55 protein-coding genes (2 of these 55 only partly in view) are annotated in these 56,222 nt (G+C 55.6%); 26 read left to right on the top strand and 29 right to left on the bottom strand.

The genetic code is table 11. The annotated features are described in order from the left end of the window. Both Q371_RS03115 and Q371_RS03110 read left to right on the top strand, forming a co-directional pair. On the top strand, positions 1–1,630 hold the 3' portion of the coding sequence (locus tag Q371_RS03115; protein ID WP_034335805.1) for a PAS domain-containing sensor histidine kinase. Its footprint begins 329 nt before the window's first position; only the last 1,630 of its 1,959 coding nucleotides appear in the window; its start codon lies beyond the left edge, outside the window; the stop codon is at positions 1,628–1,630. Further along, positions 1,620–2,318, top strand: coding sequence for a Crp/Fnr family transcriptional regulator (locus Q371_RS03110; protein WP_211253793.1), 699 nt, complete (start codon positions 1,620–1,622; stop codon positions 2,316–2,318). The genes Q371_RS03115 and Q371_RS03110 overlap by 11 nt, the downstream gene beginning before the upstream one ends. Positions 2,319–2,320: 2 nt before the next feature. Here the strand turns inward: Q371_RS03110 and Q371_RS25200 are convergent, their stop codons facing one another. Genes Q371_RS25200 through Q371_RS03095 form a run of 3 tightly spaced genes read right to left on the bottom strand, consistent with a single transcriptional unit; the run spans position 2,321 to position 4,167 of the window. After that, positions 2,321–2,710 (bottom strand): truncated hemoglobin, encoded by a 390-nt coding sequence (locus tag Q371_RS25200; protein ID WP_051963131.1) that lies wholly within the window; start codon positions 2,708–2,710, stop codon positions 2,321–2,323. Between the two features lies 1 nt (position 2,711). Further along, complete coding sequence (locus tag Q371_RS03100) at positions 2,712–3,017, bottom strand: metal-sulfur cluster assembly factor (RefSeq protein ID WP_034335803.1); 306 nt, start codon at positions 3,015–3,017, stop codon at positions 2,712–2,714. Next, the gene (locus Q371_RS03095) at positions 3,001–4,167 is read right to left on the bottom strand and encodes a hypothetical protein (protein ID WP_051963130.1); all 1,167 of its coding nucleotides are present in this window, start codon (positions 4,165–4,167) and stop codon (positions 3,001–3,003) included. The genes Q371_RS03100 and Q371_RS03095 overlap by 17 nt, the downstream gene beginning before the upstream one ends. A gap of 110 nt (positions 4,168–4,277) precedes the next feature. Between Q371_RS03095 and Q371_RS03090 the strand changes: the two genes are divergently transcribed. The 7 genes from Q371_RS03090 (at position 4,278) to Q371_RS27505 (ending at position 12,241) form a co-directional block, all read left to right on the top strand. Next, positions 4,278–4,499, top strand: a complete 222-nt coding sequence (locus Q371_RS03090) for a DUF2249 domain-containing protein (RefSeq protein ID WP_034335800.1) — start codon at positions 4,278–4,280, stop codon at positions 4,497–4,499. 62 nt (positions 4,500–4,561) lie between these two features. Continuing rightward, positions 4,562–5,356, top strand: a complete 795-nt coding sequence (locus Q371_RS03085) for a DUF2249 domain-containing protein (protein ID WP_034335797.1) — start codon at positions 4,562–4,564, stop codon at positions 5,354–5,356. A gap of 314 nt (positions 5,357–5,670) precedes the next feature. Next, positions 5,671–6,135: a hypothetical protein gene (locus tag Q371_RS03075; protein WP_034335791.1), complete on the top strand. Its 465-nt coding sequence runs from the start codon at positions 5,671–5,673 to the stop codon at positions 6,133–6,135. A gap of 161 nt (positions 6,136–6,296) precedes the next feature. Beyond that, a complete protein-coding gene (locus Q371_RS03070) occupies positions 6,297–6,923 on the top strand; it encodes a DedA family protein (protein WP_034336024.1) in 627 nt (208 codons plus the stop codon). 181 nt (positions 6,924–7,104) lie between these two features. Beyond that, on the top strand, positions 7,105–8,541 hold the full coding sequence (locus tag Q371_RS03065) for a S8 family peptidase (RefSeq protein WP_245618201.1): 1,437 nt from the start codon (positions 7,105–7,107) through the stop codon (positions 8,539–8,541). 171 nt (positions 8,542–8,712) lie between these two features. Beyond that, positions 8,713–11,796: a PAS domain S-box protein gene (locus Q371_RS25195; RefSeq protein WP_051963129.1), complete on the top strand. Its 3,084-nt coding sequence runs from the start codon at positions 8,713–8,715 to the stop codon at positions 11,794–11,796. Beyond that, the gene (locus tag Q371_RS27505; protein WP_169743778.1) at positions 11,702–12,241 is read left to right on the top strand and encodes a GGDEF domain-containing protein; all 540 of its coding nucleotides are present in this window, start codon (positions 11,702–11,704) and stop codon (positions 12,239–12,241) included. The genes Q371_RS25195 and Q371_RS27505 overlap by 95 nt, the downstream gene beginning before the upstream one ends. 51 nt (positions 12,242–12,292) lie before the next feature. On the opposite strand, the gene Q371_RS03055 is transcribed toward Q371_RS27505, so the two are convergent. The 6 genes from Q371_RS03055 to Q371_RS03030 all read right to left on the bottom strand — a co-directional run bounded on the left by Q371_RS03055 (position 12,293) and on the right by Q371_RS03030 (position 18,103). Continuing rightward, positions 12,293–12,670, bottom strand: coding sequence for a hypothetical protein (locus Q371_RS03055; RefSeq protein WP_034335785.1), 378 nt, complete (start codon positions 12,668–12,670; stop codon positions 12,293–12,295). 18 nt (positions 12,671–12,688) lie between these two features. Next, the gene (locus Q371_RS03050) at positions 12,689–13,423 is read right to left on the bottom strand and encodes a WecB/TagA/CpsF family glycosyltransferase (protein ID WP_034335782.1); all 735 of its coding nucleotides are present in this window, start codon (positions 13,421–13,423) and stop codon (positions 12,689–12,691) included. Positions 13,424–13,522: 99 nt separating this feature from the next. Continuing rightward, complete coding sequence (glyS, locus tag Q371_RS03045; protein WP_034335779.1) at positions 13,523–15,586, bottom strand: glycine--tRNA ligase subunit beta; 2,064 nt, start codon at positions 15,584–15,586, stop codon at positions 13,523–13,525. After that, positions 15,583–16,479, bottom strand: coding sequence for a glycine--tRNA ligase subunit alpha (locus Q371_RS03040; protein ID WP_034335777.1), 897 nt, complete (start codon positions 16,477–16,479; stop codon positions 15,583–15,585). The genes glyS and Q371_RS03040 overlap by 4 nt, the downstream gene beginning before the upstream one ends. Before the next feature lie 293 nt (positions 16,480–16,772). Continuing rightward, positions 16,773–17,618, bottom strand: coding sequence for a hypothetical protein (locus Q371_RS03035; RefSeq protein WP_034335774.1), 846 nt, complete (start codon positions 17,616–17,618; stop codon positions 16,773–16,775). A 44-nt stretch (positions 17,619–17,662) separates the two neighbouring features. Further along, positions 17,663–18,103, bottom strand: a complete 441-nt coding sequence (locus Q371_RS03030; RefSeq protein ID WP_034335771.1) for a hypothetical protein — start codon at positions 18,101–18,103, stop codon at positions 17,663–17,665. 451 nt (positions 18,104–18,554) lie between these two features. On the opposite strand from Q371_RS03030, the gene Q371_RS03025 reads away from it, so the two are divergent. Together Q371_RS03025 and Q371_RS25185 are read left to right on the top strand one after the other, a co-directional pair. After that, positions 18,555–20,048, top strand: coding sequence for a glycoside hydrolase family 5 protein (locus Q371_RS03025; RefSeq protein ID WP_051963127.1), 1,494 nt, complete (start codon positions 18,555–18,557; stop codon positions 20,046–20,048). A 361-nt stretch (positions 20,049–20,409) separates the two neighbouring features. Further along, positions 20,410–21,939, top strand: a complete 1,530-nt coding sequence (locus Q371_RS25185; protein WP_051963126.1) for a cellulase family glycosylhydrolase — start codon at positions 20,410–20,412, stop codon at positions 21,937–21,939. Between the two features lie 81 nt (positions 21,940–22,020). On the opposite strand, the gene Q371_RS26780 is transcribed toward Q371_RS25185, so the two are convergent. Then, positions 22,021–22,197, bottom strand: coding sequence for a hypothetical protein (locus Q371_RS26780; RefSeq protein WP_157442480.1), 177 nt, complete (start codon positions 22,195–22,197; stop codon positions 22,021–22,023). Positions 22,198–22,549: 352 nt separating this feature from the next. Here Q371_RS26780 and Q371_RS03015 point away from each other — a divergent pair, with 352 nt between their 5' ends. Then, positions 22,550–22,792: a hypothetical protein gene (locus tag Q371_RS03015; RefSeq protein ID WP_157442479.1), complete on the top strand. Its 243-nt coding sequence runs from the start codon at positions 22,550–22,552 to the stop codon at positions 22,790–22,792. A gap of 34 nt (positions 22,793–22,826) precedes the next feature. On the opposite strand, the gene Q371_RS03010 is transcribed toward Q371_RS03015, so the two are convergent. Continuing rightward, entirely contained in the window at positions 22,827–23,834 is a 1,008-nt protein-coding gene (locus Q371_RS03010) for an SLAC1 family transporter (RefSeq protein WP_169743777.1), read from the bottom strand. 82 nt (positions 23,835–23,916) lie between these two features. Here Q371_RS03010 and Q371_RS03005 point away from each other — a divergent pair, with 82 nt between their 5' ends. Beyond that, the gene (locus Q371_RS03005; protein WP_034335762.1) at positions 23,917–24,810 is read left to right on the top strand and encodes a LysR substrate-binding domain-containing protein; all 894 of its coding nucleotides are present in this window, start codon (positions 23,917–23,919) and stop codon (positions 24,808–24,810) included. A 297-nt stretch (positions 24,811–25,107) separates the two neighbouring features. Here the strand turns inward: Q371_RS03005 and Q371_RS03000 are convergent, their stop codons facing one another. Further along, on the bottom strand, positions 25,108–26,520 hold the full coding sequence (locus Q371_RS03000) for a hypothetical protein (protein ID WP_034335760.1): 1,413 nt from the start codon (positions 26,518–26,520) through the stop codon (positions 25,108–25,110). Next, positions 26,510–27,109 carry an RNA polymerase sigma factor gene (locus Q371_RS02995; RefSeq protein WP_034335757.1) on the bottom strand — a complete coding sequence of 200 codons (600 nt, stop codon included), beginning with the start codon at positions 27,107–27,109 and terminating at the stop codon, positions 26,510–26,512. The genes Q371_RS03000 and Q371_RS02995 overlap by 11 nt, the downstream gene beginning before the upstream one ends. Before the next feature lie 102 nt (positions 27,110–27,211). Here Q371_RS02995 and Q371_RS25180 point away from each other — a divergent pair, with 102 nt between their 5' ends. From Q371_RS25180 to Q371_RS02980, 3 genes are all read left to right on the top strand, one after another. Next, complete coding sequence (locus Q371_RS25180) at positions 27,212–27,706, top strand: thioredoxin family protein (protein ID WP_051963125.1); 495 nt, start codon at positions 27,212–27,214, stop codon at positions 27,704–27,706. A gap of 104 nt (positions 27,707–27,810) precedes the next feature. Continuing rightward, positions 27,811–28,560, top strand: a complete 750-nt coding sequence (locus Q371_RS02985; RefSeq protein WP_051963124.1) for a cytochrome c biogenesis CcdA family protein — start codon at positions 27,811–27,813, stop codon at positions 28,558–28,560. Between the two features lie 22 nt (positions 28,561–28,582). Continuing rightward, positions 28,583–29,389 carry a hypothetical protein gene (locus Q371_RS02980; protein ID WP_034335754.1) on the top strand — a complete coding sequence of 269 codons (807 nt, stop codon included), beginning with the start codon at positions 28,583–28,585 and terminating at the stop codon, positions 29,387–29,389. A 72-nt stretch (positions 29,390–29,461) separates the two neighbouring features. Here Q371_RS02980 and Q371_RS02975 read toward each other — a convergent pair whose 3' ends face one another. Next, positions 29,462–30,493, bottom strand: a complete 1,032-nt coding sequence (locus Q371_RS02975; protein WP_211253792.1) for a threonine ammonia-lyase — start codon at positions 30,491–30,493, stop codon at positions 29,462–29,464. Positions 30,494–30,508: 15 nt separating this feature from the next. Here Q371_RS02975 and Q371_RS02970 point away from each other — a divergent pair, with 15 nt between their 5' ends. Continuing rightward, positions 30,509–31,918: an aminotransferase-like domain-containing protein gene (locus Q371_RS02970; protein ID WP_051963123.1), complete on the top strand. Its 1,410-nt coding sequence runs from the start codon at positions 30,509–30,511 to the stop codon at positions 31,916–31,918. Here the strand turns inward: Q371_RS02970 and Q371_RS02965 are convergent. Further along, entirely contained in the window at positions 31,897–32,118 is a 222-nt protein-coding gene (locus Q371_RS02965) for a hypothetical protein (protein ID WP_034335747.1), read from the bottom strand. The genes Q371_RS02970 and Q371_RS02965 overlap by 22 nt on opposite strands. 117 nt (positions 32,119–32,235) lie before the next feature. On the opposite strand from Q371_RS02965, the gene Q371_RS27855 reads away from it, so the two are divergent. The 5 genes from Q371_RS27855 to Q371_RS02940 all read left to right on the top strand — a co-directional run bounded on the left by Q371_RS27855 (position 32,236) and on the right by Q371_RS02940 (position 39,793). Then, complete coding sequence (locus Q371_RS27855; RefSeq protein WP_051963122.1) at positions 32,236–35,745, top strand: DEAD/DEAH box helicase; 3,510 nt, start codon at positions 32,236–32,238, stop codon at positions 35,743–35,745. Between the two features lie 69 nt (positions 35,746–35,814). Continuing rightward, entirely contained in the window at positions 35,815–36,273 is a 459-nt protein-coding gene (locus Q371_RS02955) for a helix-turn-helix domain-containing protein (protein WP_034335744.1), read from the top strand. Between the two features lie 235 nt (positions 36,274–36,508). Then, positions 36,509–36,934 (top strand): transposase, encoded by a 426-nt coding sequence (locus tag Q371_RS28195; RefSeq protein WP_157442478.1) that lies wholly within the window; start codon positions 36,509–36,511, stop codon positions 36,932–36,934. 112 nt (positions 36,935–37,046) lie between these two features. Further along, positions 37,047–38,357 carry a DNA (cytosine-5-)-methyltransferase gene (gene dcm / locus Q371_RS02945; RefSeq protein ID WP_084571194.1) on the top strand — a complete coding sequence of 437 codons (1,311 nt, stop codon included), beginning with the start codon at positions 37,047–37,049 and terminating at the stop codon, positions 38,355–38,357. Between the two features lie 116 nt (positions 38,358–38,473). After that, complete coding sequence (locus tag Q371_RS02940) at positions 38,474–39,793, top strand: MvaI/BcnI family restriction endonuclease (protein ID WP_051963121.1); 1,320 nt, start codon at positions 38,474–38,476, stop codon at positions 39,791–39,793. 68 nt (positions 39,794–39,861) lie between these two features. Here Q371_RS02940 and Q371_RS02935 read toward each other — a convergent pair whose 3' ends face one another. From Q371_RS02935 to Q371_RS02880, 11 genes are all read right to left on the bottom strand, one after another. After that, positions 39,862–41,595, bottom strand: a complete 1,734-nt coding sequence (locus Q371_RS02935) for an FG-GAP repeat domain-containing protein (protein ID WP_034335741.1) — start codon at positions 41,593–41,595, stop codon at positions 39,862–39,864. 434 nt (positions 41,596–42,029) lie between these two features. Then, positions 42,030–42,710, bottom strand: a complete 681-nt coding sequence (locus Q371_RS02925; protein WP_034335736.1) for a response regulator — start codon at positions 42,708–42,710, stop codon at positions 42,030–42,032. Beyond that, positions 42,707–43,897, bottom strand: coding sequence for a GAF domain-containing sensor histidine kinase (locus Q371_RS02920; protein WP_034335734.1), 1,191 nt, complete (start codon positions 43,895–43,897; stop codon positions 42,707–42,709). The genes Q371_RS02925 and Q371_RS02920 overlap by 4 nt, the downstream gene beginning before the upstream one ends. A 329-nt stretch (positions 43,898–44,226) precedes the next feature. Further along, positions 44,227–44,859 (bottom strand): RBBP9/YdeN family alpha/beta hydrolase, encoded by a 633-nt coding sequence (locus Q371_RS02915; RefSeq protein WP_084571192.1) that lies wholly within the window; start codon positions 44,857–44,859, stop codon positions 44,227–44,229. Between the two features lie 3 nt (positions 44,860–44,862). After that, the gene (locus tag Q371_RS02910) at positions 44,863–45,849 is read right to left on the bottom strand and encodes a sulfate/molybdate ABC transporter ATP-binding protein (RefSeq protein WP_034335731.1); all 987 of its coding nucleotides are present in this window, start codon (positions 45,847–45,849) and stop codon (positions 44,863–44,865) included. Continuing rightward, the gene (cysW, locus tag Q371_RS02905; protein ID WP_034335729.1) at positions 45,846–46,670 is read right to left on the bottom strand and encodes a sulfate ABC transporter permease subunit CysW; all 825 of its coding nucleotides are present in this window, start codon (positions 46,668–46,670) and stop codon (positions 45,846–45,848) included. Before cysW ends, Q371_RS02910 begins: the two co-directional genes overlap by 4 nt. Beyond that, a complete protein-coding gene (gene cysT, locus Q371_RS02900; RefSeq protein WP_084571198.1) occupies positions 46,667–47,509 on the bottom strand; it encodes a sulfate ABC transporter permease subunit CysT in 843 nt (280 codons plus the stop codon). The genes cysW and cysT overlap by 4 nt, the downstream gene beginning before the upstream one ends. A gap of 5 nt (positions 47,510–47,514) precedes the next feature. Next, a complete protein-coding gene (locus Q371_RS02895; protein WP_034335726.1) occupies positions 47,515–48,498 on the bottom strand; it encodes a sulfate ABC transporter substrate-binding protein in 984 nt (327 codons plus the stop codon). 311 nt (positions 48,499–48,809) lie between these two features. Continuing rightward, positions 48,810–49,148, bottom strand: coding sequence for a PhnD/SsuA/transferrin family substrate-binding protein (locus Q371_RS28045; protein WP_169743770.1), 339 nt, complete (start codon positions 49,146–49,148; stop codon positions 48,810–48,812). After that, a complete protein-coding gene (locus Q371_RS28040) occupies positions 49,106–49,597 on the bottom strand; it encodes a PhnD/SsuA/transferrin family substrate-binding protein (protein WP_034335722.1) in 492 nt (163 codons plus the stop codon). The genes Q371_RS28045 and Q371_RS28040 overlap by 43 nt, the downstream gene beginning before the upstream one ends. A gap of 121 nt (positions 49,598–49,718) precedes the next feature. Then, the gene (locus Q371_RS02880; protein WP_157442477.1) at positions 49,719–50,234 is read right to left on the bottom strand and encodes a hypothetical protein; all 516 of its coding nucleotides are present in this window, start codon (positions 50,232–50,234) and stop codon (positions 49,719–49,721) included. A gap of 142 nt (positions 50,235–50,376) precedes the next feature. Here Q371_RS02880 and Q371_RS02875 point away from each other — a divergent pair, with 142 nt between their 5' ends. Both Q371_RS02875 and Q371_RS02870 read left to right on the top strand, forming a co-directional pair. After that, positions 50,377–50,721, top strand: coding sequence for a rhodanese-like domain-containing protein (locus tag Q371_RS02875; protein ID WP_051963120.1), 345 nt, complete (start codon positions 50,377–50,379; stop codon positions 50,719–50,721). Continuing rightward, positions 50,718–51,470 (top strand): sulfite exporter TauE/SafE family protein, encoded by a 753-nt coding sequence (locus Q371_RS02870; protein ID WP_034335715.1) that lies wholly within the window; start codon positions 50,718–50,720, stop codon positions 51,468–51,470. Before Q371_RS02875 ends, Q371_RS02870 begins: the two co-directional genes overlap by 4 nt. Positions 51,471–51,620: 150 nt before the next feature. Here Q371_RS02870 and Q371_RS02865 read toward each other — a convergent pair whose 3' ends face one another. The 3 genes from Q371_RS02865 to Q371_RS02855 are packed head-to-tail and all read right to left on the bottom strand — an operon-like array spanning position 51,621 to position 54,509. Continuing rightward, positions 51,621–52,970, bottom strand: coding sequence for an LLM class flavin-dependent oxidoreductase (locus tag Q371_RS02865; protein WP_034335712.1), 1,350 nt, complete (start codon positions 52,968–52,970; stop codon positions 51,621–51,623). Between the two features lie 14 nt (positions 52,971–52,984). Further along, entirely contained in the window at positions 52,985–53,848 is an 864-nt protein-coding gene (locus tag Q371_RS02860; RefSeq protein WP_034335710.1) for an aldo/keto reductase, read from the bottom strand. Positions 53,849–53,885: 37 nt separating this feature from the next. Then, positions 53,886–54,509 carry a nitroreductase family protein gene (locus Q371_RS02855; RefSeq protein WP_034335707.1) on the bottom strand — a complete coding sequence of 208 codons (624 nt, stop codon included), beginning with the start codon at positions 54,507–54,509 and terminating at the stop codon, positions 53,886–53,888. Positions 54,510–54,819: 310 nt separating this feature from the next. On the opposite strand from Q371_RS02855, the gene ssuD reads away from it, so the two are divergent. Both ssuD and Q371_RS02845 read left to right on the top strand, forming a co-directional pair. Then, positions 54,820–55,953, top strand: a complete 1,134-nt coding sequence (gene ssuD, locus Q371_RS02850; RefSeq protein ID WP_051963119.1) for an FMNH2-dependent alkanesulfonate monooxygenase — start codon at positions 54,820–54,822, stop codon at positions 55,951–55,953. Positions 55,954–56,140: 187 nt separating this feature from the next. Beyond that, a protein-coding gene (locus tag Q371_RS02845) for an aliphatic sulfonate ABC transporter substrate-binding protein (RefSeq protein ID WP_051963118.1) crosses the window boundary here: on the top strand, positions 56,141–56,222 show its 5' portion. The gene runs 887 nt beyond the window's last position; 82 of the gene's 969 nt are visible here — the first part of the coding sequence; it begins with the start codon at positions 56,141–56,143; its stop codon lies beyond the right edge, outside the window.

Here is a 56,222-nt window from a genome sequence, read left to right as displayed (position 1 = left end):
CGACACCCTGTACTGCTGCGCTTTGCGCTTGCCAGACGACACTTTGGGTTTGATTTACTCGGCCAGTGAGGAACCTCAAGAACCAGACATGGGGCGCATCATTCAGGCGGCACAGGTGGCCCAGTCGCTCACCATTGGTTTGCATCGGCAGTTGTTGCAGGAAAAAGCCGTGCAGGTGGAAAAACGGCTGGCCCAGATTCTGGACCGCACCCCAGACATGATCATCACCCGCACGGGTTTCACCATCAACACCGTGAATCGGGCCTGTCAGGACATCCTCGGGTACACCCCAGAGGAGATGATCGGGCGTCCCCTCACCGACTTCCTGCACCCTGAGGATTTGCCCAGAACCAGCAAAATGAACGACATCATCCTGCAGGGTCAAATGGTGCGCGATTACCGCAACCGTTACCTGCACAAAAACGGATCGGTGGTCCACCTGTCCTGGAACACCTCAGATGAGGGGGGCGGCAACATCATCTCGATTGCCAGAGACATCACCCATCAGGTCCGGCAGGAAAAGCTCCTTCGTGAGAGCGAGGAGCGCTTCAAAACCATGGCAGACAGTGCTCCGGTTCTGGTCTGGATGAGCGACCTCAGCAAAGGCTATTATTTCTTCAATCAGGTGTGGCTGGATTTCACAGGCCGCACCCATGAACAGGAGTATGGCAACGGTTGGGCCGAGGGGGTGCATCCAGAGGACCTACAACGCTGTCTGGAAATCTACCTCGGGCATTTTGACCAGCAGAAAGAATTCGAGATGGAGTACCGTTTGCGTCGCCACGATGGGGTGTACCGTTGGCTTTTGGACCGTGGGGTTCCGCGTTACGGCATTGATGGTGAATTTGTGGGTTTCACAGGGGCTTGCATTGACATCCATGACCGCAAACTGGCGGAATCTGCCCTTTCGGAAAGCGAACACCGCTTGCGTGAACTGATGCAGGTCCAGAAGCGCTTCATGGCCGATGCTGCCCACGAACTGCGCACCCCCCTGACCGCCATTCAGGGCAACCTCGACATCCTGATGCGCTACGACAACATCCCCGAGCCAGACCGCAAAGAAATCCTTTCTGATGTGCAGCGCGAAGCCATCCGCCTCGGGCGTCTGGTCCACGACATGCTCACCCTTGCCAGAGGGGATGCAGGCATCGAATTTCAGGAGGAGCAGGTGGACCTCACCGAAGTCATCGAAGAGGTGTGCCGAGAGACCGACCGGGTGCAGCAAACCCATCAACTTGTGTTGCACCACCTGCCAGAGGTGCAGTTGCTCGGGGACCGGGACCGCCTGAAGCAACTGCTCCTGATCCTGCTGGAAAACGCCCTGAAGTACACCCCGACCGGAGGTCAAATCGAGGTGTCCCTGAAGCAGCCCGCAGATTATCTGGAGGTGCGTGTGCAGGACAACGGACCGGGCATCGCCAGACAGGATCTGGAACGGGTGTTTGAGCGGTTTTACCGTGCGGACCAGAGCCGTCACCGTGGCGTGGACCCCGGAGGAACCGGCCTCGGGCTTCCGATTGCCCGCTGGATTGTGGAAGGCCATGGGGGGCACATCTGGCTGGAAAGCGAACTCGGGAAAGGCACCACCGCAGTGGTTCAACTCCCCATCCGGGAACCCCATGATGTCTGAGCCTCCGGTGTCCAGCATCCCAGAGGTCATCCACATGCTGTCCCTCACCCCGATTTTTCAGGGACTCGGGCAGGAAGACCTGACAGAGCTTGCCGTCCAGTTCAAAGAACGCCACTTTCTGAAAGGAGAGCAGGTGTTCTTGCAGGGCGATCCGGTGGAACGGGTGCACATCCTGATCCGGGGATGCCTGCGTGTGTACAAAGAGGGGGTCAAAGCCAACAAGCAGATCACCCTGCACCTTGAGAAACCCTACCGGGCGGTGGCTCTGGTGGCGGTGTTTCTGGACCGCCCAGAGTTCCCCGCTTCCTGTGAGGCTCTGGAAAACAGCACCGTGCTGGTGATGGACCGGGCACGTTTCATGCAGATCGTGACCCACAACGCCACCCTCGCACAATCGGTGATCCGCTATCAGGCCCGCAAGCAGGGCGAACTGATGCACCTGCTGGACCGCTTGTTTTTCCGTGAGGTGGGGGCAAGGGTCGCAGAGACCTTGCTTCAACTGCAAGACGAGCACGGCAATGGCTTCATGCTTCCCACCAATGCCGTGATGGCTGCCCAACTGGGCACCGTGCCAGAGCTGATCAGCCGCAAACTCGGGGAGTTTTTCCGGCAAGGGTTGATTCAACTGGAAGGCCGCAAAGTGTGGGTGCTCCGGACCGATGTGCTGCAAGACCTCTCGATTGAATGACCCTAGGACAGCCCGAGGTGGTTTTGCAGCCCCAGACGCATGCGCCCTGCGGCCTGCATCAGGAAAACCGCGGCTTCTTCAGGCAACTCCTGTTCACAGGTGTGTTCCCACACGGACAGCCATTTGTTGAAGTGGTCGGTGTTCAGGCCCAACCCGAGGTGCGCGACAGGCGGAGACCCCCGGAAGTTTTTGGGTCCGCCCAGCACACCCGTCCAGAAGTCGGTGAGTTTCTGGATGTGGCGTTCCCACCACTGCTCTGCCGGGGTTTCCACCACCTGATCGAACACCCTTTTCATCTCGGGGATCTGGTTCAGGTTCTGGTAGAAGGTGCGGACCAGTTTCTCAATGGTGGGACGGCCACCGATGTTTTCATACAGGTTCAGGGGAAGCATTTTACCTCCAGCCCAGCAGGCGTTTGCCTTCAGGGGTGATGCGCTCGGGGTTCCACGCGGGTTCCCACACCAGATCCACCTCTACATGCTCGATGCCCGGCAGTCGGGACAGGGCGTGTTTCACAGAACCGGTCAGGGTATCGTGCAAAGGGCAACCCGGTGTGGTCAGGGTCATGGTGACGTGCAAGGTGTCCCCTCGGGTTTCCAGACGGTACACCAACCCGAGGTCAATGATGCTGATGCTGAGCTCGGGATCCATCACATTTTGCAACAACAGGTGGGCGAGGTGTTCAGTGTTGGCGGACATGCATGACCTCCAGAAGCACCCTCAGGTAAGGCAGCAACCCGAGGGCCACCACCCACAGGCCCGCCGGGTGCAGGGCCGTGAGCAGGATTCCCAGAAGGAAGGTCCACATGGCCAGATCGGCGGTTTTTTCGTGGAACATTTCTTTCAGGGTGGGAACGTGGGACTTTCCGGCCTGATCGGCGTAGCGGTGCAGCCACACCAGAAAAGGCAGGATCTTGTACAGCATGCCGGTGATGACCAGCAGCAGAAAACCACCAAACCAAACCAGACTGAGGGTCCAGAACCCCAGCATTGCCGTGACCCCACTGGTCACCAGTAACCCAAGGCCAGCCACATAATGCCTGACCCCCACATCCAGCGCTCGCTTGACCCGTTTTCGGATCAGGTTGTGGGCGTCCAGCACCATCAGCAGGCTTCCCAGCAGCAGCAAGGGAACGGTCAGCACAGGGAAGATCAGATCCGACAGGATCGCCAGATTCAGCACCCAGAGGTTCAGGCCCATCACTCTGGGTTTCACCCCGTGCGACAGGGTGAACATCCCGACCAGTTTGTGCCCGACCCCTGCAATGGACACCATGAACACCCCCACCAACCCGAGGATGGCGTGGTGCTGAAGCCTTGAGGGATCGTAACCTCCGATGTGCATGCTGACGGCTTGCAGCATTCCGACCATGGGTGTGGTGAGCAGGTGGAAGGTCACCCACACCAGACTGGTGGCCACCACATTCCACTTGCGGGTTTGCCGGAACACCAGAGCCATGTGCACCGCGAACCACACGAGGGCCACGCTGACCAGACCTCCTCCCAGAGCAATCCAGAGGGGTTTGAAGTGCAAGAAGCCCAGCACCTGAATGGGAACGCCCAGAGCCCAGAAACCCAGCACGGCGTATCCCCACCAACTTTTGACCAGTCTGGTTTCCAGAATCACCGGGCAAAGCTGGTGCATGCTGCCCACCAGAATGCCAGTGCCAAACCCCAGAAGCATCAGGTGGGTGAACGCAAGGGTGACGGGATGTCGGCCACTTTCAAACCCTTGCGGGTTCAGGGCGAACAGCAGAATCCCCCACACCAGAAACACGCTGGAGAGCACAACGAATCCAGCAGGCACCTGATAGGGAGCAGTGGTGTTTTTTTGGGCAAGTGCAATCATGGGTGCCTCCGACCCTGATTTTAGAAAGGCGTCCTCGGGCAGGCCATGACTTAAGTCATGGATGGAAGGGGTGCAGGGCAGGCACACTCAATGCAGAAGGAGAAACACCCATGCAACAAGTCGATGTTCGCACCATCATCCCCAGAGAACGCCACCCGAAGATCTTCAATGTGTTCGACAACCTCGCTCAGGGCTCTGCTTTTGAACTGGTCAACGACCATGACCCCAAGCCCCTGTACTACCAGTTCATGATCGAGCGTCCCGGTCTGTTTGAGTGGGAGTATCTGGAGTCCGGCCCTTGGGTGTGGCGCGTCAAAATTTCCAGAGCGTGAAAAGCTGGTCCGGGCCTACACAGCCCGGACCCTGTTTGGTACAGGTTTTTGCAGGAGCCGACATGTCCACCATTCTGCCCACCACCCGCATCAGCGAAGTGCTGGAAAGCCATCCTGCGTGTTTGCAGGTGCTGCTGGATGCCAGTCCAGCGTTTCACAAACTCAAAAACCCCGTCTTGAGAAAAGTGATGCCCCGTCTGGTGACGGTCCAGCAAGCTGCGGGCATGGCCGGATTGGATGCACAGGTTTTGCTGGATGCTTTGCGTCAGGCTGCCGGATTTTCCCTGAGCCCTGAACACACCGAAAAAGGAGAAACCATGTCCGTTTCGATGCTGGACACCCCACCTCCAGAGTGGATCACTGCACCTCTGGCTTCAGAACTGGATGTGCGGGCTTTGCTGGAGCAGGGTGAGGAGCCGTTCAAGCACATTCAAAAAGCCAGTGCAAAAGTGCCAGAAGGGTCCCGTTTCTTGTTGATCGCTCCCTTTGAGCCCATTCCGCTGTATCAGGCCCTCGGAAAGCAAGGATTTGAACCGTGGTGCAGCACCCATCAGGGTACCTACGAGGTGCACTTTTACCGCTCGGATGTGCTCTGGACCCCTCCTGCTCAGGTGGGGCAGACAGCCCCCATCTCAAGGTCTTTTGACCATGAAATCCACATTCCAGAGACTCTGGAACCCCCAGAGCCCATGATGCGGATTCTCGCTGCTCTGGACCGTTTGCCTGCTGGAAAAACCCTGCTGGTCCATCACGTCAGAAGGCCGGTTTACCTGCTGCAGCGTCTGGAAGACCTGGGTTTTCGAACAGAAGTGCAGGAACAGGGGAGTGAAGTGAAACTCTGGATTCAGAAAGGTTGATGGAGCAGGCGAAACGCAAAGTCGCTGCTCGGGCGATGCAGGCAGAGAGAGCCGTCAGCCCTCAGCGTTCAGCCGTCAGGCAGAAGGAAAGTCTTCCTCAAATCCCTTGAGATTGCCAAATCTGAGTGGTCTTTGCCGTTTGGTCTGCCTGTTTTCGAAAGCAAAAGCTTCTGGGTGAGCTTTTTTGCTGAAAGCTGAGGGCTGACGGCTGAACGCTTTCTCAAGTGACCTGCCAAACTTCAGACTTTGTGTTTGTCTTGGCCGAACGAGACTTTGCACCCCATCTGAAAAGCCGTTTTCCCTTAAAATGAGGCATGCCAGAGGAGGCCCTTCCCGAAGAGGTGCAGGCCCATGTGCTCAAGGCCCAGCGTTTGAGCCAAGAGCAAGCGGCCTTGCTGGAACAGCAGCATGGCCGGGTGTTTCGTTTTGTGCGGCGTTACATGCAGGAGCAGGGCGTGAACATGCAGCACCAGCAGGAAAGCGTGTTCACCGCGACCCGTTGTGTGCAGTGCAAACGGGCGGTGGTGTTTTTTGACACCTCCCGTTTCATTCCACAGGCCTCCAGATACAACATGATTTTGCGTCCCAATCCACAGGCCAGTGCAGGTTCCAGACGCCACCAGTTTGTGAACGTGTGCCCGTACTGCGGACGCTGGCATGGCAAGCGCATGATCGAGCACATCCACCAGAGAAACCGCGATTCCGAAGAGCAGACCTGCCTGATTTTCTCAGGGCAGCAATATTTATTGTGGCTTGAGATACAATTCAAGATCGGTTGATTTCATCTTCAGTTTATTTTGATGTGCCTTGTGTTTTTTGCTTCTCAACACCAAAAAAGCCTGTTTTGATGGTGGCAGCACGGTTTTGATGCACAGGCCGGGTCACAAAGCTGGAACATCTGGCACATCCGTCTCAAATGCATTCTGTTACCATCGGCAACATGCTGGAGTGGATTGAGAAGCTGATGAACGACATGGGATACCTGGGGATTGTGCTCTTGATGTTTCTGGAGAACATTTTCCCTCCGATCCCTTCTGAATTGATCATGCCACTGGCCGGATTTACTGCTGCCAGAGGCGATCTGACTTTTGTGGGTGTGGTGCTGGCCGGAACGGTGGGTTCTGTGCTGGGTGCCCTGCCCCTGTACTGGCTGGGTCGCTGGGTCGGCGAGGAGCGCCTGATCAAGTGGGCCGACAAACACGGCAAATGGTTGACCCTCTCGGGTGACGACATCCGCAAAGCCGACGACTGGTTCGACAAGCATGGCAGAAAGACCGTGTTCTTTCTGCGTCTGGTTCCGGGGGTGCGTTCCCTGATTTCCCTGCCTGCCGGCATGAGTGAAATGTCGGTGCGCTTGTTCTTGCTGTTCACAGCCTTGGGAACGGCCCTGTGGTCTGCGCTTTTGACCTACCTCGGGTATTTGCTGGGAGACAATTACAAAGAAGTGGAGCATTACATGAAGCCGGTCAGTTATACCGTGCTGGGTGTGTTGGCCATTGTGGTGGTTCGCTGGTTTCTCATCCGGCGTAACGAACAGGCCCGCAAAGAGCAGAAACAGACCGGTTAAAACCCTCAGCCCTGACTCAGTAAAATCCCCTATAAAACGGTTAAAATGCCAGATTCCTGCTCTGGCATTTGCTTTTTTTGTACCTCGTTCAAATCTTCGCATTTTTCTCATGATCCAGTCAGCTTCGGTTGTTAAATTTGAGCATCTTCAACAAAAGGCTTCCCTCGGGAAGCAGGCCACCATGTCACCAGTGACCCACTGGGGCTTCCGTTCATTGTTTCAGGTTCAGGAGTTGTTCATGCGCAAAACCCAGCTTTCCATTGCAGCCCTCACCCTCACCGCCCTGCTTGCTGCATGCAGCCAGAGTCCCACCACCACCGCCCAGACCGAAGTGGCCCCACTGGGACAGAACCAGAACTTCGTTGCCGATGAAGTGCTGGTCCAATACAACAGCACCGAAGACCAGCAGCAAGTGGTGGAACGCAACCACGGCCTCTCCAAAAAAGAAACCGTGGCCAGCAAACAGGGCAAGACCCTCAAACTCCTGAAAATCAACAACGGCAAGACTGTGCAACAGGTCATCAACGAACTGAAGTCCCAGCCCGGCGTGGAATATGTCGAGCCCAACTGGATTTACACCCATGCTGCCACCTCCAACGATCCCTACTTCACCGGAAACAACCTCTGGGGCATGTACGGAGACCTCTCCAGCCCCAGCAACATTTACGGCAGTCAGGCTGCAGAAGCATGGAGTGCTGGCAAAACCGGCAGCAAGAGCGTGTACATCGGCATCATCGATGAGGGCATCCAGTTCAGCCACCCTGACCTTGCTGCCAACATGTGGACCAACCCTTACGACCCTGTGGATGGCGTGGACAACGACGGAAACGGTTACATCGACGACACCCGGGGTTGGGACTTTGCCAACGGCAACAACACGGTTTTTGATGGCAACAAACGCGAAGGTCCTGACTCGCACGGCACCCACGTGGCTGGAACCATCGGTGGAGTGGGAGGCAACGGGGTGGGCGTGGCCGGGGTGAACTGGAACGTCACCATGATCTCGGGCAAATTCCTCGGGGCCAGAGGGGGCACCACCGCCAACGCCATCAAGGCCGTGGATTACTTCACCGACCTGAAAACCCGCCATGGGCTGAACATTGTGGCCACCAGCAACTCATGGGGCGGAGGCGGTTTCTCCCAAGCCCTGCTGGACGCCATCAACCGTGCTGGAAACGCAGGCATCCTGTTCATTGCTGCGGCTGGAAACGGGGGCAATGACGGGGTTGGCGACAACAACGACTCTGTGGCCAACTACCCATCCAACTACGAGTGCACCAACAATGGCACACGGGGCTGGGACTGCGTGATTGCGGTGGCAGCCATCAACAGCACCGGAGGCATTGCAGGCTTCTCCAACTTCGGAGCACGAACCGTGGACATCGGGGCTCCCGGTGTGGCCATCAACTCCAGTGTGCCCACCAACAGTTACGCCTCCTACAACGGAACCAGCATGGCCACCCCGCACGTCTCGGGTGCAGCGGCATTGTACGTCAGCATCAACCCCACCGCCACGGCACGCCAGATCAAAGACGCCATTCTGGCCGCAGCCCTGCCCACCCCCTCCCTCTCGGGCAAAACCGTGACCGGTGGACGCCTCAACGTGGGCGGATTCTGAACTTCATTCACCTGCAAAAAGCTCCGGTTTTCCGGAGCTTTTTCTTTGGAATGGGTTTGGAAAGAGGTTTGAACTTGGTGCGGATTTTGACGGAATTGCCTTTGCAAGTCCTCCACAATCAAAACATGCCCACACGAGGCATATTCATTGAGGTCTGTCTGGAGGCATGACATGGAATTCCCCCCTTTTTCCCTCTGGTCCATTTTGCTGGACACCGAACACCACCTGATGGGATGGAGCCCTGATTGTGCCCGGACATTGGGCTGGAACCCTGCAGAAACCATCGGAAAGCCTGTGAATGTGCTGCTGGCTTCCCCTCTCCCAGAGGGCCCCCTCCACGGATCTTTTCCGCTGGTCCTGCAAGACCGCGAAGGGCACACCCATCCTTGCGTGGCACAGATGCAGCCTTTGCAGCCTCATGGTTTCCTGTTGACCCTCACCCCCCAGAGGGATCTGGAAAACCTGCAATTGCTGTCTCTGGCATTTGAACAGGCCGAATCGGGCATTCTGGTGATCCGTCCCACCACCGCTGAAGTGGTGATGGTCAATCCAGCCATGGCCCGGATGCTGAAAACCCCTCTGGAAGACCTGATGGGACAGGAAGCCACCCGTTTCATTGCTCCGGCTTCCCTGCAGCATCTGCATGCCCATGGGATTGAGGCCCGCAAAAAAGGAGAACACCAGTTCCTGACCAGCTTCATGCGCACCGATGGCACGGTGTTCACGGCACGGGTGCAACTGCTGGCCATTCCCGGTCCTGAGGGAAACCTGCAAAGCTGGATGGTCCACGTGCACGATGTGACCGAAGAAGAAATTCAGGTGGACCGCAGCACCCGCCTTGCCCGTCTTGCCCTTGCCCTCATTCACACCCGCACCACCGAACAGGTCACCACCGTGCTGCTGCAAGAAGCCGTGCAGGCCTCGGGGGCTTACTCGGGTGGCCTGTTTCTGGTGGGTGATACCGGAGACCGCCTGCATCTGGTGGACAGCCTGGGATACCCGGCCAACACCACCCAGCAATTTCAGGATTTCCCGGTGACTGCGGACTTCCCGGTGGGTGAAGCGGTGCTGCAAAAACAGGCTTTTTTCATGGGCACCCATGAACTCATCGAGCGTTATCCCAAAGCGGCTGCCGCCCGTTCCCAGCAGACCCTCAGCGTCGCTGTCATTCCCCTGATGATCGAGGATCAGGTGCGGGGGGTGCTGGCCCTGAGTTTCAACATCCAGAGGGCTTTTGACACAGATGAGCAGGCTTTCCTCTTGCAGCTCACCCGGCAATGTGCGCAGGCCTTTGAGCGGGTCCGGTTGGGCCTGTCCGAACAGCGCAACCGTGAAGCCCTTGAAGCCCAGAGGGCCAGACAGGACATCCTCTCTGAAGCCAGCCAGCACCTTTCTGCATCTCTGGATTTGCAGGTCACCCTGCAGACCATTGCAGAACTGGCAAGGCTGGTGTTTCAGGCCGATGTGCTGGTCCACCGCCTGACCCCTGCAGGTGACATCCGGTGCCTGACCGAAACCCGCCTGAAAGAGGCAGAAGGATGGAAGCCTCTGGTCAAAGAGGTGCTGGAGCAGGACCAGCCTTTCTTGCCTGACGGCCCAGAGGACTTGCTGGACCACCAGAGCATGGTGATGGTGCCGATGGTTTTGCATGGCCAGAAATCTGCAACCCTGACCCTCCTGAAAAAAGAAGGGCAGTTCACCGATGAGGACCTGCCTTTTGTGGGCAGTTTTGTTTCGAGGGTGGCCCTCTCCCTTGAACACGCGGAATTGTACGCCGAACGGTTGCAAGCGGAAGAAGCTGCCCGGGCCAGAGAACAGGATTTCCGTTCTCTGGTGCAGAACATTCCCGGTGTGGTGTACCGCTGCCTCTACGATGCCCACTGGACCATGCTCTACCTGCTGGGAGACCTGCATGAAATTGTGGGGCATCCGGCCAGTGCCCTGCTTGGCTCGGGTGGAATGACCTTTCCTGAACTGGTTCACCCCGAGGATGTGGGCTGGGTGGAAAACGAAGTGCACCGGGCCGTGCAAAACCACCGCTCTTTCGACATGCAATACCGCATGGTCCATCAGGACGGCAGCACCCGCTGGGTCCACGAACGGGGCAAAGCCAGTTACAGTCCAGAGGGAGAAGTTCAGTGGCTCGATGGGGTGATTTTCGACATCACCGAGAGGCGCAAAGCCGAGCAGGACCGCATGGAACTCCTGCAAGTGGTGGAGCAGGAACGCACCCGCCTGATTGATGTGCTGGAACAAATGCCCGTGGCGGTGTGGCTTGCACAAGCACCGGACGGCAAAGTGCTGTTTGGCAACCGTCAGGTGGAAAAACTGTTCGGGCAGGCTTTTGATCTTGAAAGTGTGGACCAGCAGATTCAGGATTACCGTGGTCTGGTCCGCTCAGGCAAAGTGCTGGAACCTGCAGAGTGGCCCCTCACCCGTGCTCTGGAAAAAGGTGAAGTGGTCCTCAACGAAGAACTTGAAGTGCTGCGCCCCGATGGCAGCCAGGTCCCCGCATGGTTCAGTGCTGCCCCGATCCTCAATCAGGCTGGAGAGCGGGTGGCTGGGGTGGTCACCGCTCAGGACATCTCCAACCTCAAAAAAGTGGAACAGGACTTGCGCACCGCCAGAGATGAACTCGAAGAACGGGTGCGTTCACGCACCATCGAACTTCACTCCCTGAGTGTGCTGTTGCAGCAACAGGTGGAAGAACTCGAAGCCCGCACCTTGGAAACCCGCATCCTCAGCGAAATGAGCGAGATGCTGCAGGCCTGTTACACCATCGAAGAAGCCCAGCAGGTGGTGGCCCAGCACCTCCAGAGGCTCTTTGAACAGGCCAGTGGCAGCCTGTATGCCTTTGGCCCCTCCAGAAACATCCTTGAGGAAATGGTCAGTTGGCGTGGCCCAACGGTCAGCTCGCCGGTCTTCAACCCAGAAGAATGCTGGGGCCTCAGGCGGGGCCGGCTGTATGCCAGAGCAGGCCACAGCGCAGCCATTGCTTGCAAGCACATCTCCGAAGCTGAACGCTCCACTTTGTGTGTGCTCCCTGCTCGCTCAAGGGGAAACCGTGGGCATGTTGCACCTTTCTGCCCCCAAAGAGGCGTTCACCCCTGCTCAGGAAAGGTTGGCACAGACGGTGTCAGAAACGGTGGCTCTGGCCCTCGTGAACATCCGATTGCGGGACCGCCTGAAAGAACAGTCCATCCGAGATGTCCTGACCGGACTGTTCAACCGCCGTTATCTGGAAGAAACCTTTGAACGCGAAGTGCGACGCGCCCAGAGGCACCACACCGAAGTCGGGCTGATCATGCTGGACCTCGACCACTTCAAAGACTTCAATGACACCTACGGCCACGAAGCAGGAGACGCCGTCCTGAAAGAATTTGGACGCCTGCTGCGCCAGAGTGTGCGCAACGAAGACGTGCCCTGCCGTTATGGAGGAGAAGAATTCATCCTGTTGATGCCCGGGGCTTCCTTGCACCAGACCCTTGAGCGTGCAGAACAGGTGCGTCAGAACACAGCCCGCATGCAGGTGCAAAGCCAGAACCTGATGGTGGGCACCGTGACCTGCTCTCTGGGGGTGGCCTCTTTTCCGGTGCATGGCCGGGACCTCAACGAGCTTCTCAGGGCTGCAGATTTTGCCCTGTATCAGGCCAAACGTCAGGGGAGAAATCAGGTGGTGGCAGCCACAACGGACCTGTGAATCGGCTTTTAAAGGTGTGGGCAAAACCAGAAGAAGCGGATGTTGTGCCTGTCACATGCAGTCGTGAGCGCTTTTGAAGCCTTCTTCATCGGCACCCCAGAGCCAAACCGCCTTGGTGACCGGATGAACATATTTTTGTAAGCCTGAATCCTCTGATGCAGTGCTTGGGTCCAGCATGTAGTTGTGCTGTTTGGGTGACATGTTGGTGATGATGACAGGCACCGAACCATCTGGATTTTTCTTGCTGCTGAGCAGCACATACACATACTGTTTGCCCCGGACTCCAGCAAAAATGGGAGGGGTGCTTGCGAATTGCAGGCTGAATGTATCAAACACTTTGGGGACCCTGCATCCTTCATGCACATTGAAACTGCTGGAAGGCACGCATCCTGTCAAAAAAAGCAAACAAAACCAGAGTGTTTTTTTCATGCCCTGATTTTAAGGAATTCAGGGAACAGGTGAAACCCGTCCATTTTTCAGCACAAAACCCACAAACTGCAAAAGCCGCACAGACCTTTTCCAGCGCCGGAGTTTCACGATGCGCCAGAGAAACTCCAGCCCCAGAGTGCTGTAGATTTTGGGGGCTCTCGGTGCATGGCCTGCAATCACATCCAGAGATCCACCCACACCGATCAGCACGCAGTTCTGGAGGTGCTGTCTTGCCCATTCATTGAAGGTTTCTTGCAAAGGACAACCCAGAGCGGTCAGCACCAGATTGGCTTGACAGTTTTGAATGTCTTGCAGGATGTGCTCTGGTGTGGCCTGGCTGTACCCATCCCGGATGCCTGCCACCTGAATGCCGTACTGTTGCTGGCAAATCTGTGCAGCTTTTTCTGCCACGCCGGGAGCAGCACCATAAAAGTACACCCTCAAATTTGCTCCTCCTGCTGCCATCAGAGACTGGATCAATTCGATGCCCAGAACACGCTCTGGCAAAGGAATGCCCCGGAGTTTTGCAGCCCAGTATACCCCGATGCCATCCACAGTCACCCGTCCGGCTTCATGCACAGCCTGACGCAAAGCCACATCTGTGCTGGCCTGCACGAAAATCTCGGGGTTGATGGTGACTACGGTCTTGGCTGGTCCAGATGTGGTGGCCCACTGAAGCAGCGTTTGGGTGGCCTCTTCATGGCGGACGGCATGGATGGGAAGACCTTGCAGGTCATGGGATGTGGGATCCATGTTGTCCTTTCGTGAATGAACATCAGACTCGTGAGGAGCGGGAATGCAGCAGTGCCAAAAGCCCGCGTTTCCACGGGCCTTTGGCTTCAAAACAGCAGTTTACAGCAGTTCCAGACGGGCCAGACCTTGCACGGCCTGACGCACTTGCGCCAGAGCTGCCAGACGGTTCTGACGCACCTGTTCGTTTTCCACCATCACCATCACATCGTTGAAGAAGGCGTCCAAGATGGGTTTGATCAGGACCACCTGACGGATCTGGTTTTCCAGAGGCAGTTTGCTTTCGCTGCCTTCAGAGATGTCCCATGCAGGGAAAGCGGCTTTGGCTGCGTACTCCAGTTGCACGCTGGCCTCTTGCAACTCTTTCAAAGCTGCGAACAGGGCACGTTCAGAGTCGTGCTCTGCGAGGTCCAGTTGCACTTCAGAGGCTTCCACGTCTTTGGAGAGGTTCGCTGCACGTTTGTACAGGGTGGCGAGGTCCTCGAATTCGGCTTGCTGGGACAGTTCTTTCAGCAGGGCAATGCGCCACGCAGCAGGGTAGAAATTGCTGGCGGCTTCTCTGGCAGCCCGAACAGACTGCACAGGGTACCCAGCAGAGGTCATCAGGCCCGAGAAGCGTTCCCACAGGAAGGTTTCCAGCTGTTGCAGGCTGGCTTCGGACACTTCAATGTTTTGGGCAGCATAAACGGCTGCAGCTTCCTTTAGGAGGGCCATCAAAGACACTTCAATGCCAAAAGCGGCCACCAGACGCACGGCACCAATTCCCAAACGGCGCAGGCCAAAGGGATCCGCACTGCCTGAGGGGGCTTTGCCAATCGAAAAGAAGCCCACCAGTGTGTCCAGACGGTCTGCCAGAGACAGCACTGCTCCGGTCAGGGTGGCAGGCAGTTCGGCCTCGGCAGTGACAGGTTTGACCCCTTGTTCCAGCGCATCTGCGACTTCTGCAGCTTTGCCTTCGTTCAGAGCGTAGGCTTTGCCCACCACACCTGCAAGGTCGGCGTACTCGTAGACCAGTTGGGTGGCCAGATCAGCTTTGAAGACCTCTGCAGCCTGAGAGACCACACCAGAGTCTGCACCCAGTTTGGCGGCCAGCCTCTGGGACAGGTCACGCAAACGGGTTTGCTTGTCCAGCATGTTTCCGAGGCCCTTCTGGAAAGCCATGCCAGAGAGGCGTTCGCGGTGCTCCAGCAGAGTTTTGGTGGTGTCGTTGTTCCAGAAGAACAGGGCGTCCGAGAGGCGACCATCGAGCACCTGCACATAGCCTTTCATGGGCACAGACACGTCAGGAACCCGGTTGTTGGAGATCACCACAAAGCCGTTCACCAGACGGGTTTCCCCTTTGACCGGGAAGTAGCGCTGGTGGACCATCATGGTTTCAGCCAGCACCTCGTCAGGGAGTTTCAGGTACTTCTCGTCAAAACGCCCGAGGTAAGCGGTGGGGTACTCCACAAGGTTGACGATCTCGCTCACCAGATCGTCATGCCATTCCAGAGATTGACCCTCTTCGAGGGCACCTTTTGCAGCTTCGATCACGAGGTCATAACGTTTTTGCTGGCTGGCAATCACGTAAGCTTCTTCAAGTTGCTGCTCGTAAGAAGCAGGGCTCTGGATGTTGAAGGGGGTGGGGGCCATGAAACGGTGCCCTTTGGTGGTTCTGGAGGCGGTCAGTCCAGCCACCTGCACAGGCAGCACCTGATCGTCCAGGAGGGCCACCAACCACTGCACCGGGCGCACAAACTGGCAGTCTTCCACGGCACCCCAGCGCATTTTGCGTTTGGCAGGCAGGTCACGGACCACATTGGCCAGAAGCTCTGGGAGCAGGTCTTGGGTGGCTTTGCCTTCATCGGTCAGGGTGACGTAGTAATAACCGTCTTTTTCGGTCAGGTCGGCAAGGGTTTTGCCAATGCTGCCCGCGAAGCCCTGTGCAGCTTTCTCTCCAGCTTTGACGCTGGGTCCACGGCGTTCGGTGACCTGACGCTCCTGACGCTCTGGGAGGCCAGAGATGCGTGCAGCAAGCCTGCGTGGTGTAGAGAACAGTTCGATGGAATCAAACGTCAGGCGGGCCTGTTTCAGACGTTCAGAGAGCAGGTTTTCAAGCCCTTCGCGGCCCTCATCCACATAGAAGGCCGGGAGTTCTTCGGTGCCGATTTCAAACAGCAGAATCATTGCTGGGCCTCCTGTTGTGCCAGTTTCTGGTTTTCATGGTCCACGTAAGCCTGCGCGGCTTTGGCAGCGATTTTGCGCACCCGCCCGATGTAAGCCTGACGCTCGGCGTGGGAAATGCTGCCTGAGGCGTCCAGCAAATTGAAGCAGTGGGATGCCCGCATCACGAACTCGTAGCCGGGGTACACGTGGCCGGAAGCCAGCAGGCGGTTGGCCTCTGACTCGTAATTCTCGAAGTTCTGGCGTTGCAGGTCCTTGTTCACCCCATTGAAGTTGTAATCGGAGTGCTGCCACTCAAAATCCCGGCGGATGTCGCCCATCAGGACCGGAGGTGCTCCGGTGATCGGTGGGGGAGCGTACTCCAGATCAAACGCATGGTTTTTGCCTTGCAGGTACAGTGCAATGCGCTCCAGACCGTAAGTGATCTCGGCGGTCACTGGGAACACATCGATGCCCCCGACCTGCTGGAAGTAGGTGAACTGGGTGATTTCCATGCCATCCAGCCACACTTCCCAGCCCAGACCCCAGGCGCCCAGCGTGGGACTTTCCCAGTTGTCCTCCACAAAGCGGATGTCGTGCTTGTTGGGATCAATGCCCAGACGGTACAGGCTCTGCAGGTACAGTTCCTGCACATCGCTGGGGTTGGGTTTCAAAATCACCTGATACTGAAAGTAATACTGGAAGCGGTAAGGGTTCTCACCGTAACGCCCATCGGCAGGACGACGGCTCGGGGCCACGTAAGCGGTGCGCCATGGTTTTTTGTCCAGAGCACGCAAGAAAGTCGAGGGGTAAAAGGTCCCTGCCCCCACCTCGGTGTCATATGGCTGGGTGATCACACAACCGTTTTCCGCCCAGAATTTGTCGAGCTCCAAAATCAGATCCTGAAAGTACTTCATCGTGCCTCCTTCACCGTGGAAACAAAAAAACGTCCCCAGGTGGTTTGATGTCCACCTGGGGACGAATGCTGTCTTTTCAACAGGACACCCGCGGTCCCACCCCAGTTCCCGAGCAGTCTCGGGCCCTTTTATGCAGTTGTTTTGCTCCCCGTCGCCCTTCCTGTGGCTCTGACCGTCAGGCTCACACCGTCCCTGACTCGCTGGGGTTGATCGCCACAGTACTCCTACGGATCAACACGATGACAGTATAGGAGAGAATCATGAAAATGCAAAGTCCCTCTGGGCTGGTGTGTTCAGGGCTTCACATATTCAATTTTGCGGGTTTCCAGAAGCTGGGTTCCATCTGCCATGAAAACCGTGCGTGAAATCCAGTTGCCCCGAGCGTCTTTGGTGTATTCCACCTTCTCAAACCCGGCAAGGTGCTGCAAGCCTTCCTGATCGTAAGCATACCGAACGGTTTGGGGGGGTTCCTCGCTCTGGGAAAGTGTGGTGATGGTTTCGACAAGGCGTTTCTGGTCATCGTAGCGGTACTGGACGGTGCTGGCATTTTGAAGGGAAGTGCCCTCCAAAGGGGTGGTGCTTTGCTGGACCAGCAGGTTGTTTTGAAGGGTAAAAACGGTTTTGCTGTCAGGGAGCCATGGTTTTTTGGCGGTTGCCTTCGTGTCTGGAAGGTAACGGGTCAGGGCCACCGTGTTTTTGCTGTATTCACAGGTGGAGTATTCCGTCAGGGTTCCGCTTTTGGAATAGCGGTTGATTCTGACCGGTTGCTGACTCTGGTTGTAAAGGTATTGGTCATGTCCTTCTCGGATGCCCAGTTCCCGGAAGTACACTTTTTTCAACAGGTTGTTCTGGGTGATGTAAGTCCACTTGCCGGTTTCTTCTCCGGTGTCCAAAAAAGAACCTTTTCTGGACACCACCTTTCCCCCAGAGAGTTCCCACTGTGTGGCGATACCAGAGGGGAAGGCGGGGCCAGCAGCACTTTTGGTGGTGAACTGATAATCATAGACCCGTTTAACAAACTGAGGTTCAACCAGACCTGCACTTTCCAGATCCTGATTGGGGTTGGGCACGCACTGGGCCACCGCACTGGAGACCAGAGCAGTCAAAGCCAGCAAAGTCAATGGAGTCGGTTTCAACATCCTTCAAATTGTACTTTCAAGAGGAGGTGGATCCAGCTCTGGGGTCACCTCCTCCACTGGCGTTTCAGGTCAAACTCTTCCAGCAAGCGAAAAACCTCGTTTTCCCATCTGCGTTTGATCAGGCACACCACGCCTGTTCCAGTGTGGTCTTTGCTGTAAATTTCGTACAGGGCGTGTGTTTTTTCGATGGCCACCCGGTCCAGCACCTGTGAGAGCACTCTGGTTTCCTGATCTCCAGTGGGGGCGTTCGGATCGAAAGTCACGTAAATGTCGAAATTGCGGTAAGCGTAAGCCAGCAGGCTTTGCTGCACGGGTTCCACGTGCCCCGGTTGGAAGAACTGGTTGACATCGGCCAGACGGGTGAAGTAATCCATCTGCCACCTCGATGCGCCGTGGATCTGGAAAGTGGGCAGAAGGTCATGGCGCATGATTTGGGTTGTTTCAGAAGTGGGTTGCACTCCAGAGATGCCTGCGTTGGAAAACATGTGAAGCGACCTGCCTTTCCGGGAACAGAAAGTCAGGGGAGGGCACATCAGGAAGGTTGCTGTGGGGCAGCAGTCTGCTGACAGAGAGGGAAGATCCGTCTCTGGGCGATGCAATAGATTTTCAGAATTGCGCGTCAAAGTCAACAGGCAAAAAGGGTGCTTGCATGGGTGACAAATGCAGAGGGAGAGCGAAAAGGCTGAATTTTGGATGTTTACTAATATGCACCTTTGAACCGTAACAGGGTGTATGGATAAATCTGTTCCTGTGGCTGACCTGTTTGTCAAAATTCTGAAAAAGATGTCTATACGACCCTTGAAACGATGCAATGTTTATGTAACAATCCATTCACCAACGAAAACCCATTTCTGACGCTTCTCAGGCGTGTGCTGTCTTGCCTTTTGGTGTGACCCATGTCTGGTGGAGCACAGGTCTTGCCCTCTGGAGGTTCCCATGAAATTCACCCCCCACCAACGCAATGTCTCTTTTCTGCTTTTGACTGCCTTTGCCCTCACCGCTTGCAGCCAGAGCCCTGCTCTGGACAGCTCTGCACAGACCCAACTTGAAAAGCAGGCTGCGGGTTTTTATGTGGCAAACGGCAAACTGGTGGATGCCAACGGCGTGCCGTTCATCTTTCAGGGGGTCAACCAGCCCCACGCTTGGTACAACTCCACCACCAACACCGCCATCCCTGCCATCCGTGGCAAGAATGCCAACAGTGTGCGGATTGTGCTGAGCAGTGGCTGCCGTGGATGGTACAAGAGCCCCGCCTCTGAAATCACCAGCCTGATCAACCTGGCCAAAACCAACAAAATGGTGGCCGTCCTGGAAGTCCACGACACCACCGGTTACGGCGAAGACACAGGTGCATGCACGCTGGACAATGCCGCCAACTACTGGCTGGAAGTCAAAAATGCTCTGGTGGGACAGGAAGCCTACGCCATCATCAACATCGGCAACGAGCCGTATGGCAACAACAATGTGGGCAACTGGGCTGCAGACACCCGGGCCGCCATCCAGAAACTGCGCAACAATGGCATCAACCACACCCTGATGGTGGACGCGCCCAACTGGGGTCAGGACTGGTCCAACACCATGCGCAGCAACGCTTCCTCCATTTTCACCAGCGATCCCCAGAGGAACCTGATTTTCAGCGTGCACATGTACGAGGTGTACAACACCGCAACCAAAGTCAACGACTACATCAATGCGTTTGCCAACGCTGGAATGCCTCTGGTGATTGGTGAATTTGCCAACTCTCACAAAGGCAGCTATGTGGATGCAGCCACCATCATGAGTGCCAGCAAATCCAGAGTGAACGGCTACATCGGCTGGTCATGGTCCGGCAACGACAGTTCCACAGCGGCTCTGGACATGGTGAACGGCTTCAATGCCAGCAGCCCAACCTCCTGGGGCAACATGATCTTTGCAGACATGAGCACTGCCAAAATCGCCACGGTTTTTGGAGGCACCACCACCCCTCCCACCACAGGCGAGACGGTGCTGTTCAGCTTCGAAGGGAGCACCCAGAGCTGGACGGGAACCAACGTGGCTGCGGGTCCTTGGTCGGTGAATGAGTGGGCCACCAACGGCAGCAACTCCCTCAAAGCCGATGTGGTTTTCGGAAACCGCAAATACGAACTGAAGAACACCACCACCCGCAGCTTCTCTGGCAAAACCACCTTGCGTGCAAGGGTCAAACACGCTTCCTGGGGCACCGCTGGCAGTGGTGTGACCGCCAAGATCTTCGTGAAAACCGGTGCAGGTTGGACCTGGTACTCTGGTCCTGCACAAACCATCAACGGCAGCACCGCAACCACGCTCAGCATGAGCCTTTCTGGTGTGGCCAACCTCGGGGATGTCAAAGAGATTGGTGTGGAGTTCACCTCACCCACCAACAGCTCTGGAAACTCTGCCATTTACGTGGATCAGGTGAGCATCCAGTAACCCACCCTTTTCACGATCAACGCAAAAGACCAGCGCAAGCTGGTCTTTTTTGGTTGTCTTTGGGCCAGAGAAACGGTTTGTTCTGTTACGAAACTTGATTTTGTTTTCAGAAGAGGGGGATTGAAAATATTGCCTCATGCAAGCGAAAATCTCAAAATGTAATAAAAGTATTATGTTGTATGGGACGGCTTTTGATCGAATTCTGAAAACCTGTCTATACATCTGTTGCAAGCTGGATTTGTTTATGTAACAATCCATTCACCAACGAAAACCCAACGTAACAGCATCCTTTGTTCCGAGATGTTCAGGACTCTTTTTGCAGTCACCTGACAAGGTGTCTGTTTGCCCTCTGGAGGTTCCCATGAAATCCACCCATCACCAGCGCAACCTTTCCCTGATGCTTCTGACCGGTTTTGCCCTCACTGCCTGCAGTCAAGGTTCAGCCCCTGCGGAAATCGGTGCATCCCAGATCAACAAACAGGCTCCAGGTTTTTACGTGGCAAACGGCAAGCTGGTGGATGCCAACGGCGTGCCGTTCATCTTTCAGGGGGTCAACCAACCCCATGCTTGGTACAACTCCACCACCAACAGTGCCGTTCCTGCCATGCGTGCCAGAGGGGCCAACAGCGTCCGCTATGTGCTGAGCAGCGGCTGCCGTGGATGGTACAAGAGTCCCGCCTCTGAAATCACCAGCCTGATCAACCTGGCCAAGACCAACAAAATGGTGGCCGTTCTGGAAGTCCACGACACCACCGGCTATGGGGATGATGGTGGTGCCTGCACCCTCGATAACGCTGTGAATTACTGGCTGGAAGTCAAAAATGCTCTGGTCGGGCAAGAAGCCTACGCCATCATCAACATCGGCAACGAACCCCACGGCAACAACAACACCGGAAGTTGGGCATGGGACACCCAATCGGCCATCCAGAAACTGCGCAACAATGGCATCAACCATGCCCTGATGGTGGACGCGCCCAACTGGGGTCAGGACTGGTCCAACACCATGCGGAGCAACGCCTCCTCGGTCTTCAACAGTGACCCTCAGAAAAACGTGATTTTCAGTGTGCACATGTACGAGGTGTACAACACGTCCAGCAAAGTGAACGACTACATCAACGCTTTTGCAAACGCTGGAATGCCTCTGGTGGTGGGTGAGTTTGCCAACTCCCACAAAGGCAGCTATGTGGATGCCGGAACCATCATGAGCAGCTCCAAATCCAGAGTGAACGGTTACATTGGCTGGTCATGGTCCGGCAACGACAGTTCCACCGCAGCTCTGGACATGGTGAACGGTTTCAATGCGAATAGCCCAACCGGTTGGGGCAACATGATCTTTGCAGACATGAGCGGGTCCAGAACAGCCACCGTGTTTGACGGCATCACAGGCGGAGGTGGCAGCACAGGGGGCGGCACTGGAGGTGGAACCACCACCCCCAGCGAACAAACCCTGTTCAACTTCGAAGGGGACACACAGGGCTGGACCGGATGGGCCGTCAATGCAGGTCCTTGGTCAGTGAATGAGTGGGCCACCAGTGGCAGCAACTCTCTCAAAGCCGATGTGACTTTTGGCAACCGGAGGTACGAGCTGAAAAACACTGCCCAGCGCAACCTCTCTGGCAAAACAGCCTTGCGTGCCCGGGTGAAGCATGCCTCTTGGGGCAATCCCGGCAGTGGTGTGACCGCCAAGATCTTCGTGAAAACCGGTGCAGGTTGGAGCTGGTATGGCAGCGGTGCTGTGACCATCAATGGCAACACCTCCACCACCCTGACCCTCAACCTTTCGGGTGTGCCCAATCTGGGAGATGTCAAAGAGATTGGTGTGGAGTTCACTTCACCTTCCAACAGCTCTGGAAATTCCTCCATCTACGTGGATCAAGTGACTTTGCAGTAAGTTTCATCACCACAGACACCCGAGCAAAACACAGCAAAAACAGATGGGCCAGTTTGCACTGGCCCATCTTGCTGGATGGATTCACAACTCCCGCTGGTGTCCGCTTTTGTCACCTGTGTTGGGTACAGGCATTTCAGGCAACTCGGGTGCCTCTGGGGACTGCCCGATGTCCTGCTCGGGAATGGGAAAAGGGGCAGGATCGCCGGGATTGATGTCAGGGGTGTTGTCTGGTTGCAGGGGTGCTCTGGGATCGGACATGGCTGACTCCTCTGTGTGGCTTTGAGAGATGTTGATCGGGAAATCAAAAACCTGCTGAAGGAAAAGCTGGATTCATTTTCAAGACAATGGTGCTGTGCCTCAGTTGGATTGGGTACAGTTCCTCGCAGGAAGCACTTTTTGGAACATTGTGCACAATGATTTGAATGTGAAACATGTTTTACAAATGAAGCGAAACTGAATTTTGGTTCACATCTCAAATCACAGGGGACCATCTTGATGGATTGTGTTGTTGTTGAATTTGAATTGTAAAATTCATTTTGCAAGTCCAGATCTGCCAAATGTGATCAATCAAGACAAAAGTTTTTTGGCTGTCTGTTATGATGGCAGAATCATGGATGAAATTGTTGCCATCATATTGCCAGCTTTGCTTGTTACAGTTGCGGTTGGAGGGGTGTTCCTGTACATGCAAGGTGGACCTCAGGCCTTTGAATCGCTTTTTGGAAAACGCAAGAAGGCCCGCAAGCGTCGCAAACGCAGACGGACTTCTGTGCATCAACATCGCCCTCAGCACGTTGCATCTTCAGAATTGTCCACCCCAGCGGTTGAACGGTCTCTGGAAGAAGTCCGGCGCTGATTTCCGCAAACTTCGGCTGAGTCCAGAGCAGGGATCAGGGAAGGACCTGCCAGAGCTTCAGGGTTTTCCCACCCACCAGCATCCACAACATCCCGATCAAAACCACCATCAAAGCACCCACCTGTTGCAACACCGGTAGGTGGGTGTGTCCTGCCAGGGTCAGGGTGGTCAAGGCAAAGGCCCCCACTGGAAAAGTGAGGCCCCACCATCCCAGATGGAAAGCCAGAGGTTGCTGAAAGGCTTTCTGGAGGCGCATCAAGGCAAAACACACCCAGATGGCTGCTGCACCCCACAACAGGTTGGCCACAGGGAGGGCGGTGTCGTACAGGATCCCACTGGTGTGTTGTCCAAGATTGAACCACCCCAGTGCGCCCGTGGCCAGAGGTCCAATCGGTAAAAACAGTCCAAAAACCTCCTGATGTGAAGGCAGACCCTTTTTCCGAAACTGTCCGATCAACTGCCCAATCACCACCAGAGCAGCAGGCACCGAAAGGCCCCACAGCGCACAACCGCTGTACAGAAAAATGTCCGTGTGGGTGTCTGGCAGCAGGTTCATCAATTGGGTGGCGCCCACTGCTGCGACGCCACAAGGCACCAGAGGCAACAACCACAAAGGGGTCAGGGTGCGGCCTTTTCGCAAAACAGGCAGCAACATCAGGCAACCCACAGACAGCAGGACATCCAAAATCCACAATCCGATGGCCCAGGGCAAGCTGGATGGCCCAATGAAATGGAGCAGTCCGTTGATCAGGGTGCACAGACCCATCGGCAGGGTACCCAGAAAGAACGGCTGGGTGGGATGGTGCAGCAAATCTGCTCTGGCTGCTCTGGATCGGTACTTGAGGGCACCCACCACACAAAAGGTCAGAAACAATCCAAAATTGAGGACCCACAGGCTTAGTGCAATGAAATGGGCAGCAGCAAAAGTGAATTGTGAAATCAGCAAAGCCAGAATTCCGGTTCCCATGGTGATGGCAAACCATTGGGGTGTGAATTCAGGTCCCTCCAAAGTCAGAAAAGGGACTTTCAGAAGAGTTTGCATGTGGACCAGCATAGTCGGCAGCAGATATCAAATCAAATAAAGAAATGAAAAAAACCATTCAAAAAATTGATATCTTGTTCTGGTGAACCTCAACCCCGAGCACCTGCTGACCTTCCTGAAAGTGGCCGAACTGGGGAGCCTGAGCCTTGCAGCAGAACAGCTTCATTTGACCCAGCCTGCAGTGTCCAACCAGATCAAATTGCTGACCGGGCGTGTGGGAGAACCGCTCTTTGCGCGTCACCGCTATGGGGTGCGCCTGACTCCAGCAGGAGAGCAACTGCTTCCCCATGCAAGGCAGGTCAGGCGGGCTCTGGAAGGCACCACCAGAGCCCTTCAAGAATGGCATGGTTTGCAGTTTGGATCTCTGCGCCTGTCTGCCAGTTTGACGATTGCAGCCAGCATCCTCCCGAGGGTGCTCTCGGTGTACCACCAGCAACACCCTCAGGTGCAGTTGCAGGTCCAACAGGGCAACACCCGTGAAGTGCTGCAACTCCTGCTGGATGCCCGCTGTGAAATGGCTTTGCTGGAAGGCCATTTGCCCACCCTGCCTGCAGATCTGGAGGTGGAAACCTTCCGTCAGGACCGTCTGGTGCTGGTGATTGGCCAAATGCACCCTCTGACCAACCGATCCCGGCTTGCTGTGCCAGAGCTGCACCACCTGCCTGTGATCTGGCGGGAAAGAGGCTCTGGCACCCGTGAAGTGGCCGAAGGTGCCCTTCAACAGGCCAGAGTGACCGTTCAGACCGTGCTGGAATTGGCTGGCACAGAAGCGGTTAAAGAGGCGGTCATGCAGGGTCTCGGGGCTGCGTTTCTTTCAGAGTTGACGGTCCAAAGGGAAGTGCGATCAGGCGAACTGGTGCAACTGGAGGTGGATTTGCCCGGACTGGTGCGGGACCTGAGGGTGGTGCGTCCCCCTCTGGAAGTGCTGTCCAGAGCAGGGAAGGCCTTTCTGGAACACCTCAAATCCAATGAATGAACCCCACCTTCTGGGGGTGGGGGAATGGGTTTTGAAGCAGTCTGTGCCAGTGGGCCTTGCAAAAATCAACCATGCAGGGTGAGTGGCGTAAACAGTGGGAGGTGAAATCAAATGAAAAGGGATGTGCAATTCAAAAGAATCCATCTGAATGAAAACTGCCGCTGAACATGAGAAGTGCACAGGTGAACCCATCAAGCGTTCATGAAAAGATTTTAACAAAGTGCTCTGAAGTGTGCCTGAGGTTTGGTCACATCCGGGTGGGCAAGGACTTTGTTTTGACTCAGTTCAAAGAATTTCTCAAAGAATTTCTTCTTGCACCTCCAGATTCCGGTTGAGCATTTTGATTCCTCCATCCAGATCTGCCATGGCCAGTGATCCATCAGGCAAAGTGGTCAAGTCCATGGGGTGCGCAAACGCCTTCTGCTGGACCACTTTCCATTGCTCAAGGTCCACGGTCAAAACCTTTCCGCTGCGATCAGAAAGATATGCCGAGGTGCTCGCAACGGTCATTTTGTCTGGGTGTCCGGGAAGTTTCAGTTCCCTCTGGACCTGCCCGTTTTTCAATTCCAGCAACCTGCCCTGATGGTCCAGCACCAGCACGCCCTGCTGGTAACGGTTCAATGCCACAGGTTCTCCCCCCACCTTCAGGGTTCGGGTGACTTTCAGGGTTCGCGGATTCACCTCAAAGATTTTACCTGAAGTGTGGTGTGTGACCAGCAAATTGTCCTGCACAGCCAGAACAGCATCCATGAAGGCTTCTCTGGGGATGTTGCTGCTGTTGTCCAGCTGGATTTCGGTGACGTAACCCTCCTTGCCAATGGAGGTCAGGTACCCACTGAGGGCACACTTCACGAAAACACGGCCTTGCTGGACACTCAGGCCACTGGCCCCTGCATGGATGCTGTACGTCCTTTCCAGAACACGCGTCTTCACATTGATCACCGAGAGCAACTGGTTGGCGGTGTCCAGCAGGTAAACCCGGTCTCCTTCTGCCACAGCTTCCGTGAAATAAGGCACAGATGCCACTTTCATGGACAAGCGGAACACCTCACCGTCTGGCCCCAGCATCACCACAGGCGCACTCAGGTTGTTGTTGGCGAACACCACAGCACCCCCTGCCCCCACCACCACACTCGGAGATGGAGCAAGTCTTGCCGTTGCCGATGGGGTCAGCAACGATCCCATCCACAACACCGCAGCGACCGTGGCAGCCATCCCCACACCCCACCACGCCCTCTGGGACGAACTTGGGCGTTTGATTTGACCCATGATGCGGCTTTTGAGCTCTGCTGGAGGCAATCTGGCAGGCGCAGCATGCACCAGAGCGGTTTTGATGCGCTCCAGATCCTGACGGTAAGCCTGACAATCTGCACAGCCCTGCACATGTTCGTTCAAGCGGTTCAGGGCACCAGAGGACAACCCCTCTGCAGGTTCCAGCAGCAACGACTGGGCCTGTTCACAGCTCAAGGCTTGGGTGGCTTGCTGCATCACACGGGTTTTGAGTTGAACGGGAACTTCTGCTTCCTTCCCCTCTGTCCACTGCTCTGTCTTCTGCTCACTCCACTGTAAACCCTGAAGGATGGCCTGCAAATCTGCCTGAACAGACTGGCATTCTGCACAGCTTTCAAGGTGGATTTGCGCCTCACTGGGCAAAGCCTTGCTGTGCCAGAGCAGGTCGGTCAGGTGATGCTGACACGTTTCACAGTTCATCTCTGAGTCCTTTCAGGGCCAGACGCAATTTGTCCAGAGCGTACTTGAGGCGACTTTTCACCGTGCCCAGCGGAACCTGCATGGCCGTTGCGATGTCTTCTCTGGATTCTCCTTTGAAAAAAGCCCTTTCCACCGTTTCCTGATGGGCTGCACTCAGTTGTGAAAGCCCTTGCCTCAATCGGCCCCCCAGATCCTGCAACTCTGCCCGGTCCTGCAAGGTCAAACCCGGATCAGAGAACGGCAGCAGTTCGCCTTCTTCATCGTAAATGCTGCCCTCGTTGCGCCGCTTCCTCAGATGGTCAATGGCCATGTTTCGAATCAGGGTCATGAAAAAAGCCGCAAAACTGGCTCTGGCAGGATCATACAACTCGGGACGGTTCCAGAGTTTCAAGAAGGCATCTTGCACCACCTCCTGTGCAGCTTCGGGGTCTTCAAGCACGCGCATGCACAGCCCGTAAGCCGCGTGGATGTAGCGGTCATACAGCTCTGAAAGGGCCGTTTCGTCGTGGCGGTGGAGCCGAACCACCAGTTCGGCATCGGTGGCAGGGTTGGGCATCAATCCCAGTGTACGGTTTGGGGTTTGCAGCATGGAGGATCCTCTGCAGACAGATACGCATTGGGGCACCCTTCAGGTTCAATTGAACTTTTTGAAGGGTTGGCTCCGTACCTCCATCACCACAGGAGGTGGACCATGAAAAAACCGCACACATTTGCCCTGATCGCCCTTGGACTTCTTTCCCTGACCGCTGGTCTGGGCCTGGCACAGGACTCGATGAAGGATTCGATGAAAGACTCCATGCAGGATCCAGCCATGAAAACCGAAATGAAAGACGGGATGAAAGACGGGATGAAAGACGGGATGAAAGACATGCACATGCATGAAGGCTATGTGGCTTACACCCTCAAAGCGTTCAATGCGGCCAGAGACAAAAAACGGGTGCTGTTCTTCGCGGCCTCATGGTGCCCGAGTTGTCAGGGGGCAGACAAAGACCTCAAATCCAAGGTGCAGACCATCCCCGAAAACGTGGTGGTCTTCAAAGTGGATTACGACAAAGAAAAAGCCCTCAAAACCAAATACAACATCACCTACCAGCACACTTTTGTGCAGGTGGATGCCTCTGGAAAAGCCCTGAAAACCTGGTCCGGCGGAGGCCTCAAAGAAATCCTCGCTGCCCTACAGCGTTGATCCGTGAAATGGGAGGATCAATACAAATCCTCCTGTTTCAAAACCTCTTGACCAGAGAAACAGCCTCTTGTTCTTCTGTCCAAGGCTTTCAAAGGAGTTTCTGAATGGTGTTGCTGTTGGTGGCTTTTCTGGCTGGCGTTTTGACCATTGCTTCTCCCTGCGTGCTGCCCATTTTGCCGGTTTTGCTCTCTGGAACGGTGGGTGGTCGGGGGAGGCCCATCGGAATCATTGTGGGGTTTCTGCTCAGCTTCGTGTTCTTCACCCTTTTCCTGAGTTCTCTGGTGAGGCTGCTCGGCATTGGTGCAGACACCCTGAGGGTTTTCAGCATCGTTTTGCTGATGGTGTTCGGTCTGGTGCTGGTGGTTCCTGCCCTGCACCAGAGGTTTGAAAGGCTCACCAGCAGCATGGGCAGTGTGGGAGGGCTTCAGAAAGGCCCTCAGGATGGATTTGTGGGTGGCCTGTTGATGGGACTCAGTCTGGGCTTGCTCTGGACCCCTTGCGTTGGACCCATTCTGGCCAGTGTGATCACCCTTGCCCTCAATGGCACCGTGACCGCGCAAACCGCAGCCATCACCACAGCTTATGCTCTGGGCGCAGCCATTCCCATGGTGGCTGTGATGCTGGGAGGCCGGGCCCTTTTGAACCGCGTTCCCGGGCTTTTTGATGCTCTGGGCGGGTTGCAGCGAAGCTTCGGGGTGCTCTTGGTGGTGTTTGGTGCAGGCATGTTTCTGGGATGGGACCGTCAACTGCAAACCTGGTTTGTGGAAAACAACAGCGGTTACCTGAACTGGATTTTTTCTCTGGAAGACGCCAGAGGGGTGCAAGACGGATTGCAGGATTTGCAAAAACAGTGACCCCATCCCGTACCATGAACCCATGACCCACTGGGAAACCCTGATTGCAAAAGCCCCCCAAGAAGACCATCCCCTGCTGGGTGTGTTCAGAATGAAGTCCAGCGAGTGCCAGTTTCATCTGGTGCAAGGTCAGGGTGCAGGTGTCCTCTGGATGGGCCTCCCTTTTGAGGGCGTGTCGCAGATGCTCCTGTACCTGACCCCCGAGCACCGAACCCCAACCGACTGGCAAAGCCTGCTGGTTCTGGCAGAAAAAAGGGCCAGAGACTTGCAAGCCACCGCTGTGCTGCTGGAAGCCCCTTCGGGGAGTTGGCGTTACGAGGGGGCCATCCAGCAAGGCTTTGAAGAGGTGGGTGCCTACCGTTCACTCAGGTGGGCAGAGGTTCCAGAGCATGTTTTGCCAGAGGGTTTTGGGCTGTTGCCTTACTCAGAAGTGCAAGACCCAGTGGTATTGCTCGAAATTCTGAAAAAGGGATACTCGGGTCAGGTGGGGCACCACGAACCCAACGCCAGAACCGTTGAGGACCTCTTGGGCATGGTGCCAGCAGAGCACATCTGGTTTTTGCAGCACCAGCAAGAACATGTCGGGATCTGCCGTATTGACTGGTGGGATGGACACTGGGTGCTGGACGCTCCTGGCATCGTTCCAGAGCACCGTACCCCGGAATTGGCGCTGGCTTTTGTTTCTCGGGTGGTGGGGCACGTGAAGGACATCCAGATGCAGTCGTGGGGAGATCCTCTGGAGACGGTGTTGCTGTACCAGCAAGCAGGGGCTGTGCTGCTTGAACAGACCCCTTACTTGCAAAAAAAGCTGGACTCCATTGATCCATAAAACCAGAGGAGAATCCTCTGTTTCTGGAGTCTCCTCGTTTACAAAAAACCTGTTGTTTCCCTGTCAAATGTTCTAGTTCAGCAGGCTTTTCAGGTGTTCCAGAGAGCTGTTTCCGCCAGAGAGGATCACCCCAACCTTCTTGCCCTGAAGTTGTTCACGGATGCTGTAGGCCCCTGCGAGGCTTGCAGCTCCGGCCCCTTCGGTGAGGGTGTGGGCGTCGGTCAGGTAACGGCGCATGGCCTGACGGATGTCTTCATCGGAGACCAGCACAAAGTCGTACAGGTGGGCTTGCATGATGCTCTGGGTCAGGCCGTATCCTGCGCCTGTGGCAAGGCCTTCAGCAAAGGTTTCGTTGGGGGCGCTGAGCAGGCTCTGGTTTTTCCAAGAAAGGAAAGAGGCAGGAGAGCCTTCGGCCTGTATGGCAATCACCTGACAGGAGGGCTTCATGGCCTGTACAGCCAGACAGGTGCCTGCTGCACTGCTGCCCCCTCCCACCGCCACCATGATCACATCCAGATCAGGGGCTTCTTCCAGCATCTCCAGAGCGATGGTGCCCACTCCGGCAACAATGCGCGGTTCATTGGCTGCCTGAATGAGGCGGTACCCGTGCGTTCTGGACAGGTGTTCTGCATGTTCACGGGCATCATCGAAGCGGTGCCCGACCAGCAGCACCTCTGCCCCGAGGTTTTGCATGGCCTGCACTTTCAGGGGGTTGGCTTCCTCTGGCATCACGATGGTGGCTTTGATGCCGTGCTGTTGGGCTGCGTAGGCAATGGATTGACCGTGGTTTCCAGTGGAGTAGGTGATCACGCCCCTTTGCAGTTCCTCTGGGGACAGTTGTGAAAGCAGGTACAGCCCTCCGCGCACTTTGAAAGCCCCGGTCTGGTGGGTGTTTTCATGCTTGATGAGGAGTTCTGTGCCGATCCAGCGGTTCAGGCCGGGATAAGACAGCAATGGGGTTTTGAACAGGTGTCTGGAGAGCACCTGTCTGGCTTGCAACACCTCGTGAAATGAAGGCCAGAGGCTTTTCCAGTGTTCCAGCATGTTTTCAGAGGGGGTGGGTGCTACAGCCTGAGAATGAGTAGCGCTATCGGTATTATTCATATAGAATGATAGCACATGTCTGAAACGGGTGCCACCGAACGCATTTATCAGGACCTCCTCAAACACCTGCTGACCCTGCAAGCAGGAGACAGCCTGCCGTCTTCACGCACGCTGGTGGCCCAGCATCAGGCCAGTCCGAACACCATCCAGAAAGTGTTTTCCAGACTGATTCAGGAAGGGAAAGCTGTTTCCAGAGCAGGCAAAGGCCTTTTTAAAGCAGAGGTTGCCCCTGTGGTCACCCCACAACAGGATTATGGCTGGCAATCGGTGCTGCTCGGGGCCAGTCCGGGGGTGCAGCAGGACTTCCAGAGCCTGTACACCCCTCCTCCCACAGGACTGCTCTCTCTGGGAAGCGGTTATCTGGATTCCAGTTTGCAGCCCACCCAACTTCTGGCGGAAGCCATGCAAAAAGCCTCTCGCAGGCCTCTGGTGTGGGACCGGGTGCCTCCAGAGGGATTGCCCCCCCTGCGAAACTGGTTTGCTGGCAAACTCGGGGTGCAGGCCTCAGACATCCTGATCACTGCCGGAGCCCAGAGCGCCCTTTCCAGCATTTTCTCGGTTTTGTCGCACCTTCCAAACACCCCTGTGCTGGTGGAATCTCCGTGCCACCTCGGGACACTGGCGATTTTGCGTTCTCAGGGCATGAAACCCATTCCCATTCCCATGGATGCACACGGGATGCGCCCTGACCTGCTGGAACAGGTGTTGCAACACACCCCGGCACGGTTGCTGGCCTGCCAACCCACCCACCAGAACCCCACAGGGGTGTGCTGGACTCTGGAAAGACGACAGGAGATCCTCAGGATCTGCAAAAAGCACGGCGTCCTGATCATTGAAGATGGAGCAGCGCAGGACCTCTCTTTTCAAGGTGCCCCTCCGCCCCATCTGGTCACTCTGGCCCCAGAACAGGTGATTCATGTGTACTCATTGACCAAGCCTGTGGCTGCGGGCTTCCGCATTGCTGCCATTGCTGCCAGAGGCCCCATCCGCCAGAGGCTCAGTGCAGCACTGGTGGTTGGAGACCTTTTCGTGACCGGCGTGATGCAGGAGGCCGCTCTGGAAGTGGTCACCAGCAAAAGGTGGCCCAAGCACCTCCAGAACCTGCAAAACATCCTGCAAGCCAGACAGCAGACCCTGACCACTGAACTGAAACTGCGCCTACCCGCATGGCGCATCCACCATACCCCATCAGGTGGATTTTACCTCTGGGTGGAGCTTCCAGAGGGCATGGACGACCCATCCTTTTCATTGCAAGCCCTGCAAAAACAAGTGCAGGTGTCTGCCGGACAGGCGTGGTTCCCAGCAGAAAAAGAAGGGGCATTCCTGCGCCTCAGCTTTGCAGGCATCGAACAGGTGCAGATCGCTCAGGCGGTCTCTGGACTTGTGGAGGCCAGCCAAAACGTTCAGGCCAACACGGCATCCTGAAACAGGAACGGACAGCGCAACTCCAGTTCCATCAGGTCCTCCTCGACCACCATCATTTTCGGACGGCTGTGGGGACCCAGGGCACGCAGGTGCACGTAACAGGTGTGGGGTCTGGCCCCCTCCACAACAGCAAAGATGCGGCTTGCAGGAACGGACTCTGGACCTTTTTCGGTGATGAATTGCAAGATGTGCTCTGGCATGATTCTCCTTCAAAAACCGCATCACCTTAACACATCTGGAGGCCAGAGATGTCCCTGAGGGGGTGGGCAAACGTCCTTGCCCCTTGAGCCTTTCAAAAAGGCTATGCTGATTCCGAAATGGCTGCAATCCCATTGACCTTACAGGACCTCAAAGCTTGTTTCCCCTCTGGCGTCTGGTCCAGAGCCCAAGGACTGGTGCGCGACAAGGCTGTCAAGTTCATCAACTGGCAGGCCGACGGGACCGAACTGTACAGCAAAGTCAGAAGCGCCAGCAGCCGTGAAGAGTACATCCAGAGCATTGAAATTGATCACAAAAAAGGAAGGCTGAACATCTCTGGAGGATGTTCTTGCTATGTGGGATTCAATTGCAAGCATGTGGCAGCAGCGCTGATTGTGGCCACAGAACAACTGCAAGAAAAGCCTGCGGTGGTGGTCTCTCCAAAGCCAGAGCCTGTGAAACCAGAACCCACCCTGAATGCAAAAGAGAAAAAACTGTTCCAGTTGGTCCAATTTGTCTGGGAACAGCGAGGCTCCCTGCACGAGCCTTATCTGGGTCAACTTCGGGAGGTGTACCGCAAAGCCCCCAAAACCACCCAGAGCAAGTTTGATGCCAAGCTCTGGCAGGACCTGTGGCCTTTGTTGGAGTCTGAGGAGGGTGTTTCTGATGCATCCACTGTACATCCAGACCGGGCAGAAGACGCTACACCTGCCCTCAACCTGTCTCCAGAGTTGCAAAACTGGCTGGATGCCCCTGAAGCCCCCAGAGCGCTCAATCACACGTTGCTGTTTGTGGTGCAAGTGCGATCCGACCAGAAAGGCCAAACGAACCTGCACTTCGAGGTGTATTCCGCAAGGATCAGCAAGCAGGGCCTCAGTGATGTCAAACCCTACACCTCTGGGTTTTCAGATGCCCAGTATGTGGCCCGAGACCTTCCCCTCAAGGTGGCGCTCGGGCAGGTGCAGGACTGGCATGGGCTGCAAGACCTTCCCCTCACAGGGCATGTGTTGCAAGCGTTGCTGGACACTGGACGGGTGTACCTGCAAGACCACTGGGACCAACCCATCACCACAGGCGAAACGCGCAAAGGGACTCTGGGATGGAAAACCGCTTCGGACGGTACCCAGAGGCCTGTGTTGCAAGTGGAACCTGAAGGCACCGTGGTCTTGCCCCATGCCCGTCCGTGGTATCTGGATGTGCACACCAAGGAAATCGGACGGGTGGAGTTGCCGGTCTCGGAACAAGAAGCGCAACGCTTCCTGAGCATCCCAGCCCTCTCACCCTTGCACAGCACGGCTTTTGCCCAACACTTGCAAGCCCGCCATCAGAACCGCTATCCGCTGCCCCACACCTTGCCGATCCAGAGCCAGCAGGCCCCTCTGGTTCCGCGCATCACCCTGTACACCCAGATGGTGCGGTACAACGCATACAGTTACCCTTTCAAACTGCACAGCTTGCACCTCGAATGGACTTACAACGGTGAGCCCGTCAGGGATTTTGATTCCCCCATCCTGCAAAGGGTTGAAAACGGCGTGGTTTACACCCTTCAGAGAGACCTGAAAAAAGAACAGGCCACCGAAAAACCCCTCAAGAAACTCAAATTGGACCGGGCTGAAAAAGTCCAGAAAAACCGGATTCCTGACACCCTGAAGAACCACTGGACGTTCAGAAGCAACAAACCCCCCTTTTACTCCGAAGAACAAACCTGGCTGTCTTTCATCTCTGAAGACGTGCCAGGGCTGCAAAAACTCGGGTGGGAGGTGCGGTTTGACCCTTCCTTTGAGTTCCGCCTCTCGCAGGTCAGCCACTGGTACGCTGATCTGGAAGAAGGCAGCGACTGGTTTGGACTGGAACTCGGGGTGATGGTGGAAGGTCAGAAAATCAGTGTGCTCCCTCTGCTGGTGTCCCTGATCCGCAGCACCAATCCCGAAATGCTCAAAACCTTCTCAGACGAAGACACCCTGTACGCCCGTTTGCCGGATCGCAGCATGCTGCCCATGCCGGTGGGGCGCATCCGCTCACTGCTCGGGACCCTGATTGAACTGTACGGACAGGACGGCCTGAAAGACGGGAAAGTCAGGATGCCCCTCTTGGACGCGGCCCGACTGGCAGAACTGGAAGCCGAAATCCAACCCGAGTGGCAGGGTGGCGAAAAACTCCGCGAACTGGGGAAAAAGCTGCGTGACTTTCAAGGGCTGCAAACCGCTGACCTGCCCAAAGGACTGCAAGCCACCCTCCGGCCCTACCAACACGAAGGCCTCAATTGGCTGCAATTCCTGAGGGAATACGGACTGAACGGCATCCTTGCAGATGACATGGGGCTCGGGAAAACCCTGCAAACCCTCACGCACCTGCTGCTGGAAAAAGAACAGGGACGGCTCACCTCGCCTGCCTTGATTGTGGCCCCCACCAGCTTGATGCACAACTGGATGTCAGAAGCCCGCAAATTCACCCCAGAGCTGAAAGTGCTGATCCTGCAAGGGGCACAACGCAAACAGGATTTCTCTAAAATCAAAGACCACGACATTGTTCTGAGCACCTACCCACTGATTTCCAGAGATTTTGAGGTGCTCTCTGGACACACCTTCCACACCATCATTCTGGATGAAGCACAAAACATCAAAAACGCCAAAAGCGCGACCAGTAAAGCCATCTTCCTGCTGAAAGCCCAGCATCGGCTGTGTCTGACCGGAACCCCTCTGGAAAACCACCTTGGGGAACTCTGGTCCTTGTTTCAATTCCTGATGCCCGGATTTCTGGGAGACACCAACCACTTTGGGAAGTTGTACCGAACCCCCATCGAAAAACAGGGGGATGTGCACCGCAGAACTGCCCTTGCGAAACGCATCAAACCCTTCATTTTGAGGCGCACCAAAACCCAGGTGGCCAAAGAACTGCCCCCCAAAACCGAAGTGGTGGTGAATCTGCCTCTGGACGGTGCCCAAAGGGACCTTTACGAAACCCTGAGGGTGTCGGTGCAAAAACAGGTCCAGCAAGAAATCCAGAGCAAAGGACTGGCCCGCAGCCACATCATGATTCTGGATGCCCTGCTCAAACTCCGACAGGTGTGCTGCGAACCGCGCTTGCTGTCCCTGACAGAGGCCCGCAAAGTCAAAACCTCCGTGAAACTGGAATGGCTGAAAGACACCCTGCCTGGCATGCTGGAAGAAGGCCAGAGGGTCTTGCTGTTCTCGCAATTTGCCACTTTGCTTGGTCTGCTGGAAGAAACCCTGAAGGAACTCGGGATTCCCTACTCCAAACTGACCGGGGAAACCCAGGACCGCAAAACCCAGATCGAGCAATTCCAGCAAGGGAAAACCCATGTGTTCCTGATCAGCCTGAAAGCGGGTGGGGTGGGCCTGAACCTGACCGCAGCCGACACCGTGATTCACTTCGACCCATGGTGGAACCCCGCAGCAGAAAACCAGGCCACAGACCGCGCCTACCGCATTGGTCAGGACAAGCCCGTGTTCGTGTACAAACTGATCACCGAAGGCACCATCGAGGAGAAAATCCTCGGGATGCAAGAACGCAAAGCCCAACTGGCCTCTGGGGTGCTGGAAGGTGGGTTGGCCGAAGCCCAGAGCCTGAGTGCAGAAGACGTGCAGAACTTGTTTGCGCCCCTTTGACGCCATTTTGAACAAGTGAAAAGCCTAGTACTTCATTAAACGGTTGAGCAAGAGTTCTATACTGTCCATATGGGCAAACACCAGGTGCACCTGAGTGAAACAGAACACCAGCAACTCCTCCAATGGACACAGACAGGTAACCTCCCAGCAGAAAGTCAAATCCGAGCTCGCATCTTACTGTTGACCGACACCCGCAAAAACTACACCGACATCCAGATTGTCTCCGCTCTCCACATCAGTCGCACCATGGTCGAACACACCCGCAGAAGGTACCATCAAATCGGACTCGAAAAGACCATCATGCGTGCCAAACGCAAAGATCTTGGTGTGCCTGTCAAAATTGATGGTCGGGTTGAGGCCCACATTCAAACCCTCGCTTGCAGTGAACCCCCAGCAGGTTATGCCCGTTGGACCTTAAAAATGATTGCTGCGAAACTGGTGGAGGTGGTTGAGAGCATTTCGACCGTGAGTGTGCACTCCACCCTAAAAAAAATCAATTGCAACCTCACCGAGTCAAAAGGTTCCTGATTCCCGCTCAGCACAATGCAGATTTCGTCTGCCAAATGGAAGAAGTTCTTGAGGTCTACGCCAGAAAGTATGACCCTCTGGAGCCAGTGGTGTGTTTGGATGAACAACCTCAAGTGCTGCATTCCCATGCCAGAGAAGCCCTGCCCATGACTTCGGGTATGCCCATCCGGCAGGATGATGAGTACGTCCGGCAAGGAACAGCCAACGTGTTTTGTCTGTTTGAACCTTTGAGGGGTTGGCGGGAGATGCGGGTCACCCATCAGCGGACCCTCAGAGATTTGCAGATGTTCTTCAGGTGCTGTGTGATGAGGTTTATCCTGCTGCCAGACATATTCATGTGGTGTTGGACAACCTGAACATCCATAAGAAGTCAGCCTTGTACAGCCGTTTCGAGCCCTGTGAAGCTCGGAGAATGGCGGATAAACTGGTGTTTCATCACACTCCCAAGCACGGCAGTTGGCTGAATGCGGCAGAAATTGAACTGTCCATTTTTGCAAGGCAGTGTACGGCAAGGCGTTTGGGGTGTTTTGAGCGGCTTGAAGTTGAAGCGGCTTGTTGGACAGAAGATCAGAATCGGTTGAGAAGGGGGTTGTGTTGGCATTTTACGGCTGGGGATGCTCGAATCAAGCTGCGTCGCCTGTACCCTTCTCTGACCGTTTAATGAAGTACTAGAGGAGTGAAGGGGGGAGTCTCTGGGCTTTGTTCACTTATTGGTGTTTGAGGGATCCTCTGGATGGACAATCAGGGAAAAATTGAGACATAATGTCTTCGAAATGCCCAGAAAGAAAAGCATCGACACTTTACAATCCCGAGCACATGAAATTCTGCTGGACACCCTGAAATACACTTCAAAAGAAGTGCTGTCACAGGCTCTGGGTACCACTGTTCGCACCTTGACCCGATGGGAAGCTGCCGATCCCCTTCCCCCTGGCCACATTCTGCTGGCCTTGCAGCAATTCCGCGATACGAAACCTGATCTGCTTCCTGCTTGTCCTGTACAACAGGTTGAGGGGTGCGTGGAAGGCGAATTCACCTTCATTGACCTGTTTGCTGGCATTGGTGGTATTCGTCAGGGGTTTGAGCGCAATGGTGGTCGCTGCGTTTTTACCAGCGAATGGAATGAATTCTCTCAGAAAACCTATCAGGCGAACTTTCCGGCAGACCATGAACTGGCCGGAGACATCACCCCTTATCCCAAAGAGCACATCCCGGACCACGATGTTTTGCTGGCCGGTTTTCCCTGCCAACCTTTTTCTATCGCTGGTGTTTCCAAAAAGAACAGCTTGGGACGCGCACATGGTTTTGAATGTGACACGCAAGGCACTTTGTTCTTTGAAATAGAAAAAACCATTGAGGTCAAACGCCCCATGGCTTTTATGCTGGAAAATGTCAAAAACCTCACATCACACGATAAGGGACGCACCTTTGCCACCATCAAAGCCACCCTTGAAGACAAACTCGGGTACCACATCCACTACCGGGTGATTGATGGCAAGCATTTTACGCCTCAGCACCGGGAACGCATCATCATTGTCGGATTTCGTGAGCCAGTGGATTTTTCATGGGAAGCTCTGAACTTGCCTCCCCAAAACCACATTATGGCTGACATCCTGCACAAAGAAGATGGTACAGAGGTGATCCCTGAAGGGGATGACTACTTGAATGAAGACGGAACGGTCAAAGCAAAATACACCCTCACCGATAAACTCTGGGCTTACTTGCAAAATTATGCTGCCAAGCATAAAGCTGCAGGAAACGGTTTCGGATATGGACTGGTGGGGCCCATGGACACTTGCCGTACCCTGTCCGCAAGGTACTACAAAGATGGCAGTGAAATTCTCATCTCACAAGGTCCCGGAAAAAACCCCCGTCGTCTGACCCCCAGAGAGTGTGCCAGACTGATGGGTTTTCCTGAAACCTACAAGATCCCTGTGTCTGACACGCAGGCCTACAAACAATTTGGCAACAGTGTGGTGATGCCCGTGATCACTGAAGTGGCCAGACTGATGAAACCTTTTGTGATGGAGCTTAAAGCAAGGCAGCAGCAAACCATCCCCGAGCTGGTGGCTTCCAGTGCAGATTGAAATGGCACTCTGGATGTGATGTCAGGACATCATCACATCGATTGAAAACAAAACATAGGCAGGGCGGCAGATCCACAAAGCTGCCCTGATTCCATATACTGGCTTCAGGAGAACCCGTGGACACCCTCAATGCCTTGATTCAACGCTTGAAGCAAAATGGAGCAACACGAATTCTTTACAAACCACTCAGTGCCAATGACAACACCAAACAGCAAATCTACATTGGCGGAAATTGGGAAGTGCTTTCAGTGCTTCCCTTTGGCGAGATCCAGAGTTACCCGGAAGTCAGACAACCCAACTTCAAAGCGCCAGTGAATCTGTACTGGATGAATGAAGAAGGGCAGGTGGCCCACGCGCCTGGTGCCCAGCTCATCATGTACCCCAAGTACCCTGAAATTCGCCTCTCTGGTTTCTTGAAGGGGTGTCCTCTGGCCCCTTCTGCCCACATGCAACCCAACCCGCGAACAGAAGGAAGAATTCTGGTCTTGGGCATTTGCCCTGATCGCAGAATTCTGGCTCACCTGCTTTTGCCAGGACAGGCCATCACTGCTGAATTGCTGGATCAGCCTGTATTGAGTGTAGCAGGAGTCTTCAGAGAACTCATTCTGGACCGGGATCCTCTGGAAGAACTGCTGGAAAAACTGCATGACATTCATCAGATGGGTTTTGTGGATTCTTGCCGTTTGAATTCTTCTGGTCAGAAAATTCCTTATGTTGCCCAGAACGGTGGTGGGTATACCTTGGAAGCCCTTCTGGACATTATTCCGAATGGGCACAGCGAACCTGACTTCCGGGGCATTGAAATCAAGCAATTTGGGGTCAAGCGCTTTGACCGTTTGGGTAGCCCACGCATCACCCTGATGACGCCCGAACCGGTTGGAGGCATTTATGTGAATCCGGGTGTCATTCCTTTTCTTCATTTGTATGGTAAGCCAGAGCCAGCGAAAGATCGCATTTATTTCACTGGAACCCATCAATATGGTGTGGTGCATGCCACCACAGGCTTACGGTTGGACTTACAGGGATACAACATCACTGCCAGTGGAAAATTTGAGATCACCGACATCACCAAAGGAATCATGCTTGTGGATCCACGGACAGCAGATACTGTGGCGGCTTTGTGGACTTTCCAGCAGATTATTGACCACTGGAGCAAAAAGCATGGTCGAACAGTGTATGTCCCTGCGATTTCACAGCAAAAACTTTTGGGAGATGACAAAACCATCCGCCAGTACCACTACAACGATCAGGTGTGGCTCGGGGTCAGTACAGATCCCATCCGGTTTTTTCGATCTTTGTTGAGCAAAAAGGTGTATTACGATCCAGGAACCAAGGTGGAAAACCTATCAGGTACGCCTGTGACCAAACGCCGAAACCAGTTCCGCATGAACTTCAAAAACCTTGCTTCCCTGTATGACACATTCGAACTCAAGTGACACATGAAAAACCCTTTTTGCGGGTTTTGAGGGCTCGCAAAAAGGGTCCAAGAACTCTTGATGTCCCCTCACTCCTGCAAAACAACCACCAGAGCATCATCATCTGGGATCAACCCCACCAGGTCCACTTTCCCATCCCCATTCAGGTCTGCACTGCTCAGGTCCTTGACGAACCCCGAGATGGGCACCGAAACCGACTCTGGAAAGTTGCCATTTCCGTCGTTCAAATTGACTTGCAGGGAAGTGGAAAAGACCGAGGTGGCAAGGTCGGTCAGGCCATCCCCATTGAAATCGGCATGGGTGAGGTCTCCAAAAAGGCGTCCGGCTGCACTCTGGGCGAATGGGAACAGTTGCCCGTTTCCATCTCCGGGGTGCACACTGATGTTTGCTCCATAGAGCGCTGAGACGGCCACATCATCGCCGGGTTCTCCGTTCAGGTCGGTCACCACAAGACCAGAGGGGGAGAAACTGCTCTGGTAGGTGGTGGCTGCGCTCAGGGTTCCATCTCCGTTGTTGTTCAGGACGAAAAGCTGGTTGGTGGGGCCAGCGATCACCACGTCTGGATGGTTGTCCCCATTGAGGTTTCCAGCAGACAACATCGAAAAGGGCTCAACAGAGGTGTAGCGCTGCTCTGGGGCCACAAAGGGGCCTCCTGCATTGCTCATCTGAACGATCAGGGCGTTCATGGTGAGGCCGAGGATGTCTGGGTAAGCATCGCCGTTCAGATCTGCCACCTGCAGGTCGATCAGTCCGGTGTCCAGAGCCACGCCATCTCCGTCCTCAAAGGTGCCGTCTCCATTGCCCAACAAGATTTGCACAGTGCCATGGCCGTAATCGGCCAGCAACAGGTCCTGATGTGGGTCTGCATTCACGAAAGCAGGAACCACCAGATACATGGGCCATGGGGTGCTTGCGGTGGTGATGGTGGGGAAATGCCCGGTGGTGTCGTTCAGCAGGATGTACACGCTGTTGGCGTTGTTGCGTGTGACCACCAGATCCGGGTAACCGTCTTCGTTGAAGTCCCCTGTGGCCACCTTCGAGACCGTCGATCCAAAATTCAATTGGGTGGGGCTCTGGAATTGCACGTTTTGCCTGCGGTTCAGTTCTGCAAAAGCAGCAATGAAGGAAAAGCTGAATGGATCGTCTTTGGCATTGGCAGACAAAGGCAATTGCGTGGAAAAAGTGACCGTGCGTGAGGTGTTGTTCTCAAAATCCCCGTACAGCACCCATCCAAAATCCAGCTTGTTCAGGGTCAGACCCTCTGGATGGACAGGATCAAAATCTGGCACAGACAGACCCCGAGCAAAAGCCGTGCCTCTGGCTTCAAAAATGGCCCGGTCGTTCTGGGGATCATAGGTGTACAGGTGGCCGGGAACCATGCTGCTGGCTTTTCCAGAGGCGTCGGTGCCGTCGTACAGCTTGACTCTGGCAAAAGCGGTGTTCCCTGCGGTGGGTTGCATGCTGTTGTTGGAGGGGTCCCCGTCGGTGTCGTCCAGGTTCACCCCCACAAAAGCCAGATCTTTGAGGGTTCTGCCGCTCTGGTTGGTCACCTTGTAGGTGGTGCTCAGGTAACGCACCCCTTTTTGTTTGACCGTGAAGGTGCTGGTGGACAACTGCTGAAACACCAGACCCGAGACCTCCTGCACCGCCAGAGGTTGCACACTTTGTTTTTGGGTGTTTCCCTCTCCAGCCTGAAATTGAAATGCCACCAGATGGGAAGGGGTTTTTTCGATGGGGGAGACCTGCGAAGCCTGCTGGCAACCGGCCAGCAACAGGGACATCAAAACCAGTTTCTTTTTCATGGATTCCTTTACTGGGCAGGAAAACTGCCCACCTGTGTGACGACCTGCCATGTGCCACTGTGGGTCAGGGTGGGTTTCTGGTACGGGCGTGATGGAGCTTGCATGCAATCACCTCGAAAGCAGAGCTCTTGAAACAGAGATTGTGGTGGAAATGGGTCAGGGCAAGCCATGCCCTTTGCTGACTCAGGGTAAGGGAGGGGGTGCTCTGGCAGTAGGGGGTTTTCTCCCTGTTTTGTGACCAGAGCAGGCAAGTAAGGGTTTTCCCTGAGTTCAGTGCCCATGGATTGGAAATCAAAAGTTCAAATGAATGGATGGAGCAGATTCACTGCTTTCTCTGGTGCAATTTCGAAAGTGGTGCTGTCGAAATAAGATGTCTTGGACGAGGATTTTCTCTGTGAACTGTCAAATGTAGACTGTGAACTTACCCCATTGATTTACTCGTCCAATAAAGTCAGGAAACCCTGCTGAATGGTCCTCGCATACAGCAAAGCTGCCGCGACCCGAGCATTCAGGTTGGCCTGACTGGTGTCCAGTCCCAGAGCCCCGTACAGCCCACCGATGGCATTGTCGATCCATTTCTGGCTGAGGCCCAGTTCGGCAGCGATGGCGGCATTGGTGTATCCCTGCGTGATCAGGGTCCAGAGTTCCCATTGCCTTGCGGTCAGGTGCGGGAAGTGCTTTTTTTGAAGCTGCTCTGGGTGAAGGAGTTGCGGGTCCAGCACCACCTCGCCGTCTTTCACCCTGTGCAGGGCACGCAGGATGATGGTGATGTCCTGCACGGATTTTTTCAGCAGGTAAGCCCATCCGGTGAAATCCGTCCCGAGGGTCCTTGCAAACACCAGACTGCTGTGGTTGGAGAGCAGCACGATGCCCAATGAAGGTTGCCTTTCCCTCAGGTGACGACCAAGCTGGATGCCATTCATTTCGCTGTCCGGTCCAAGGTCGATGTCCAGAATCACGGCATCGGCGTCTTGCATGCGTGGGTCAGCGAGGGCTTGCTGTGCAGAGTGGCACACGGCCAGCACCTGCACTTCGCGGGTGTGTTCCAGAGCGGTGCGCAGCAAGGCACTGAACAGGGTTTCGTCTTCAACGATCAGGATTTTCAGGGGTTTCATGACGGGATCCTCGCCCAGATGCGACTCGGGCCTCCTTTTTGGCTGTCCACACCCCAGGTGCCTTCCACCTGCTTGATGCGGGCATCCATCCAGCGCAGCCCCAGTCCTTTGAGGGCACGTTTGGGGTCAAAGCCGATGCCGTCGTCTTGCACCTCCAAAAACAGGGTGTGGTTCTGGAGCCTCAGGGTCACGGTGGCATTTCTGGCCCTTGCGTGTTTGATGGTGTTTCCAAGGGCCTCTTCGATCACGCGGAAGGCCACCAGACGGCTGGACGCCGAGAGCCCCTGATTTTCCTCTTCGTGTTTCAGCAGTTTGCTGTCCACCTGAATGTGCACGTCCAGCATGTGCTGCATCCTCTGGACCAGCAATTGTAAAGCCGCAATCAGACCGACATCCAGAGCCTCGGGGTGCAGTTGGTGGCTGAGCAGGCGCACTTCATGTTCACGGATGTGTTCGAGTTCATCCCGCACCTGATTCAGGGTGTGCTGGACCTCCTGCTCTTTGCTTTTCACCTGCCCGAGTCGGTACCACGCCACCAGCAGTCGGGATTGCACTCTGGAATGAAGGTGCTCGCTGACCTGCTGCCGGGTGCGTTCCTCGGCCTGCGTCAGCAGTTCCCTTGAGGCTTGCAGTTCCTGCATCACCAATTCCTGTTGCCTGCGAAGCTCAGCGTTGTGCAGGCCAAACGCGACCTGACTGGCAAAAGCTCTGGCAAGGTCCAGTTTGTGCTCTGGAACGTGGGCTTCGTTGTGGCAGCACACCAGAGCCCCATACACGTGCCCTTCCAGTTGCAGGGGCACCATCAGCACATGGTCCACCCCCACTATTTTCTGGGCGAAATGCACCACCAGATCGGGCACCGCTCCTTGCACGATGTCCAGAGCAGAGCGGTTGACCACTTCTCCATTGCGGTACACCTGTGCAGTAAACGGGTTGGCATCAATGGGCGCAGATGCCCCAAGAGGATCGAAGTTCGGCAGGGCCACCTTGACGGCCTGCAGGGTGCGCTTCACCACGGTCAGGTGCAGTCCAGCCCATGCCACACATCGCGCCTGCCCGGTGTTCAGATCACACTGGGTCAGGAACACATAAGGATACCCGAGCACCCTCTGGGAGTTCTCCACAATCTGGTCTGCGAACTGCCCCCATGTGCTGCCTTGCAGGCTTTCTCGCACCTCTCTGGTCATGTTTGCATGATGCCACGGAATGGGGGAAGGCAGTAGGGGGTTTTCTCTGGGTCCAGCCTTCAGATGTCAGTTGTCAGCAAGGAGAACATGGGCCTCTGGTTTTAAAGACATCAAAGGCGAAAAAACCGTGTCAATGTGGTGTTGAGGTGATTGCAAGGAGAGAACAAAGGGTGCTCTGGTCATGCAGGAGACCAGAGCACAGGGGATGGTGGCAGATGGATGCTGGCGTTGTCTCTTGCTGTAAACTGTCCACTGAAAACTGTAAACTTCCCCGAGCGAGCACCCAAAAGCACAATCCGCCTGCTCCTCACACATGGCAATCCAAAAAATCACCTGTGGGGCATGGAATAAGCGTCCAGTTCCGTCAAATTCCGAAAATCTCCTGTCCCTTCCAGAGGTGCCCCTGCCGATCCGCGCAGCAGGAGCCCGAGGCGGGTCAGGCTGTGCAGCAGGGCTTCCCCTTGGGGGAAAAGTCCGTGTCCGCTGTCCACATTGATGTGCCCCACATCCCCGAGGTTCACAAATTCACTGCCCCACGAGCGGGAAAATTCCTGTGCCCGTTCTGCAGAGCAGGTCAAGTCGGTGGTGCTGCCCACCACGATGCTCGGGAAGGGGAGGGATTTGCGGGGGACGGGGGCAAAATTGCGCAGTTCGCTGGCCACTTTGCGGCGTTCCACATCGGCAGGGGCGACCAGCAGTGCGCCAGCAACGCGGGTTTCGGTGGGTCTGGCCCAGTGGGCCACCGTGATGCACCCGAGGCTGTGGGCCACCAGAATCACCGGTTTGCGTGCGGCCTGCACATGGAGTTCCAGTTGCTCGATCCAGTGGGAACGCACCGGATGGTTCCAGTTCTTTTGCTCCACCCGACGGTACTCGGGGTGGGTGTTTTGCCAGAGGGTTTGCCAGTGGGCAGGGCCGCTGTTTTTCCAGCCGGGCACAATCAAAACATCAAATTCGGACATGGGTCACCTCGGTTCAAAAAATGTGATGTGTTCAGGACGGAAATGCACTTGCTGGTTCACGGTCAAATGGAGGGTTTTGAGGTGGGAGCGGGGCAGTTCGATTTCCAACAACTCGCCAGAGGCGTGGCTTTTCACTTCCAGTCGGGCGTGGGGGCCAATCAGGTGGATGTGCAAGATGTCGCCACTCTGGCTGTTGGGCGTGGGTTGCAAGCCCAGTTCGAAGTCGTGGGGGCGCACCAGACCCGGTTTGCCGTTCACGGTCAGGGTGTGGGAGCGGCCCAGAAAGTGGTACACGAACTCAGAGGCAGGCTGGTCGTACACTGTGGCCGGAGACCCGACCTGTTCGATGCGACCTTCATGGAACACCACCACCCGAGAGGCCACCTCCATGGCTTCCTGCTGGTCGTGGGTCACGAAGACGCTGGTCAGGTGGATTTCGTCGTGCAGCCTGCGCAACCATCCGCGCAGTTCTTCGCGCACTTTGGCGTCCAGAGCCCCGAAAGGCTCATCGAGCAGCAAGACCCTGGGTTCCACGGCCAGAGCCCGCGCGAGGGCCACCCGTTGCCTCTGGCCTCCAGAAAGCTGCGAGGGGTAACGGTCTGCGGACCAGTCCAGTTGCACCAGTTTCAGCAGTTCGTGGACTTTTTTCTGGATGGTTTGACGGTCGGGCCTCTGGCTGCGGGGTTTGACCCGGAGGCCAAAAGCCACGTTCTCAAAGACGGTCATGTGCCGGAAAAGGGCGTAATGCTGGAACACGAATCCCACCTGACGCTCACCGGGATTCTGGTGGGTGGCGTCCTCCTCGTGCAGCAGCACTTTTCCAGAGTCGGGGGTTTCCAGCCCGGCAATGATGCGCAGCAGGGTGGTTTTTCCACTGCCTGAGGGTCCCAGCAAGGCCACCAGTTCACCGGTGGGAATGTCGAGGTTGATGTCGTGCAGCACAGGGGTTTTGCCGAAGGTTTTGTGGACGTTTTGAATCTGGATGCTCATGTGTTCCTCTGGAGGGGTTGGCGGTGCTCGATCAGGCTTTTGACCACCAGGGTCACCAGAGCCAGCAAGGTCAGCAACGAGGCCACCGCAAAAGCTGCACTGGTTTTGTATTCGTTGTAGAGAATTTCCACGTGCAGGGGCATGGTGTTGGTCTGTCCACGGATGCGGCCTGAAACCACCGACACGGCTCCGAATTCACCCATGGCTCTGGCATTGCACATGATCACCCCGTAGAGCAGGCCCCATTTGATGTTGGGGAGGGTGACTTTCAGGAAGGTCTGCCATCCGTTGGCCCCGAGGATCAGGGCGGCTTCCTCCTCTTCGGTGCCTTGCGATTGCATCACGGGAATCAGTTCTCTGGCCACAAAGGAGAAAGTCACGAAAGCGGTGGCCAGCACGATGCCGGGAATGGCAAAAATGATCTTGAGGTCGTGTTCCAGCAGCCACGGTCCGAAAAAGCCCTGCCTGCCAAAGAGCAGCACGTAAACCAGCCCCGAGATCACCGGAGAAACCGCCAGAGGCAAATCGATCAGGGTGACCAGCAGGCGTTTGCCGTGAAATTCGTACTTGCTGACCAGCCACGCAGCAGCCACCCCAAACACTGTGTTGAGCGGAACCACGATCAGCAACGTCAGCAAAGTGAGGCGGATGGCGCTCAGGGCATCTTTGTCCAGCAGTGCAGAGACATAGTTGGTCCAGCCCTGACGGAACGCTTCGTAAAAAACGGTGACCAGAGGCAGCACCAGAAACAATCCCAGAAACATCAGCATCAGGCCGATCAGGGTCCATTTGATCCAGAGGGGTTCGGTGCGGTGGTTCATGAAGTTCCCAGCCTCCGGTTGGCAAGGCTTTGCAGGTGGTTGCTGAGCAGCAAGAGCACAAAGGACACCACCAGCATCACCACGGCAAGTGCAGTGGCTGCGGTGTAGTCGAACTGTTCCAGTTTGCCCACAATCAAAAGGGGCACGATTTCGGTTTTCATGGGCATGTTCCCCGAGATGAAAATCACCGAGCCGTACTCACCAACGGTGCGGGCAAAAGCCAGCGTGAATCCGGTCAAAAGGGCAGGCAGGATCTCGGGCAGGATCACCCGCAAGAACACCTGACCTCTGGAAGCCCCGAGGCTCTCGGCGGCCTCCTCGACCTCTTTTCCGACGGCTTCCAGCACAGGTTGCACGCTGCGCACCACGAAAGGCAGACCAATGAAGGTCAGGGCCAGCACGATGCCCAGAGGGCTGTAGGCGGCTTTGATGCCCAGAGGTTCGAGGTGTTGCCCCACCCACCCTGAAGGGGCGAGCAGGGACGTGAGCGTGATGCCTGCAACGGCTGTGGGCAGCGCGAAGGGAAAATCAATCAGGCTGTCCAGCGGGCGTTTGAAGGGAAAAGAGTAACGCACCAGCACCCATGCGGTGACCAGTCCGAACACCACATTGATCAGGGCAGAGACCAGAGCGCTTCCGAAGGTCACCCGGAAGGAAGCCAGCACCCTCGGGGTGAGGATCACTTCCCAGAAGGCGGTCCAGCTCAGGGAGGCGGTTTTCACAAACAGGCCCCCCAGAGGGATCAGCACAATCAAAAGCAGGTAAAACAGGGTGTAAAACAGGGTCAGTCGGTAACCGGGCAGGATGTGGCCTCTGGAGGGCTTGAGCACCTGAAGCATGGCCATCACTTCTGGTAAATCTGGTCGAACAGGCCGCCATCATTGAAGAATTTCTTCTGGGCGGATTGCCAGTTGCCAAACACGCTTTGCAGGGTGAACAGTTTCACTTTGGGGAATTGCTTTTCGTATTTGGCCAGAATGTTTTTGCTTCTGGGGCGGTAGTAATTTTTGGCGGCAATTTCCTGACCTTCCTGAGAATAAAGGTAATTCAGGTAGGCTTTGGCCACTTTTTCGGTGCCGTGTTTTTGCACGTTCTTGTCCACCCAGGTGACAGGAGGTTCAGCCAGAATGCTCAAGGAGGGGGCCACAATCTGGAATTTGCCCTCGCCCAGTTCTCGGGTTGCGAGCAGGGCTTCGTTTTCCCATGCCAGCAGCACATCCCCGATGCCCCGTTCCACAAAGGTGGTGGTGCTTCCCCGAGCGCCCGAGTCCAGCACAGGCACGTTTTTGAACAGGCGGGTCACGAAGTCCTTGGCTTTGTCTTCGGTTTTGTATTTTTTCAGGGCAAAGCCCCATGCGGCCAGAAAGTTCCAGCGTGCCCCTCCACTGGTTTTGGGGTTGGGGGTGATGACCTGCACGTTGGGCTTCACCAGATCGTCCCAGTCTTTGATGTTTTTGGGGTTGCCTTTGCGCACCAGAAACACGATGGTGGAGGTGTAAGGGGAACTGTTGTAGGCCAGTCGGGATTGCCAGTTTTCAGGGAGCAGTTTGGCTTTTTCAGCAATGGAGTCGATGTCGTAAGACAGGGCGAGGGTGACCACATCGGCCTCCAGACCGTCGATCACGGCTCTGGCCTGTGCACCACTACCAGCGTGGGACTGGTTGAAGGTGAGGTCCTGTCCGGTTTGCTTTTTCCAGTGTTTGGCAAAGGCCTGATTGAACTCCTGATAGAACTCTCGGGTGGGGTCGTAAGAGACATTGAGCAAGGTGGTGGAGGCATGGGCGGTGCTGGCGAGCAAGATCAGTCCAAGGGTCAGGTGTTTTTGCATGAGGTTTCCTCCCACATGGGTCGCATGTGTTTTTTGATGTTTGGGATGTGGTCCCGTGGTTTCGGGATGTGTGAATCTTATATAAGTTTACTCATCTTGTCAACAATAGGAGTCTGAAGCTGTAGGTTGGGAAAACCTTTTGTGGGACATCGAAAGTTAAATTCGCGCTTGCAAAACTTAGACAACTTCTGGAAAACGCATCTAGCCAATGTCCAGAAAACACAGCAAAAAAACACAGCAAAAAACACAAACAAAGGGATGGACACAGCGTCCATCCCTTGCAAAATCTTCAAGGTCTACTCTGACAAGATCTACTCTGGCAAAATCACCTGTGCCTGCCATTTCCGGGCCTGCTTCTCCAGAGCCAGCAACGGCAGATACTGCTCCCTTTGGACCGACTCAAAGTGGCTGATGCCCGCTTTCTGCAATTCATGTTTGCCTTCAGGGGTCTGGTGGAGTTGCAGCAAATCCCGTTTCCAGCGTTCTTTCTGAAGAGCATCTTGCCTCTGGTGGGTCACCACTGGAGCCATTGGAAAAGGCCCGAGGCTGGAAATCACCCGGAGGTGCCGTTTCCACTCGGGATGGGCCTGCAAGATTTTTTTCAGGGTCAGGCTGTGAACCGCCACAGCATCCGCTTGCTGGTGGAGCACCTGTTCAAGGGCAGCAAAGGGAGACCCGGCAGGAGCAAAAACCCCTGAAAAGGCACCTCCTGCATCCCGAGTTGAAAAAGGGGGGCCAGCAGCGAAGACAGAGAAGAGGGGGTGCTGTAGGCCCACTGGGCTTCAGCAAGGTCCTGCCAGGTGTCGAAATGGCTGTCCCAGCGCACCACAATGTCGCTGTGGTAAATGGGCTGTTGTGCAGAACGTTCAGACAGGGGAACAGGCACGGCCAGCAGTTCCAGTTCACTGTGTTTGATGGCGTGCAGTCCACTTAAAAATGCAAATGGCACTGCTCCAGAAAGCAAGCCGGATTCACGGCTCTGAAGGGGAGAAGGGTGGTGCAACCAGTCAAAAGGACTCAGGGATGATAATGTGATGGATGGCAAATGGGACGCCACCTTGCGGAGGCGGGATGGATTCTGGGTGAATGTGGGAAGCATCCAGTGCTCCTTTCTGCAAATCGAAGGGGCCGATGGTGTTGGAAACCATCCTAGAATGGTTGATAAAATTTGTCAATTAAGCACTCTGGCGGATCCGGAGTCCAAACCTGTCTCTTGACGTTCAGGATTGATCCTTCACGATCCTGCCAAAACAGTGTTGCATGTCCTCTCCAGCAAAAAAGACACAAAAATAAGCTTTGATTCCTTCATCGACTTGCTGGGTCACCAGAGGCACACCCATGTTGTAAAACCAGGTGCCCTTCTCAGGTGATCCATGAACATTGACCAGCTTCTGATCGATGGGATCTGTGCACTTGAATTGCAGATCCATGTTGTCGTCCCGACTCCAGCGCAGATCGCATGTCCTGCGCTTTGCTTGCAACAAAACCCCTGTTCCGTTCCTGTTCAATTGCACTTCTGTCCCCTGACACGCCGGGTCAGGGCAGGTGTATGTTCCAACCAACTGGGCATCGGTCACCTCTGGAGGCTTGGGGGTCAAGGCAGAAATCAACAAAAAAGAGCCATAAATGAGCAGCAGCAACAACGGACTGAACAGCAAAAACAGCCCACCTCCCACCCAGAGGTCTCTGGCCAGTTGGCCCTTTTTTGGATTTGGGAGGGCTTGTTGGTGATTCACCCTTCCATGTTCAGGGAGGCGCAGGAAAAGGTACAGGACTTTTGTCCTGAAAAGCCGATGGGAATTCCACTTCAAAGGTTTTCTGTGGATACAGACATCCCCCTTGTGCAAAATGCAAAAGTTGATTAATTTGGTAAACAATATGAGTGACTCCAGAAAGCCAGCCTCCATTGAGCCAGCAGACCTTCAAAAATTGCTGCAGAAACAGGATCCCCTCATCATCGACATGCGTTCTCTGGAAGAATTTCAGGCAGGGCATGTCAAAGGTGCCCTGCACATCCCCATCGATCAACTGGAATCGCACATCGCTGAATTGCCCTCAGACCGGACCATCGTGCCGTACTGCAACATGTTCCACCCCGGACAGTCCAGAGGGGAAAAAGCCCGCGACCAGTTGCAGGCTTTCGGTCTGGATGCACAGGTGTTGCAGGGAGGTTTCCCTGCATGGAGGGATGCCGATTTGCCCACCGAAACCGACCCTGAATGACCTTGCTGGATCTGCTGATTTTGCTTCCGGTGGCTTTTCTGACCAGTGTGGTCAGTGTGGTCACGGGGGCCACTTCCCTGATCACGGTTCCGGTGATGCTGCTTCTTGGCATGTCTGCACCAGAGGCCATCGCCAGCAACATGGTGGCCCTGACGGCCCTCAGTCTGGGGGCCTCCATGCAGTACCACAAAGGCGGAGAAATTCAACCAGAGCGCCTGAAAACCCTCACTGTCCTGACGTTGCTGGGTTCCTTGCTCGGGGCCTTGATGGTCGGATGGTTGCCGGTCAAAGCCCTGAAAGGGGTGGTGGTGGGTGCCATGCTGCTTATGGCGGTGGTGGTGCTCAGGCCCATCAGAACAACACAGGTTCAGTATCGTCCACAGGTGGGGCATCCGTTAACATTCCTGCTCGGGGTGTATGGAGGTCTGTTCAGCGGAGGGTACGTCACCTTGCTGACTGTGGTGTTTCAACACACCCTCGGTTTCTCCTTGCGTGAAGCGGTGGCCAGCACCAAATGGATGAACGTGTGTTCCTCTCTGGTGGCCGTGGTGGTTTTCACCTTGCAGGAGCAGGTGGTGTGGCCCATCGCCCTCCTGATGGCCGTCACCATGTTCTTTGGTGCAAGGGCCGGGGTGGTCTGGACCCGAGGGTGGTCGGAAGCCACCCTGCGCAGGGTGTTCACTTTTGCGGTCTTGCTGCTGGCTGCGCGGGCTCTGGTGATGGATGTGCCGTGGGCAGAGATGTTTTAGTTTTGCAGAAAACAGTTTACAGCGAGCAAAAACAAAAAGCTCTGGCATCAAAAGAAGCGTCCTGAAAAGGACGCTTCTTTCAATTTCACGCATGATCGGGTGTCACACGAGTTCTTCTCACTGCGAACTCAAAACTGTGAAAGGTTCACTTCAAACCAGAGCTGCAACTTTTTTCCGGTGCACGTTCTCTGGCCTTTTCAGCCCGAGGTTTTCCCTGAGGGTGGTGCCTTCGTATTCCGTGCGGAACAGGCCCCGTTTGCGCAACTCTGGGAGCACCAGTTCGATGAAATCGTCCAGACCACCGGGCAGCACCGGACCCATCACGTTGAAACCATCGGCTGCACCGTTCAGGAAGCGTTCTTCCAACTGGTCGGCCACCTGCTCGGGGGTGCCAATCACCTGCCAGTGCCCCCGTCCTCCTGTGACTGCAAGGTACAGGTCGCGGATGGTCAGGTTGTTGCGTCGGGCTTGCTCGACCAGCAAACCTTGACGGCTGCGGTTGTTGTTGGTGAGGGGCAACTCGGGCACCGGACCGTTCACATCGTGTCCAGAGAGGTCCACACCCAGCAAGCTGGACAGTTGTGCCAGTCCGACCTCTGGAAGCACCAGAGACTGGATGGATTCGAATTTGGCACGGGCTTCTTCTTCGGTGGGGGCCACATAGACCAGCACGCCGGGCATGATTTTCAAATCGTCTTCGTGGCGACCGTGTTTCTTCAGTCGGCCTTTGAGGTCCCGGTAAAAAGCCTGTGCATCTTCAAGCGTTTGCTGTGCAGTGAACACCACTTCTGCGGTTGCTGCTGCAAGTTCTTTGCCTTCTTCTGAAGAACCGGCTTGCACAATCACGGGTCTACCCTGAAGGGAACGGGGCACGTTCAGGGGGCCTTTCACTTTGAAGTGTTTGCCCGAGTGGTTGAGCACATGCACCTTCTCGGGGTCTGAGAACTGCCCGGTGCTGGCATTGCGGATGAAGGCATCGTCTTCCCAGCTGTCCCACAGCCCGATCACCACCTGAGCAAATTCGTGTGCCCGGTCGTAGCGTTCCTCGAAACGGACGTGCTCATCCCGGTTGAAGTTCAGGGCTTCTCTGGCGTTGGCAGAGGTCACCAGATTCCAACCCGCCCGTCCTCCGCTGATCTGGTCCAGAGAAGCAAATTTGCGTGCCAGATGGTAAGGCTCGTTGTAGGTGGTGGTCTGGGTGGCAATCAGGCCGATGTTCTGGGTCACGGTGGCCAGAGCAGAAAGCAGGGTCACGGGTTCAAAGTGTGCCCCTCTGGAGGTGTACTGGAACACCCCTTCATCGTCAATCCATGCAGCGGCAGAGTCGGCAAAAAAGATGGCATCAAATTTGGCTTTTTCGGCTTTCTGGGCGAGGTCCACAAAATGCTGGAAGCTGGTGTGCGCCTCTGGATTGGCCTCTTGGTGACGCCATGCGGCGATGTGGTGCCCGTCGGTCATCAGGAAAGCCCCGAGTTTCAATTGTTTCTGGGATGCAGTCATGTTCCATTCCTCCTTCAAACCGTCTGGAGCGGTTGATTGAGCCACTGAAAATCTTCTTCGGAGAGGTGCAGTTGGGCAGCCTGGCTGTTTTCTTCAAGGTGCTGGATGCTGGAGGTGCCCGGAATCGGCAAGATCACCCGTGAGCGCTTGAGGAGCCATGCCAGAGCCACCTGTGCAGGGGTGGCCTGATGCTTCTGTGCAAGGGTGTGCAGTGGGCCTGATGGTTGGGCCAGTTGCCCCACTGCCAGAGGAAACCACGGAATGAAGCCGATGTCGTGCTGCTCTGCATAATTCAGCACCGCTTCGGACTGGCGGTTCGAGAGGTTGTAGAGGTTCTGGACGGTGGCAATCGGCAAAACCTGTCTGGCCCGGTCCAGTTGATCCACGGTGACTTCAGAAAGGCCCACATGTCGGATTTTGCCTTCCTGTTGCAGCTCCTTGAGCACCCCGAATTGCTCGTCTTCCGGGACTTTGGGATCGATGCGGTGCAGTTGCCAGAGGTCAATCTGTTCCAGTTTCAGGCGTCTGAGACTCAGTTCTACAGCCTGACGGAGGTACTCTGGACGGCCCACAGGAGCCCATTTGCCGGGTCCCTGACGGGTGTTGCCCCCTTTGGTGGCGATCACCAGACCCTGTGCATACGGATGAAGCGCTTCTGCAATCTGCTTCTCGGAGGTGCCCGGTCCGTAGGCATCGGCGGTGTCAATGAAGTTGATGCCCAATTCCACAGCCCGTTTCAGCACCTGTCTTGCATTCTCGGGGTCTCTGGGTTCTCCCCAGACCCCCTCTCCGGTCAGGCGCATGGCCCCAAATCCGAGGCGGTTGACTTCGAGTTCTCCGGCAATCTTGAAGGTCAGGTTGTGTGCGGTTTCAGTCATGGTTTTCTCTTTTCTGTCGAATGGAAAGGGCTTGAAGTCAAACGTAACGGGTGAGGCGCTCAAGGCTGTGTCGGTGGTGGGGACGTCCGGTTTCTGCGGCCCGGCCAATCGGAAGCAGGGCGGTGATGGTCACATGCTCGGGCAAACCCAGCAAGGTTTTCACTTTGCTCTGGTCAAAACCCAGCATTGGGACAGTGTCGTAACCCAGTCCTCTGGCTGCCACCATCAATACCCCAAGCAGGATGTTGGCCTGGGTGTCTCCCCACTGGGCACGCTGTTCGATGCTCAGGCGAGACAGGGCTTTTTGCAGGGTTTGCACCTGCCGGATCTGGCCTTCTTCCCCAAAGTGGGGGTGTGAGGTTTCGATGGCGGTGTGCAGGGTGTCTTCGGCATCGCTGTACAGAACGATGGTGTAAGGGGCTTCCAGCACCTGATTTTGCTGGTATGCAGCAGCATGAAGCTGGGTTTTGACCTCGGGGCTTGCCACCACCACAAACCGCCAGGGCTGTGCGTTCCATGCACTCGGGGCGAGGGTGGCGAGGCGCAGGATCTCCTGCAGGTGGTGCAGGGGCATGTCTGGATGGTATTTGCGGATGCTGCGCCGGGTTTCGATGGCTTCGGTGGCCCTCAGGCTGCCGGGGATGGCGGAAATGGCGGTCATGGTTCCTCCTCTAAAGTTTACTGATTTAATCAATAATCTTTTGAAGGGGTTTCGTCAAGCGCCCAGAGGGGAAATTCTAGATCTTCTGTATCAAAGTTGTCTAAGATTGAAATGCAGATCCTGATTTGAACTCAATGCAAAAATCATCAGAAAAAGCCCTGAGAGAAAGAGATTCATCGAAAAAATGGGTTTTTGATGCTCAAACCATGCCCCAGAGGTGCTCCGGCTAATAGTTGACAGATCAGGTAACTTATTCTAAAGTTCGTTCCATCAAGCACGGAGCCCCGAGGGGTTGCCGGAAAGGAATCCCATGACCCAACATTCCACACCTGACATTTTCTGGTTCATTCCCACCAGCGGAGACGGACGCCACCTTGGCAGCCACAACCAGCAACGCACCAACACCTTCGATTACCTCAAAAGCGTCGCCATTGCTGCAGACACCCTCGGATTTGATGGTGCCCTGCTCCCCACCGGATACGGCTGCGAAGAGTCATGGGTGACCGCCAGCGCTCTGGCTTCCCTCACCCGCAGGCTGAAATTTCTGGTGGCTGTGCGCCCCGGACTGATCTCCCCAGCCCTCGCTGCCCGCATGACCGCCGCTCTGGACCGCATCTCTGGCGGACGGGTGTCCCTGAACCTCGTGTCCGGGGCTGGAGACAAAGCCCTGCTCGCAGAAGGTTTGCCCGAGCAGTACCTTGACAAAGATGCCCGCTACCAACTGACCCGCGAATGGGTGCACATCTTCCGTGCCCTCTTGGAAGGCCAAAAAGTCACCTATCAGGGAGAGCACCTGCAAATCACCGACGGCCAATTGCAATTCGGCCCGGTGCAACAACCCCTCCCTCCTGTGTACTTCGGAGGCAGCAGTGAACCCGCCATTCAGGTGGCCGCAGATTACACCGACGTGTACCTGACCTGGGGTGAACCTCCCCACATCGCCCGTGAAAAAATCGAACGGGTGAGCGAACAGGCCGCTCTGGCCGGACGCAAAGTGCGTTTCGGGGTGCGTGCCCACATCATCATCCGCGAAACCGAAGAAGAGGCGTGGCGTGAAGCAGACCGCCTGATCGAAAAACTCGATGATGCCAGCATCCACAAAGCCCAACAGCAGCTTTCCCAGAGCGACTCCACCGGACAGCAGCGCATGCTTTCCCTGCACGGCGGAGACCGCAACAAACTCACCATTTACAAGAACCTCTGGGCCGGAGTGGGTCTGGTCCGGGCCGGTGCCGGAACCGCTTTCGTCGGCAACCCTGAGAACATCGCCCGACTGATTCAGGAATACCAGGACATCGGGGTGGACACCTTCGTGCTCTCTGGCTACCCGCACCTTGAAGAAGCCTACCGCACCGCTGAACTCTTATTCCCGGTCATCGGCAAAACCCAGACCGGCGTGCTGAAAGTGCAAGAAACCGAACGCCGTGTCGCTGTTTCTTACTGAGCTGTTTCTGACTGAGTCATTCTTCTCTCCTTCCACGTGAATTGAGGTCAAACACATGGCCGTCCACCCCGAGACGGACGGCCATGGGGAGGTGGTCGCTGTCCAGACTTGCCACATGACCTGCACACAGGTGCAGGTCTTTTTTTCAAAATTTCTCTGCACATGCAGATCCCAAGGAGCACCTGACATGAAAAAACACCTGATCGCAACCCTCGCCATCGCAGCATTTGGATCCCTCGCACACGCAGAAGACGTGGTTTTCAGAATTG

The sequence above is a fragment of the Deinococcus misasensis DSM 22328 genome (assembly GCF_000745915.1).
GTDB lineage: Bacteria > Deinococcota > Deinococci > Deinococcales > Deinococcaceae > Deinococcus_C > Deinococcus_C misasensis.
This window is presented reverse-complemented; position numbering and strand designations above follow the sequence as displayed.

Excerpts from the sequence above, each read along its gene's own strand:
- Q371_RS03110 (WP_211253793.1), top strand. The coding sequence starts at position 1,620 with ATGATGTCTGAGCCTCCGGTGTCCAGCATCCCAGAGGTCATCCACATG.
- Q371_RS25200 (WP_051963131.1), bottom strand. The coding sequence starts at position 2,710 with ATGCTTCCCCTGAACCTGTATGAAAACATCGGTGGCCGTCCCACCATT.
- Q371_RS03100 (WP_034335803.1), bottom strand. The coding sequence starts at position 3,017 with ATGTCCGCCAACACTGAACACCTCGCCCACCTGTTGTTGCAAAATGTG.
- Q371_RS03095 (WP_051963130.1), bottom strand. The coding sequence starts at position 4,167 with ATGATTGCACTTGCCCAAAAAAACACCACTGCTCCCTATCAGGTGCCT.
- Q371_RS03090 (WP_034335800.1), top strand. The coding sequence starts at position 4,278 with ATGCAACAAGTCGATGTTCGCACCATCATCCCCAGAGAACGCCACCCG.
- Q371_RS03085 (WP_034335797.1), top strand. The coding sequence starts at position 4,562 with ATGTCCACCATTCTGCCCACCACCCGCATCAGCGAAGTGCTGGAAAGC.
- Q371_RS03075 (WP_034335791.1), top strand. The coding sequence starts at position 5,671 with ATGCCAGAGGAGGCCCTTCCCGAAGAGGTGCAGGCCCATGTGCTCAAG.
- Q371_RS03070 (WP_034336024.1), top strand. The coding sequence starts at position 6,297 with ATGCTGGAGTGGATTGAGAAGCTGATGAACGACATGGGATACCTGGGG.
- Q371_RS03065 (WP_245618201.1), top strand. The coding sequence starts at position 7,105 with ATGTCACCAGTGACCCACTGGGGCTTCCGTTCATTGTTTCAGGTTCAG.
- Q371_RS25195 (WP_051963129.1), top strand. The coding sequence starts at position 8,713 with ATGGAATTCCCCCCTTTTTCCCTCTGGTCCATTTTGCTGGACACCGAA.
- Q371_RS03055 (WP_034335785.1), bottom strand. The coding sequence starts at position 12,670 with ATGAAAAAAACACTCTGGTTTTGTTTGCTTTTTTTGACAGGATGCGTG.
- Q371_RS03050 (WP_034335782.1), bottom strand. The coding sequence starts at position 13,423 with ATGGATCCCACATCCCATGACCTGCAAGGTCTTCCCATCCATGCCGTC.
- glyS (WP_034335779.1), bottom strand. The coding sequence starts at position 15,586 with ATGATTCTGCTGTTTGAAATCGGCACCGAAGAACTCCCGGCCTTCTAT.
- Q371_RS03040 (WP_034335777.1), bottom strand. The coding sequence starts at position 16,479 with ATGAAGTACTTTCAGGATCTGATTTTGGAGCTCGACAAATTCTGGGCG.
- Q371_RS03035 (WP_034335774.1), bottom strand. The coding sequence starts at position 17,618 with ATGTTGAAACCGACTCCATTGACTTTGCTGGCTTTGACTGCTCTGGTC.
- Q371_RS03030 (WP_034335771.1), bottom strand. The coding sequence starts at position 18,103 with ATGTTTTCCAACGCAGGCATCTCTGGAGTGCAACCCACTTCTGAAACA.
- Q371_RS03025 (WP_051963127.1), top strand. The coding sequence starts at position 18,555 with ATGAAATTCACCCCCCACCAACGCAATGTCTCTTTTCTGCTTTTGACT.
- Q371_RS25185 (WP_051963126.1), top strand. The coding sequence starts at position 20,410 with ATGAAATCCACCCATCACCAGCGCAACCTTTCCCTGATGCTTCTGACC.
- Q371_RS26780 (WP_157442480.1), bottom strand. The coding sequence starts at position 22,197 with ATGTCCGATCCCAGAGCACCCCTGCAACCAGACAACACCCCTGACATC.
- Q371_RS03015 (WP_157442479.1), top strand. The coding sequence starts at position 22,550 with ATGGATGAAATTGTTGCCATCATATTGCCAGCTTTGCTTGTTACAGTT.
- Q371_RS03010 (WP_169743777.1), bottom strand. The coding sequence starts at position 23,834 with ATGCAAACTCTTCTGAAAGTCCCTTTTCTGACTTTGGAGGGACCTGAA.
- Q371_RS03000 (WP_034335760.1), bottom strand. The coding sequence starts at position 26,520 with ATGAACTGTGAAACGTGTCAGCATCACCTGACCGACCTGCTCTGGCAC.
- Q371_RS02995 (WP_034335757.1), bottom strand. The coding sequence starts at position 27,109 with ATGCTGCAAACCCCAAACCGTACACTGGGATTGATGCCCAACCCTGCC.
- Q371_RS25180 (WP_051963125.1), top strand. The coding sequence starts at position 27,212 with ATGAAAAAACCGCACACATTTGCCCTGATCGCCCTTGGACTTCTTTCC.
- Q371_RS02985 (WP_051963124.1), top strand. The coding sequence starts at position 27,811 with ATGGTGTTGCTGTTGGTGGCTTTTCTGGCTGGCGTTTTGACCATTGCT.
- Q371_RS02980 (WP_034335754.1), top strand. The coding sequence starts at position 28,583 with ATGACCCACTGGGAAACCCTGATTGCAAAAGCCCCCCAAGAAGACCAT.
- Q371_RS02975 (WP_211253792.1), bottom strand. The coding sequence starts at position 30,493 with ATGAATAATACCGATAGCGCTACTCATTCTCAGGCTGTAGCACCCACC.
- Q371_RS02970 (WP_051963123.1), top strand. The coding sequence starts at position 30,509 with ATGTCTGAAACGGGTGCCACCGAACGCATTTATCAGGACCTCCTCAAA.
- Q371_RS02965 (WP_034335747.1), bottom strand. The coding sequence starts at position 32,118 with ATGCCAGAGCACATCTTGCAATTCATCACCGAAAAAGGTCCAGAGTCC.
- Q371_RS27855 (WP_051963122.1), top strand. The coding sequence starts at position 32,236 with ATGGCTGCAATCCCATTGACCTTACAGGACCTCAAAGCTTGTTTCCCC.
- Q371_RS02955 (WP_034335744.1), top strand. The coding sequence starts at position 35,815 with ATGGGCAAACACCAGGTGCACCTGAGTGAAACAGAACACCAGCAACTC.
- dcm (WP_084571194.1), top strand. The coding sequence starts at position 37,047 with ATGCCCAGAAAGAAAAGCATCGACACTTTACAATCCCGAGCACATGAA.
- Q371_RS02935 (WP_034335741.1), bottom strand. The coding sequence starts at position 41,595 with ATGAAAAAGAAACTGGTTTTGATGTCCCTGTTGCTGGCCGGTTGCCAG.
- Q371_RS02925 (WP_034335736.1), bottom strand. The coding sequence starts at position 42,710 with ATGAAACCCCTGAAAATCCTGATCGTTGAAGACGAAACCCTGTTCAGT.
- Q371_RS02920 (WP_034335734.1), bottom strand. The coding sequence starts at position 43,897 with ATGACCAGAGAGGTGCGAGAAAGCCTGCAAGGCAGCACATGGGGGCAG.
- Q371_RS02915 (WP_084571192.1), bottom strand. The coding sequence starts at position 44,859 with ATGTCCGAATTTGATGTTTTGATTGTGCCCGGCTGGAAAAACAGCGGC.
- Q371_RS02910 (WP_034335731.1), bottom strand. The coding sequence starts at position 45,849 with ATGAGCATCCAGATTCAAAACGTCCACAAAACCTTCGGCAAAACCCCT.
- cysW (WP_034335729.1), bottom strand. The coding sequence starts at position 46,670 with ATGAACCACCGCACCGAACCCCTCTGGATCAAATGGACCCTGATCGGC.
- cysT (WP_084571198.1), bottom strand. The coding sequence starts at position 47,509 with ATGCTTCAGGTGCTCAAGCCCTCCAGAGGCCACATCCTGCCCGGTTAC.
- Q371_RS02895 (WP_034335726.1), bottom strand. The coding sequence starts at position 48,498 with ATGCAAAAACACCTGACCCTTGGACTGATCTTGCTCGCCAGCACCGCC.
- Q371_RS28040 (WP_034335722.1), bottom strand. The coding sequence starts at position 49,597 with ATGCTTCCCACATTCACCCAGAATCCATCCCGCCTCCGCAAGGTGGCG.
- Q371_RS02875 (WP_051963120.1), top strand. The coding sequence starts at position 50,377 with ATGAGTGACTCCAGAAAGCCAGCCTCCATTGAGCCAGCAGACCTTCAA.
- Q371_RS02870 (WP_034335715.1), top strand. The coding sequence starts at position 50,718 with ATGACCTTGCTGGATCTGCTGATTTTGCTTCCGGTGGCTTTTCTGACC.
- Q371_RS02865 (WP_034335712.1), bottom strand. The coding sequence starts at position 52,970 with ATGACTGCATCCCAGAAACAATTGAAACTCGGGGCTTTCCTGATGACC.
- Q371_RS02860 (WP_034335710.1), bottom strand. The coding sequence starts at position 53,848 with ATGACTGAAACCGCACACAACCTGACCTTCAAGATTGCCGGAGAACTC.
- Q371_RS02855 (WP_034335707.1), bottom strand. The coding sequence starts at position 54,509 with ATGACCGCCATTTCCGCCATCCCCGGCAGCCTGAGGGCCACCGAAGCC.
- ssuD (WP_051963119.1), top strand. The coding sequence starts at position 54,820 with ATGACCCAACATTCCACACCTGACATTTTCTGGTTCATTCCCACCAGC.